Annotated in this window: 56 protein-coding genes, 1 tRNA gene and 1 riboswitch; of the genes, 33 read left to right on the forward strand and 24 right to left on the reverse strand. The window is 32.0% G+C overall.

Annotated elements, in window-relative coordinates:
* Positions 1 to 470, forward strand: a 470-nt coding sequence (locus EC396_RS04900; protein ID WP_164975205.1) for a transposase, incomplete at its 5' end; no start/stop codon positions are given.
* 150 nt (positions 471 to 620) lie between these two features.
* Here the strand turns inward: EC396_RS04900 and EC396_RS04905 are convergent.
* Positions 621 to 694 (reverse strand) — tRNA-Asn (locus tag EC396_RS04905).
* Positions 695 to 1,023: 329 nt separating this feature from the next.
* Between EC396_RS04905 and EC396_RS04910 the strand changes: the two genes are divergently transcribed.
* From EC396_RS04910 to EC396_RS04925, 4 genes are all read left to right on the forward strand, one after another.
* Entirely contained in the window at positions 1,024 to 3,777 is a 2,754-nt protein-coding gene (locus EC396_RS04910; protein WP_129365590.1) for a 2-oxoglutarate dehydrogenase E1 component, read from the forward strand.
* A 74-nt stretch (positions 3,778 to 3,851) separates the two neighbouring features.
* A complete protein-coding gene (gene odhB / locus EC396_RS04915) occupies positions 3,852 to 5,057 on the forward strand; it encodes a 2-oxoglutarate dehydrogenase complex dihydrolipoyllysine-residue succinyltransferase (protein ID WP_129365591.1) in 1,206 nt (401 codons plus the stop codon).
* Between the two features lie 338 nt (positions 5,058 to 5,395).
* The gene (locus EC396_RS04920; protein ID WP_129365592.1) at positions 5,396 to 6,712 is read left to right on the forward strand and encodes a T9SS type A sorting domain-containing protein; all 1,317 of its coding nucleotides are present in this window, start codon (positions 5,396 to 5,398) and stop codon (positions 6,710 to 6,712) included.
* A gap of 246 nt (positions 6,713 to 6,958) precedes the next feature.
* Entirely contained in the window at positions 6,959 to 7,699 is a 741-nt protein-coding gene (locus EC396_RS04925) for a transporter (RefSeq protein ID WP_129365593.1), read from the forward strand.
* 15 nt (positions 7,700 to 7,714) lie between these two features.
* Here EC396_RS04925 and EC396_RS04930 read toward each other — a convergent pair whose 3' ends face one another.
* A complete protein-coding gene (locus tag EC396_RS04930; protein ID WP_129365594.1) occupies positions 7,715 to 8,236 on the reverse strand; it encodes a CvpA family protein in 522 nt (173 codons plus the stop codon).
* A 64-nt stretch (positions 8,237 to 8,300) separates the two neighbouring features.
* Here EC396_RS04930 and EC396_RS04935 point away from each other — a divergent pair, with 64 nt between their 5' ends.
* Entirely contained in the window at positions 8,301 to 8,654 is a 354-nt protein-coding gene (locus tag EC396_RS04935) for a hypothetical protein (protein ID WP_129365595.1), read from the forward strand.
* 18 nt (positions 8,655 to 8,672) lie between these two features.
* On the forward strand, positions 8,673 to 10,019 hold the full coding sequence (locus EC396_RS04940; RefSeq protein ID WP_129365596.1) for a thioredoxin-like domain-containing protein: 1,347 nt from the start codon (positions 8,673 to 8,675) through the stop codon (positions 10,017 to 10,019).
* 44 nt (positions 10,020 to 10,063) lie between these two features.
* On the opposite strand, the gene EC396_RS04945 is transcribed toward EC396_RS04940, so the two are convergent.
* The 4 genes from EC396_RS04945 to EC396_RS04960 form a co-directional block, all read right to left on the reverse strand.
* The gene (locus EC396_RS04945; RefSeq protein WP_129365597.1) at positions 10,064 to 10,441 is read right to left on the reverse strand and encodes a NifB/NifX family molybdenum-iron cluster-binding protein; all 378 of its coding nucleotides are present in this window, start codon (positions 10,439 to 10,441) and stop codon (positions 10,064 to 10,066) included.
* Positions 10,438 to 10,860 carry a DUF134 domain-containing protein gene (locus EC396_RS04950; protein ID WP_129365598.1) on the reverse strand — a complete coding sequence of 141 codons (423 nt, stop codon included), beginning with the start codon at positions 10,858 to 10,860 and terminating at the stop codon, positions 10,438 to 10,440. The genes EC396_RS04945 and EC396_RS04950 overlap by 4 nt, the downstream gene beginning before the upstream one ends.
* Before the next feature lie 76 nt (positions 10,861 to 10,936).
* Entirely contained in the window at positions 10,937 to 11,296 is a 360-nt protein-coding gene (locus tag EC396_RS04955; protein ID WP_129365599.1) for a YraN family protein, read from the reverse strand.
* Positions 11,297 to 11,303: 7 nt separating this feature from the next.
* Positions 11,304 to 12,296 carry a hypothetical protein gene (locus EC396_RS04960; RefSeq protein ID WP_129365600.1) on the reverse strand — a complete coding sequence of 331 codons (993 nt, stop codon included), beginning with the start codon at positions 12,294 to 12,296 and terminating at the stop codon, positions 11,304 to 11,306.
* A 173-nt stretch (positions 12,297 to 12,469) separates the two neighbouring features.
* Here EC396_RS04960 and EC396_RS04965 point away from each other — a divergent pair, with 173 nt between their 5' ends.
* The 9 genes from EC396_RS04965 to EC396_RS05005 all read left to right on the forward strand — a co-directional run bounded on the left by EC396_RS04965 (position 12,470) and on the right by EC396_RS05005 (position 20,863).
* Positions 12,470 to 13,087 (forward strand): thymidine kinase, encoded by a 618-nt coding sequence (locus tag EC396_RS04965; RefSeq protein ID WP_129365601.1) that lies wholly within the window; start codon positions 12,470 to 12,472, stop codon positions 13,085 to 13,087.
* Positions 13,077 to 14,189: an alanine racemase gene (gene alr / locus EC396_RS04970; protein ID WP_129365602.1), complete on the forward strand. Its 1,113-nt coding sequence runs from the start codon at positions 13,077 to 13,079 to the stop codon at positions 14,187 to 14,189. Before EC396_RS04965 ends, alr begins: the two co-directional genes overlap by 11 nt.
* Positions 14,190 to 14,249: 60 nt before the next feature.
* Positions 14,250 to 14,654 carry a large conductance mechanosensitive channel protein MscL gene (gene mscL, locus EC396_RS04975; RefSeq protein WP_129365603.1) on the forward strand — a complete coding sequence of 135 codons (405 nt, stop codon included), beginning with the start codon at positions 14,250 to 14,252 and terminating at the stop codon, positions 14,652 to 14,654.
* A gap of 275 nt (positions 14,655 to 14,929) precedes the next feature.
* Entirely contained in the window at positions 14,930 to 15,364 is a 435-nt protein-coding gene (locus EC396_RS04980) for a hypothetical protein (RefSeq protein WP_129365604.1), read from the forward strand.
* A 115-nt stretch (positions 15,365 to 15,479) separates the two neighbouring features.
* Positions 15,480 to 16,211: a 1-acyl-sn-glycerol-3-phosphate acyltransferase gene (locus EC396_RS04985; protein ID WP_129365605.1), complete on the forward strand. Its 732-nt coding sequence runs from the start codon at positions 15,480 to 15,482 to the stop codon at positions 16,209 to 16,211.
* Positions 16,212 to 16,237: 26 nt separating this feature from the next.
* Positions 16,238 to 17,239 carry an acyl-ACP desaturase gene (locus tag EC396_RS04990; RefSeq protein ID WP_129365606.1) on the forward strand — a complete coding sequence of 334 codons (1,002 nt, stop codon included), beginning with the start codon at positions 16,238 to 16,240 and terminating at the stop codon, positions 17,237 to 17,239.
* Positions 17,240 to 17,416: 177 nt separating this feature from the next.
* The gene (locus EC396_RS04995; protein WP_129365607.1) at positions 17,417 to 18,094 is read left to right on the forward strand and encodes a succinate dehydrogenase cytochrome b subunit; all 678 of its coding nucleotides are present in this window, start codon (positions 17,417 to 17,419) and stop codon (positions 18,092 to 18,094) included.
* Between the two features lie 12 nt (positions 18,095 to 18,106).
* Positions 18,107 to 20,110: a fumarate reductase/succinate dehydrogenase flavoprotein subunit gene (locus EC396_RS05000; RefSeq protein WP_129365608.1), complete on the forward strand. Its 2,004-nt coding sequence runs from the start codon at positions 18,107 to 18,109 to the stop codon at positions 20,108 to 20,110.
* A 9-nt stretch (positions 20,111 to 20,119) separates the two neighbouring features.
* Positions 20,120 to 20,863: a succinate dehydrogenase/fumarate reductase iron-sulfur subunit gene (locus tag EC396_RS05005; RefSeq protein WP_129365609.1), complete on the forward strand. Its 744-nt coding sequence runs from the start codon at positions 20,120 to 20,122 to the stop codon at positions 20,861 to 20,863.
* An 86-nt stretch (positions 20,864 to 20,949) separates the two neighbouring features.
* Here the strand turns inward: EC396_RS05005 and moeB are convergent, their stop codons facing one another.
* The 8 genes from moeB to thiS form a co-directional block, all read right to left on the reverse strand.
* The gene (gene moeB / locus EC396_RS05010) at positions 20,950 to 22,014 is read right to left on the reverse strand and encodes a molybdopterin-synthase adenylyltransferase MoeB (protein ID WP_129365686.1); all 1,065 of its coding nucleotides are present in this window, start codon (positions 22,012 to 22,014) and stop codon (positions 20,950 to 20,952) included.
* A 25-nt stretch (positions 22,015 to 22,039) separates the two neighbouring features.
* Positions 22,040 to 23,152, reverse strand: a complete 1,113-nt coding sequence (gene thiH / locus EC396_RS05015) for a 2-iminoacetate synthase ThiH (protein WP_129365610.1) — start codon at positions 23,150 to 23,152, stop codon at positions 22,040 to 22,042.
* A gap of 1 nt (position 23,153) precedes the next feature.
* Entirely contained in the window at positions 23,154 to 23,927 is a 774-nt protein-coding gene (locus tag EC396_RS05020) for a thiazole synthase (RefSeq protein ID WP_129365611.1), read from the reverse strand.
* Positions 23,928 to 23,942: 15 nt separating this feature from the next.
* Complete coding sequence (gene thiE / locus EC396_RS05025; protein WP_129365612.1) at positions 23,943 to 24,587, reverse strand: thiamine phosphate synthase; 645 nt, start codon at positions 24,585 to 24,587, stop codon at positions 23,943 to 23,945.
* Positions 24,577 to 25,344 (reverse strand): bifunctional hydroxymethylpyrimidine kinase/phosphomethylpyrimidine kinase, encoded by a 768-nt coding sequence (locus EC396_RS05030; RefSeq protein ID WP_129365613.1) that lies wholly within the window; start codon positions 25,342 to 25,344, stop codon positions 24,577 to 24,579. The genes thiE and EC396_RS05030 overlap by 11 nt, the downstream gene beginning before the upstream one ends.
* On the reverse strand, positions 25,334 to 25,939 hold the full coding sequence (locus EC396_RS05035; RefSeq protein WP_129365614.1) for a thiamine phosphate synthase: 606 nt from the start codon (positions 25,937 to 25,939) through the stop codon (positions 25,334 to 25,336). Before EC396_RS05035 ends, EC396_RS05030 begins: the two co-directional genes overlap by 11 nt.
* A 261-nt stretch (positions 25,940 to 26,200) precedes the next feature.
* The gene (gene thiC, locus EC396_RS05040; protein WP_129365615.1) at positions 26,201 to 28,060 is read right to left on the reverse strand and encodes a phosphomethylpyrimidine synthase ThiC; all 1,860 of its coding nucleotides are present in this window, start codon (positions 28,058 to 28,060) and stop codon (positions 26,201 to 26,203) included.
* A 62-nt stretch (positions 28,061 to 28,122) separates the two neighbouring features.
* The gene (gene thiS / locus EC396_RS05045) at positions 28,123 to 28,326 is read right to left on the reverse strand and encodes a sulfur carrier protein ThiS (protein WP_129365616.1); all 204 of its coding nucleotides are present in this window, start codon (positions 28,324 to 28,326) and stop codon (positions 28,123 to 28,125) included.
* A 90-nt stretch (positions 28,327 to 28,416) separates the two neighbouring features.
* A riboswitch (TPP riboswitch) is annotated at positions 28,417 to 28,509 on the reverse strand.
* 158 nt (positions 28,510 to 28,667) lie between these two features.
* Between thiS and EC396_RS05050 the strand changes: the two genes are divergently transcribed.
* Both EC396_RS05050 and EC396_RS05055 read left to right on the forward strand, forming a co-directional pair.
* Positions 28,668 to 29,825, forward strand: coding sequence for a methionine aminotransferase (locus EC396_RS05050; RefSeq protein WP_129365617.1), 1,158 nt, complete (start codon positions 28,668 to 28,670; stop codon positions 29,823 to 29,825).
* A complete protein-coding gene (locus EC396_RS05055) occupies positions 29,813 to 30,592 on the forward strand; it encodes an amidohydrolase (protein ID WP_129365618.1) in 780 nt (259 codons plus the stop codon). Before EC396_RS05050 ends, EC396_RS05055 begins: the two co-directional genes overlap by 13 nt.
* Before the next feature lie 143 nt (positions 30,593 to 30,735).
* Here the strand turns inward: EC396_RS05055 and EC396_RS05060 are convergent, their stop codons facing one another.
* A complete protein-coding gene (locus EC396_RS05060; RefSeq protein WP_129365619.1) occupies positions 30,736 to 31,590 on the reverse strand; it encodes a ChaN family lipoprotein in 855 nt (284 codons plus the stop codon).
* A 156-nt stretch (positions 31,591 to 31,746) separates the two neighbouring features.
* On the opposite strand from EC396_RS05060, the gene EC396_RS05065 reads away from it, so the two are divergent.
* Positions 31,747 to 33,039: an aminopeptidase P family protein gene (locus EC396_RS05065; protein ID WP_129365620.1), complete on the forward strand. Its 1,293-nt coding sequence runs from the start codon at positions 31,747 to 31,749 to the stop codon at positions 33,037 to 33,039.
* Between the two features lie 76 nt (positions 33,040 to 33,115).
* Here the strand turns inward: EC396_RS05065 and EC396_RS05070 are convergent, their stop codons facing one another.
* The 4 genes from EC396_RS05070 to EC396_RS05085 form a co-directional block, all read right to left on the reverse strand.
* Positions 33,116 to 33,640, reverse strand: a complete 525-nt coding sequence (locus EC396_RS05070; protein ID WP_129365621.1) for a DUF4251 domain-containing protein — start codon at positions 33,638 to 33,640, stop codon at positions 33,116 to 33,118.
* 68 nt (positions 33,641 to 33,708) lie between these two features.
* Positions 33,709 to 34,383, reverse strand: coding sequence for a YiiX/YebB-like N1pC/P60 family cysteine hydrolase (locus EC396_RS05075; RefSeq protein ID WP_129365622.1), 675 nt, complete (start codon positions 34,381 to 34,383; stop codon positions 33,709 to 33,711).
* Positions 34,374 to 35,156, reverse strand: a complete 783-nt coding sequence (locus tag EC396_RS05080; RefSeq protein ID WP_129365623.1) for an alpha/beta fold hydrolase — start codon at positions 35,154 to 35,156, stop codon at positions 34,374 to 34,376. The genes EC396_RS05075 and EC396_RS05080 overlap by 10 nt, the downstream gene beginning before the upstream one ends.
* Positions 35,156 to 35,812: a hypothetical protein gene (locus tag EC396_RS05085; RefSeq protein WP_129365624.1), complete on the reverse strand. Its 657-nt coding sequence runs from the start codon at positions 35,810 to 35,812 to the stop codon at positions 35,156 to 35,158. The genes EC396_RS05080 and EC396_RS05085 overlap by 1 nt, the downstream gene beginning before the upstream one ends.
* A gap of 102 nt (positions 35,813 to 35,914) precedes the next feature.
* Here EC396_RS05085 and EC396_RS05090 point away from each other — a divergent pair, with 102 nt between their 5' ends.
* Positions 35,915 to 37,240, forward strand: coding sequence for an aspartate kinase (locus EC396_RS05090; protein ID WP_129365625.1), 1,326 nt, complete (start codon positions 35,915 to 35,917; stop codon positions 37,238 to 37,240).
* A gap of 87 nt (positions 37,241 to 37,327) precedes the next feature.
* Here EC396_RS05090 and thiL read toward each other — a convergent pair whose 3' ends face one another.
* Positions 37,328 to 38,374 (reverse strand): thiamine-phosphate kinase, encoded by a 1,047-nt coding sequence (thiL, locus tag EC396_RS05095; RefSeq protein ID WP_129365626.1) that lies wholly within the window; start codon positions 38,372 to 38,374, stop codon positions 37,328 to 37,330.
* Between the two features lie 125 nt (positions 38,375 to 38,499).
* On the opposite strand from thiL, the gene EC396_RS05100 reads away from it, so the two are divergent.
* From EC396_RS05100 to sufD, 4 genes are all read left to right on the forward strand, one after another.
* Positions 38,500 to 38,829: an iron-sulfur cluster assembly accessory protein gene (locus EC396_RS05100; protein ID WP_129365627.1), complete on the forward strand. Its 330-nt coding sequence runs from the start codon at positions 38,500 to 38,502 to the stop codon at positions 38,827 to 38,829.
* Positions 38,830 to 39,016: 187 nt separating this feature from the next.
* Positions 39,017 to 40,465: a Fe-S cluster assembly protein SufB gene (gene sufB / locus EC396_RS05105; RefSeq protein ID WP_129365628.1), complete on the forward strand. Its 1,449-nt coding sequence runs from the start codon at positions 39,017 to 39,019 to the stop codon at positions 40,463 to 40,465.
* Positions 40,466 to 40,556: 91 nt separating this feature from the next.
* Positions 40,557 to 41,294, forward strand: a complete 738-nt coding sequence (gene sufC / locus EC396_RS05110) for a Fe-S cluster assembly ATPase SufC (RefSeq protein ID WP_129365629.1) — start codon at positions 40,557 to 40,559, stop codon at positions 41,292 to 41,294.
* A gap of 154 nt (positions 41,295 to 41,448) precedes the next feature.
* Positions 41,449 to 42,771: a Fe-S cluster assembly protein SufD gene (sufD, locus tag EC396_RS05115; protein ID WP_129365630.1), complete on the forward strand. Its 1,323-nt coding sequence runs from the start codon at positions 41,449 to 41,451 to the stop codon at positions 42,769 to 42,771.
* 55 nt (positions 42,772 to 42,826) lie between these two features.
* Here sufD and EC396_RS18065 read toward each other — a convergent pair whose 3' ends face one another.
* Both EC396_RS18065 and EC396_RS05125 read right to left on the reverse strand, forming a co-directional pair.
* Positions 42,827 to 43,921: an OmpA family protein gene (locus tag EC396_RS18065; protein ID WP_240665636.1), complete on the reverse strand. Its 1,095-nt coding sequence runs from the start codon at positions 43,919 to 43,921 to the stop codon at positions 42,827 to 42,829.
* Between the two features lie 124 nt (positions 43,922 to 44,045).
* On the reverse strand, positions 44,046 to 45,458 hold the full coding sequence (locus EC396_RS05125; protein ID WP_129365631.1) for a serine hydrolase: 1,413 nt from the start codon (positions 45,456 to 45,458) through the stop codon (positions 44,046 to 44,048).
* A 188-nt stretch (positions 45,459 to 45,646) separates the two neighbouring features.
* On the opposite strand from EC396_RS05125, the gene EC396_RS05130 reads away from it, so the two are divergent.
* The 9 genes from EC396_RS05130 to bla all read left to right on the forward strand — a co-directional run bounded on the left by EC396_RS05130 (position 45,647) and on the right by bla (position 56,071).
* On the forward strand, positions 45,647 to 46,261 hold the full coding sequence (locus EC396_RS05130; RefSeq protein ID WP_129365632.1) for a TetR/AcrR family transcriptional regulator: 615 nt from the start codon (positions 45,647 to 45,649) through the stop codon (positions 46,259 to 46,261).
* A gap of 4 nt (positions 46,262 to 46,265) precedes the next feature.
* Entirely contained in the window at positions 46,266 to 47,522 is a 1,257-nt protein-coding gene (locus EC396_RS05135; RefSeq protein WP_129365633.1) for a TolC family protein, read from the forward strand.
* Between the two features lie 101 nt (positions 47,523 to 47,623).
* Positions 47,624 to 48,532, forward strand: a complete 909-nt coding sequence (locus EC396_RS05140; RefSeq protein ID WP_129365634.1) for an HlyD family secretion protein — start codon at positions 47,624 to 47,626, stop codon at positions 48,530 to 48,532.
* A gap of 77 nt (positions 48,533 to 48,609) precedes the next feature.
* The gene (locus EC396_RS05145) at positions 48,610 to 49,512 is read left to right on the forward strand and encodes an ABC transporter ATP-binding protein (RefSeq protein ID WP_129365635.1); all 903 of its coding nucleotides are present in this window, start codon (positions 48,610 to 48,612) and stop codon (positions 49,510 to 49,512) included.
* Between the two features lie 108 nt (positions 49,513 to 49,620).
* The gene (locus EC396_RS05150; RefSeq protein WP_129365636.1) at positions 49,621 to 50,361 is read left to right on the forward strand and encodes an ABC transporter ATP-binding protein; all 741 of its coding nucleotides are present in this window, start codon (positions 49,621 to 49,623) and stop codon (positions 50,359 to 50,361) included.
* 491 nt (positions 50,362 to 50,852) lie between these two features.
* Positions 50,853 to 51,959 carry an ABC transporter permease gene (locus EC396_RS05155; protein WP_129365637.1) on the forward strand — a complete coding sequence of 369 codons (1,107 nt, stop codon included), beginning with the start codon at positions 50,853 to 50,855 and terminating at the stop codon, positions 51,957 to 51,959.
* A gap of 118 nt (positions 51,960 to 52,077) precedes the next feature.
* Entirely contained in the window at positions 52,078 to 53,199 is a 1,122-nt protein-coding gene (locus tag EC396_RS05160) for an ABC transporter permease (RefSeq protein WP_129365638.1), read from the forward strand.
* 50 nt (positions 53,200 to 53,249) lie between these two features.
* Positions 53,250 to 54,464 carry an aminotransferase class V-fold PLP-dependent enzyme gene (locus tag EC396_RS05165; RefSeq protein ID WP_129365639.1) on the forward strand — a complete coding sequence of 405 codons (1,215 nt, stop codon included), beginning with the start codon at positions 53,250 to 53,252 and terminating at the stop codon, positions 54,462 to 54,464.
* A gap of 662 nt (positions 54,465 to 55,126) precedes the next feature.
* The gene (gene bla / locus EC396_RS05170; RefSeq protein WP_129365640.1) at positions 55,127 to 56,071 is read left to right on the forward strand and encodes a class A beta-lactamase; all 945 of its coding nucleotides are present in this window, start codon (positions 55,127 to 55,129) and stop codon (positions 56,069 to 56,071) included.
* Positions 56,072 to 56,215: 144 nt separating this feature from the next.
* Here bla and EC396_RS05175 read toward each other — a convergent pair whose 3' ends face one another.
* Entirely contained in the window at positions 56,216 to 56,848 is a 633-nt protein-coding gene (locus EC396_RS05175; protein WP_129365641.1) for a viroplasmin family protein, read from the reverse strand.
* Positions 56,841 to 57,410, reverse strand: coding sequence for a phosphoribosylglycinamide formyltransferase (gene purN / locus EC396_RS05180; RefSeq protein ID WP_129365642.1), 570 nt, complete (start codon positions 57,408 to 57,410; stop codon positions 56,841 to 56,843). The genes EC396_RS05175 and purN overlap by 8 nt, the downstream gene beginning before the upstream one ends.
* Positions 57,411 to 57,671: the final 261 nt, after the last annotated feature.

Here is a 57,671-nt window from a genome sequence, read left to right on the forward strand (position 1 = left end):
CAAAAGCAAAGAACAGCACATGCTCTCCCAAAGAGTTTAGCAACGGAGACACAAGAAAACAACTTTTGGCTAGAAGTAGATACTTGCTATACAAAGCCCCCTCAAATTGGACAGAAAGCCAATACTGTAGAAGCAAAATATTGTTCGATCAATATCCTGATATAAAAATCGCTTTTGATCTTACTCAAGGACTAAGGAACATATTCAATACAGCCAAAACTATAGAAGTAGCATATACAAAGCTAGCACATTGGTATAAAGATGTAGAAAATACAGGTTTTAAAGCGTTCAACACAATTGCAAATACGATAACACTCAATTATAGGTCAATCCTAAACTATTTTATAAATAGAAGCACTAATGCTTCAGCTGAATCATTCAATGCTAAAATAAAAGCGTTTAGAGCTCAATTTAGAGGAGTTAGAAACGTTGAGTTCTTCCTTTTTAGATTAACAACAATATTTGCATAAACACAACAATTGTTATTGATTCGTTATTTGAGTTGCTCATAATTCAAAAATAATAAAGATTCTTGAACTAATTCAGATTTGTTTAACCTATGTTTAACCTGTAAAAATAAAAAAGCCACTCAATTTCTTGAATGGCTTGTTATCACTAAGCTCCTCCTCTTGGGCTCGAACCAAGGACCCTCTGATTAACAGTCAGATGCTCTAACCAACTGAGCTAAGGAGGAATATTTCGCTTTAGCGAGTGCAAATATACAAGCTTTTCTTTTTATTCCAAGAGTTTTTTAAAAAAATTTATATTTTTTTATTCTTTTTTTTCAAACGGACTTATAAACTGCTGAAAATTATCATTTAAGGTTTTTACCAAACTTATCATTTTTTATTAGGTTTCTATAATTTCTTTTAAATAGCACCTCAAAACAACTTCATTATTAGCTTAAATCAACTAATTTTATTAATAATACAATAATTTCAAATATCCATCAATAAAAATGGTGGTTTTGGTAAAAGTTGTATTTTTGTGTCGCTAACTAAAACACAGACTATTAAATTAATTATGGATAAATTTTCATTTTTAAATGCTGTACACACCGGTTTTATTTCCGATTTATACGACCAGTATTTAATAAATCCTGATTCGGTTGAACCAAGTTGGAGAGGCTTTTTTCAAGGGTACGACTTTGCTAACGAAAAATATAGTTTAACCGATAACGAAACAGAAACAGAGATAAAATCTGACTATACCGTTCCCGAAAATGTATTAAAAGAATTTAAGGTAATTGACCTTATAAATGGCTACCGAACACGTGGCCACTTGTTTACCAAAACAAATCCTGTTAGAGAGCGACGTAAATACTCACCAACACTTGCACTCGAAAATTTTGGCTTATCTGAAAAAGATTTAGACACTGTGTTTGATGCTGGTCAAATAGTTGGAACTGGTACTGCAACTTTACGTGATATTATTAAACACTTAGAAACCATTTATTGCGATTCTATTGGTGTTGAATATATGTACATTAGAAATCCTCAAGAAATAAAGTGGTTTCAAAATCAACTCAACAAAAATTCTAACCACCCTAATTATTCAAAAGAAACTAAAATATATATTTTAAAAAAATTAAATCAGGCTGTTACGTTTGAAAATTTTTTACAAACTAAATATGTAGGTCAAAAACGTTTTTCTTTAGAAGGTGGAGAAGCTCTTATACCAGCAATTAGTGCTATTATTTGGAATGCTACTGAATATTTTGATGCCAAAGAATTTGTACTTGGTATGGCACATCGTGGCCGATTAAGTACCTTGGTTAATATTTTTAGAAAACCAATCTTAGATTTATTTAGCGAGTTTGAAGGTAAAGATTTTGAAGATGATTTTATTGATGGTGACGTAAAATACCACCTAGGTTTAACCACTAAAAAAACCTTAAAAAACAACAAGGAATTAACTATGAATTTAGTTCCAAACCCGTCGCATTTAGAAACGGTTGGTCCTATTGTTGAAGGAATTGCACGCGCAAAAATTGACAAAGATTACAACGGAGACAATTCAAAATTAATACCAATTATTGTACACGGTGATGCTGCCATTGCGGGTCAAGGATTGGTTTATGAAGTTACTCAAATGAGTAAATTAAACGGTTACTCTACTGGTGGAACCATTCATATTGTTGTAAACAACCAAATTGGCTTTACAACCAATTATTTAGATGCCAGATCTAGTACCTATTGTACCGATGTTGCTAAAGTAACCTTATCTCCTGTATTACACGTAAATGCCGATGATGTAGAAGCTGTAGTACACGCAATTGAAATGGCTTTGGCTTTTAGAATGGAGTTTAAACGCGATATTTTTATCGATTTATTAGGTTATAGAAAATACGGCCATAACGAAGGTGATGAACCTCGTTTTACCCAACCTAATTTATACAAAGCAATTGCAAAACACCCAAATCCAAGAGATATCTATGCCAAAAAATTAATTTCTGAGGGCACCATAGATACCACATTTTTAAATGGTATTATTGATGAATTTAAGAACTTATTGGAGGTTGAATACGAAAACGCAAAAGGAACTGAAACATCAAAGGTTAGAGAATTTATGGAAGAAACCTGGAACGGTTTTACCAGAAAAAAACTGGACACCATGTTACAGCCTACAAATACCACTTTTTCAAATTCAAAATTAAAAGAAATTGCAAAAGTTGTTTCTACCGTTCCTAAAGGTGTAAAATTTTTACGCAAAGCCGAAAAAATATTAAACGATAGAAATGCCATGGTTTTTGAAACCAATCAAATAGATTGGGGAATGGCTGAAACTTTAGCTTACGGAACCTTATTACAAGAAGGTTTTGACGTTCGAATTTCAGGACAAGATGTTGAACGTGGTACTTTTAGTCATAGACACGCTATTTTACGCGATGAAATTTCAGAAGAACGCATCAACTTACTAAATACCATTGATGGTAACAAAGGTAAAATGAGCATTTACAACTCATTATTATCAGAATACGGTGTACTTGGTTTTGATTATGGCTACGCTATGGCACACCCAAATGCACTAACAATTTGGGAAGCTCAATTTGGAGATTTTAGCAACGGTGCACAAATTATTTTCGACCAATATCTATCTGCTGCTGAAGATAAATGGAAATTACAAAACGGATTGGTGGTATTGTTACCTCACGGTTACGAAGGTCAGGGATCGGAGCATTCATCAGCACGCATGGAACGTTTTTTACAATTATGTGCCATTGATAATATGATTATTGCAGACTGTACAACACCTGCAAATTTTTACCATTTATTGCGTCGTCAAATGAAACGCGATTACAGAAAACCATTGATTGTATTTACACCAAAAAGTTTGTTACGCCATCCATTAGTAGTTTCTCCTATTGAAGATTTTTCTGAAGGTAGTTTTCAAGAAGTAATTGACGATACTGTAAATCCAACAAATGTTACTAAATTGGTATTTTGTACTGGTAAATTTTATTACGATTTATTAGCCGAACGTACCGCATTAGAAAGAGAAGATATTGCTTTGGTTAGAATTGAACAATTGTTCCCATTACATTTAGATAAATTACAAGCCGTAATAGATAAATATCCTAACGTAAAAAAATACGTTTGGGCACAAGAAGAACCAGAAAATATGGGCGCTTGGAGTTTTATGCTGCAACGTTTTAGATTGGTTAACCTTGAAGTTGCTTCACAGCCTTTTAAAGCAGTTCCAGCAGCAGGTTCATCTACTCGTTTCAAAAGAAGACATCAACGTATTATTGATAAAGTATTTGATACAACAAAATAAATTAAAAAAACTAACTAATAAAAAATCTACAATTCCTTTTAAAAAAAGAATTAAGATTTAAAAAATATACAAAGATGATTTTAGAAATGAAAGTTCCTTCTCCGGGAGAATCTATTACAGAAGTAGAAATAGCAGCTTGGTTAGTTGCTGATGGAGACTATGTTGAAAAAGATCAACCAATTGCCGAAGTTGATTCAGACAAAGCAACTTTAGAATTACCTGCAGAAGAAAGTGGAATTATTACTTTAAAAGCTGAAGAAGGTGATGCTGTTGCTGTAGGTTCTGTTGTTTGTTTAATTGACATGGATGCTAAAAAACCTGAAGGTTCATCTTCTGTTGAAGAAGCTCCAAAAGTTATTGAAACTCCAAAAGTTGAAAGCAAACCAGTTGAAACTAAAACCTACGCTAGTGGCGCTCCTTCACCTGCTGCTAAAAAAATATTAGACGAAAAAAACATACAACCTACACAAATTAAAGGTTCTGGAAGAGACGGTAGAATAACAAAAGAAGATGCTGTAAAAGCAGTTCCAAGTATGGGAACACCTGCCGGTGGGGTTAGAAGTTCAGAAAGAACCAAAATGTCTATGTTGCGTAGAAAAGTTGCTGAGCGTTTGGTTACAGTTAAAAATGAAACTGCAATGCTTACTACTTTTAACGAAGTAGATATGAAACCAATTTTTGATTTACGCAACGAATTTAAAGATGAATTTAAAGCAAAACACAATGTTGGCTTAGGCTTTATGAGTTTCTTTACTTTGGCTGTGGTTCGTGCTTTAAAAATGTACCCAGACGTAAACTCTATGATTGATGGTGATTATAAAATTTCACACGATTTTCAAGATATTTCAATTGCAGTTTCTGGACCAAAAGGTTTAATGGTGCCTGTACTTAGAAATGCTGAAAACCTATCTTTTAGAGGTGTAGAAAATGAAATAAAACGTTTGGCAATAAGAGCTCGTGACGGACAAATAACCATTGATGAAATGACAGGTGGTACTTTTACCATTACCAATGGTGGTGTTTTTGGATCTATGCTGTCTACACCTATTATCAATCCTCCTCAAAGTGGTATTTTAGGAATGCACAACATTGTTGAAAGACCAATGGCTGTCAATGGCGAAGTGGTTATTAGACCAATTATGTACGTTGCTTTATCTTATGACCATAGAATTATTGACGGTCGCGAATCTGTTGGATTTTTAGTAGCTGTAAAAGAAGCTTTAGAAAACCCAATTGAAATTTTAATGGACAACAATCCTAAAAAAGCATTGGAATTATAAATTTCACTTTTACATTATAAACATAAAAAATCCGAAATATTCCTTATTTCGGATTTTTTTATGATATTTATTAATGCATTCTTTGTACCCATTCAATAAATCACCTCAACATTACCTCAACATTTAATAAAATTTTACAAAAATATTTCAGCTAATACACTTCATAATAGCTTTTTAAAAAGCAATTTACATCTTCACAATACTAGGTTTTACAATCTTTAACCCAAATTCAATCCATATAAATAACTATTTTTTTCAAACTGTATAGTTTGCATATACGTTAAAAACTAATTTTTTAAGTTTTTCATTCTAATTTACACTAAACTTAAAATATTTATATGATGAAAAAAACTACTTTATTATTTTTATTATTAATGGTATCAATTGGATACGCCCAAACCATCCCTGTTACTTTTGAAACAGACATTATAGTTGGTGCAAAAGATGGAGTTGTAACACCTTCAAACGCAAATTGGTTTAGTGATAGCGGTATGAGCTCTGTAGCCGTAGTAGATGCTCCAGTAGATTTTGCTGGACATGGAAAAGCAGGACAAATTAACTCTTCTTCTACAGGTGCTAAATGGCAAAATGCACAACTGTTAATGTCTACAAACTATATAGATTTAACAACTGCTACAGGTAGTAAGACAATCTCTATAGATGTTTACACTACTGCACCTCAAGATTTTCTATTTAAATTAGAGCAATCATTAAATGGAGGTGGAAATGTTGAAATTCCTTTTAGCACAAATGGATTAGGCTGGGAAACAATTCCAGTAGATTTTACATCTACAGGTGTTAATGACCAGTATAAACTTTTAGTGTTATTTCCTTGCTATTCTGCTGGATTTAGCGCACCTGCTTTTGATGGAACAACTTATGTAGACAATATTAGCGGTGTTGTTGGTGAAGCTGCTACTCCACCATCAATATTTAATTTACCTATTACTTTTGAAACAGTACCACTAACATCTGACTTTAATAATTTTGATGGTGGAACTGCAAAGATTATCAACAACCCAAAACAAGGTACTGCAAATAACAGTGCAAAAGTAGGAGAAATGATTAGAAATGGTGGTTCTGCTTGGGCAGGAACTTGGTTAGGCTTAGAAAATAATCTTAATTTTTCGACTTTAAATGCTATTAAAATGGATGTATGGACAATGGCTCCAATTGGAACAACAGTAGCTTTAAAAGTAGAAGGAACAGGCGGAGTTCACAAACAAGAACTTACAACCACAACTGTTACTGGCGCCTGGGAAACATTGTCTTGGGATTTTACAGGTCAACCTGCAGATTTTTACAAACTTGTATTGTTATTTGATCTTAATGTAATAGGAGATGGTAGTGCAACTTCAACTTTCTATTTCGATAATATTGTGCAATACAACACATCAACTGCAAGTATTAAAGATTTTGAAATTGATGGCTTAATGGCTTATCCAAACCCAACAAACGGAGAATGGAAGATTTCAACTAACAATCAAGAAATTGAAGCTATTAATATATTTAATGTAATTGGAACTAAAGTAATTTCATTAAACCCAAATGCAACGTCGGTTAATGTTGATGCTTCAAGCTTAACTCCAGGTGTATACCTTGCAACAATAACTACCGCACAAGGAACAAGCAGTAGAAAATTAATTAAAAATTAAAGAATCAAACATTATATTTTAAAAGCCAAACAAATAAGTTTGGCTTTTTTTATGAATAAAAATGACATAAATCATTTTTATTTAGACTAAATCTAAATAATTTTGTAACAATTTAAGGCCTAACAGTTTTAAAATTTCACACTACAATAGGTTTATTTTTTTGTAATAATAAATTATATTTAGACTTGTCTAAATTTTTATTTAGACTAAACTATACGTAGATTTGTCAATTAAATTATATAAGTTTTGAGATACAATTATTGCATAGTCTTATTTTGTTTATTTTGTTATTCAATTTCACATTCACAAATTGTAGAACCATCAGCAGGTATTGGTAAGCAAATGCTTCAAATTGAAATGGAAGGGCAATATGCTATTCAAAAAGAAGGTAAAACTAAACAAGTAGCTTGGAGTATACCAAGCTTACTTTTTAGATATGGTTTATCTAATGCTGTTGAATTACAATTAAATGCACCTTTAATTAGAGAGCATTTATATGAAAATGACCACTTAATCCATTCATTAAACAAATTTGACCATGTACAACTTGGTTTATCTGTTAATTTATGGAAACAAAAAAACATACTTCCTGCCGCTGCAATCATGGGGCGTATAATTTTACCTTTTGAAAACAACCTAAAAATAAATACGCTTGGTAAAATTGTGTCATTAAACTTTTCAAATACAATTAATGAGCATTTTTCATTAAACTACAACATTGGTTATGCTTATGAAACAGATGCTACAAAATCTGGCTATTACATCGCTAACCTGAGTTATAATTTAAACTCTAAGATTCACTTTTTTTTAGAAAACTTTGCAGATTTTAATAAAGAAATGATTGTATCTCAAAACTTAAATTTGGGTGGCGGATACAATATTAAAAACAATTTAAGTATTGATTATTCTATAGCAAAAGGTCTAAATCACAACCTGTTTTACACTTCATTGTTGGTTACTTGGCAAATAAACACTCAGAAAAAATAATTTTTAAACAAGTAGTTATTCTTTAGAAATATTAAATTCTTTTGCCTTTTCATCAACAACTTCAATAAAGTTAGGCAATAAAGTTGTTGCCAAATTTTTAATAGGCTTGTACAGTGCAGATTCTTCTTGTTGATTTTCGGGAATAAAAGGAATTGTATCGTTTAATTTCGATAAAATTAAAAAAACAATACTTAAAATCACCCCTATTTTTAACGCTCCAAAAATACCACCAAAAATTTTATTTAACATTCCCAACAAAGCAACATCAGCCATTTTGGTTAATAATTTACCCAAAAGTGCAATGGCTAAAACTATAATACCAAAGGTAATAGCAAATGAAACAATGGTAAGGGTTCGTTCATCCCAAGAAAAATAATTGGATAATAAATTCCCTGCATAAAAAGAAAAATGCATTGCGCCATAAATTCCGGCAATTAAACCTATTAACGAAGCAATTTCAACAAAAAAACCTCTCAAAAAACCTCTTACAAATCCATATACCAATATGGCGGCAATAACGATATCAAAAGTATTCATACACTAATTTTTGTAAATATACATGAATCGATTTGTATATTTGCAACCAAACTAAAAACTTCAAATGTCAAGAGATCAAAAATTAAAAGAAGAATGGGAGCTTATTTTACAAATTTTAGCTAAAAGATTTGGTGAAGGAGAGCAACTTAATTTAGATGCTATTATTTATTTAATTGGTGTTCAAGAGCTAGGAAAAGGGGTTATTGAATTTAAAAAAGACGATAAAGTAAACTTAATGCATATTGCCATTTGCAGGTTATTAGAACCTTTTGGTTATTATGAATTTGATTATTTTGATGAAGATGGCTGGCCACATTACAAAACCATTGAAGAACTACCGTTGTTAAAATCGGGAGAACAAACCGTTTTAATAAAAGAAGCCATTGTTTTGTATTTTAAAACACAAAAACTTATTTAAAATTTAAACACAAAATAGATGTTAAAAAAGCTACAAATATTAGTTTTACTTGTTACTATCACTGCTCAAAGTCAGCAAACTGTAACTGGCACAATAAACCCCATAAATACCGATTATACCTGGGCAGCTTTATACCAATTAAAAGGTGCAAAACAAATTTATGTAGACAATGTAAATTTTGAAAACGAAAAATTTTCGATTGTTTTTCCTGAAAATTCTCCAAGTGGTATGTACCGCTTGCGTTTTAAAATGGACAACCAAAGTACCATAGATATTATTTACAATCAAAAAAACATTGAACTTAAGTTAGACCCTTCAAAACCCTTTGAAACTGTAGATTTTATTACTTCAGAAGAAAATATAATTTACCATAAATATGTACAAAAAACCAATGCCATCAAACAAAATTTAGATGCAATTCAGTACACTTATTTTAAAATGAAAACGGAAGCTGAAAAAGCTGAGGCGCGTATTAGTTACCAAAATGTATTGCTTTATTACAAAGAAATTCAGCAAGAATTTGAAGTGAATTCTGAAGGCATGCTTGCCAGTCATTTTATAAAATCAAATGAAAAATACTATGCTGAAAAACTTTTTGAAAATCCGCAAGAATATTTAAATAGTGAGAAAACACATTTTTTTGAATACATAAATTTTACAGATCCTGTTATTATCAATTCAAATGTAATTACACAAGCGGTGTTAGATTACACTTTTTATTTAAATGCTTCTGATGATGTTGAAGTACAACAAAAACTGTATAAAAATGCCATAGATACTGTTTTAGCAAAAGTATCTGATAACAATCTGTTAAAAAGTGAAATCGTAAATACCTTATTATATGCTTTTTCTCAATCTGAAAATTTAACCATTACAGATTATCTGCAAGAAAATTACTACGAAAATTTGCCTGCTGAATATAAAAATGATGAAGATATTAACAATATTTTAGAAAATTTAAAAATAGCAATTGGTAGAACTGCACCAGATTTTACTTTTAATATAAATGGCGAAACAAACAGTTTACACAATTTAAACACAGCAAAAACGTATGTATTGGTTTTTTGGAGCACAGAATGTTCGCATTGTATAGATGAAGTTCCAAAATTATACGATTATATGCTTAACAAAACCAACGTTCAGGTAATTGATATTGGATTGGAAAATAGCAATGTTGAATTTGAAAAATATGCTGAAAAATTTGAAAAATGGATTTCTGTTTTAGGCTTGGGAAAATGGGAAAATTCAATTTCAAAAAATTACAATATTGTTAGTACGCCTACTTATTTTATTTTAAATGAAGCTAAAACAATTATTGAAAAACCCGAATATATTGAAGATGTAAAAGCTTATTTTGAAAATTAAAGTTGGTTTTTAATATGAAAACCAACTTTAATTTTTAATCTTAATTAATGATTGCATTGGTGGTCATGCTCATGTTCGTGATGTGCGCAAGTTATGCCACTATCTTTAATTTTTCCTTGTAAGTATAGATTTATTATTTCATTGGTATTTCCAGAACAACCTCTTACAACATCAATATTACAGGCATTTAAAACATGAATAGCTCCAGTACCAATACTGCCTGCAAGCATTAAAGACACACCATGTTCTACCAAAATACTTGCTATATTAGATTTACATCCACATCCTTGTTCTGCTGCTAAAGTTTCTACTTCAATAATTTTATTTTCATTTGAAATTGTATAAATTTCATAGAAGTTACATTGACCAAAATGATCTTCTAATTGATTATTACCATCTACAGGTATTGCTATTTTTTTCATTGTAAATTTGTTTTATTTAAAGTTATAAATTCATTTTTATTGCAATTATTACATTTCGTACTGGTGTTGTGTTTTTTTTCATGCCCTTCAACCAAGTCGTTACATTTTTTACACCTATACCAATCATTATCAAATTCGTAATTACCACCATCAATAACAATGGCTTTTCCTTCAACAAATGCTTTTGTAATATTTTTTAGTGCTTTGTTATAAATTCGGGTAAGTGTTGGTCTAGAGATATTCATTAAAACTGCCGCATCTTTTTGCTGAAGCATTTCATAATTAACCAATCTAATACTTTCGTATTCTTCAAAAGATAATTTTATAGTTTCTAAAGCACATCTAGGAATTCCAAACGGCTTAAACCCTTTCATTTTTGGTGGTTGAGCAACTTTTCTATTTTTTTCAGGTCTAGCCATTTCAATTATTAAAGCACAAATATAATGAACCTACGTTCATAATATTGTACCTTAAGTTACATTATGCATAAATAAATTAAAAATGCAAAAAAGCATCTTCTAAATGTTCAATATCAAAATGAGGATGGTTTTTTGTAATGGCAATAATATCAAAACGAACCTCAACATCTAAATCTCTAGAGATTACATATTCATTTACTGCTTCAACCAATAGCTGAATCTTTTTTTGATTTACAAAATCTTGAGGATTTCCAAAGTAATCACTAGAACGTGTTTTTACTTCAACAACAGCTAAAATGTTGTTTTTTAAAGCAATAATATCTATTTCTGCTTTTTTATAGCGCCAATTGCGCTCTATAATTTGATAGTTCTTTTTTTGAAGTAATTCTACAGCCAACTCCTCGCCTAACTCACCAAGTTCATTGTGCTTAGCCATCTTGTTTTTATAAATATCTACGTTCAATTATATTTAAAAGTCGCTCTTCATATTCTAATTTACCAGACCAATCGTAATCTGGCTTTACAAATTCTAATACAAAGGTTTTGGCTTCAGCTTCAGTATCAAAAGAATTTAATTGCGATAAAACGCGGTTAAAATCTTCCTGACTTCCATCAAATAAATGTTTAACAAACCCTATTCTATCATTTAAACCAATTTGCAGATTTTTAGAAAATAACGCGTCGTTCAACGATTTTGGTTTTGGTTCTGGATTGGTTTCAATTACAGGATTTTCTTTTGTGACTCTTTCAAAAAGATTGGTAGCAACATCGGCAGAAATAGCATCTTTAAACTCATCTTCTAAACTAAAATGCATTTGTTCAATGTCTCGCTTGTTGTTTTTTACGTTGCTTTTTTCTGTTTCAAAAATTTCTTCAACCTGCTCAATGCTTAATTTTGGTTTTTCTTCAACAACTTTTTCAATCGCTTTTTCAACTTCAACAGTGTTTGGCTTAATTGGCTCAACTACAATTTCTTCCTCTTCAATCAACTTCTCGACTATTGTTTTTGATACAACAGCAACAGGTTCTTCAATAAAATCTTCAATTTCAATTGCTTTTTCTTCAACCTTAGCTTTGACATCTTCAATTACAGATTCTTGCTCTTTTGCAGCTAACAAAGCATCTTCTTGTTGTTCTTTTAAAATTAAATCAGCCAAAACAGTTTCATCCAAAGTATCTTCATCTATCAAAAGATCTTTTTCATCAATAGCTGCAAACACAATTTCATCTTCAATTTCTTCAACAATAGCAACTTCCTTTTCAATAATTTCTTCCGAATAAAAATTAGACAAATTGCTTTCAACAAATTTTAATACACACAATTTTTCATAAATAATTTGTGCTTTTTTATGTAAATCAACCACATTACAAGTATCTTCCATTTCTAAAATACTGTTTGCCAGGTTTACTAAATCGGCTTTTAATTTTTTGTGCATAAGTTGAGATGTTAAATATTTTTTGATCTATAATTTTTAATAAATTTGTGTGATTTGAAAATGTACAGTATTACCTTTCAAAAATTAGTCAACTAAGGTAATTAAATATAACCATATATTTGTTGCATTTATTTTAAAAAAATACAATAACCTTTCAATTGTGAAATTACAAAATGTTTCTTGAAAATACCGTAAATCATAACGAACAATTTGGCTGGATTGAAGTAATTTGCGGCTCCATGTTTTCGGGTAAAACCGAAGAGTTGATCCGCAGGCTTAAAAGAGCACAATTTGCCAAACAAAAAGTAGAAATTTTTAAACCTACTATTGACAGAAGGTATGATGACGAAAATGTAGTTTCGCATGATGCTAATGAAATTAGGTCAACACCCGTACCATCTTCGGCAAACATTAGGCTTTTAGCCAATGATGTTGATGTGGTTGGTATTGATGAAGCACAGTTTTTTGACGATGAAATTGTTGCTGTTTGTAACGACCTTGCAAACCGAGGTATCCGCGTAATTGTTGCTGGTTTAGATATGGATTTTAAAGGCAATCCGTTTGGACCAATGCCTGCCTTAATGGCAACTGCAGAGTATGTTACAAAAGTACATGCCGTTTGCACTCGAACTGGAAATTTAGCACATTATAGCCATAGAACCGCACCTAGTGAAGCGCTTGTTTTATTAGGTGAAACACAAGAATATGAGCCTTTAAGCAGATCGGCCTATTTTAAAGCTATGCAAGAAGCAAAAATTAAAAAATCCGAACAAGCTAAGGATGGAAAATAACCACATTACCATATTAAATATTGATTTAAACGCTGTTGATTTTAACCTAAACTACTTTAAATCTAAACTTAAAACTACTACCAAAATTTTAGCGGTGGTAAAAGCATTTGGTTACGGAAGTAGTTCTTTTGAAATTGCCAAACACATAGCTTCAAAAGTTGACTATTTTGCTGTTGCTTATTTAGATGAAGGCATTGCACTTAGAAATGCAGGAATTAAAACACCTATTTTGGTGCTGCACCCACAAAAAGTGAATCTTCAAAAAATGATTGATTACAATTTAGAACCTACCATTTATTCTGTACAATTATTAAAAGATATTATTGAAATTGCACAAACAAATGAAGGACTAAAAAACTATCCTATTCATCTTAAATTCAACACCGGATTAAACCGTTTGGGATTTGCAAAAAAAGATTGTTTAGAAATTTCAACCCTTATAAATAATCAGGACGCTGTACAAATTACTTCTATATTTTCGCACATTGCAGCTAGTGAAGATTTAAATGAACGCGCATTTACTTTACAACAAATAAATAGTTTTAAAAATATTTCAAGTGAATTGATTCCAACGCTAAAAAACAAACCTTTTCAACATATGCTAAATACCTCGGGTATTATTAATTATGCTGAAGAAGCCCAGTTTGACATGGTACGTTTGGGTATTGGACTGTATGGTTTTGGAAATGCTACTGAAAAAACCAATCAGTTAAAAAATGTTTTCACTTTATCATCTGTAATATCTCAAATTCACACTATTGAAAAAGGAGATAGCGTGGGTTACAATCGCTCATTTATGGCGCAAAGTACTATCAAATCTGCTACCATTCCTATTGGTCATGCTGATGGAATTTCACGTCAGTTTGGAAAAGGAAAAGGCTACGTTTATATTAACAATAAAAAAGCGCCCATTTTAGGCAATGTTTGTATGGATGTTATTATGGTAAATGTTACTGATATTGACTGTAATGAAGGTGATGAAGTTTTTATTTACAAAAACCAACAACACATGGAAGATTTGGCAAAAAACATCAACTCAATTCCTTACGAATTACTCACCGCTATATCTCAACGAATAAAAAGAATTTTCACAAAATTTTAACATTAACAAAATTTTATTATATTAGCACCTCAATAATAAAAAAATTCAATTAAAATGGGAATGCTAAAAGAATTTAAAGATTTTGCTGTTAAAGGAAATCTAGTTGATATTGCTGTTGGTTTTGTTATGGGTGCTGCATTTAATAAAGTAGTAGCATCGTTTACAGGTGGTATTGTTTCTCCATTGGTTGGACTTGTATTTAAATCAGATTTTAAAGGTTTAAAATATGTTATTAATGAAGGTGTTATAGATGAAGCTGGAGCAGTAACTGGTGAAATTGCAGTTATGTATGGCGAATTTTTAACCAATTTAATAGATTTTACTATTGTAGCTTTTGTAATGTTTATGATGATAAAAGCAATTAACAAAACTAAAAAACAAGAAACGCCTGCACCTGCTGCACCAAAAGGACCTTCTCAAGAAGATTTATTAGTAGAAATTAGAGATTTACTAGCAAAAAAATAAACAAAGAAATAAACCAAACTTTCTTTTTATGAATGAGAAGGGTTTGCTTAAATGCAAACCCTTTTCTATTTAATTAAATACCGTGTTTAAGCTCAATTTCAACAACTCCACCACTGGCTCTAACACCCCAATGCCCAGCATCATTGCCAACCAAAACTTTTTAACAAATAAACTCAACAATCGTTATATAAAAATTTGGCTTCACACTTTCCAACTTTCAACTAAATTATTAAACATTAATTCACTATTTTTGTCAAACTAAAAAACTATCTATTATGACTAAAATGATTCACTCCTATTGGGCTTACATTGCATTAATTGTTTTAATTTTTGCAGTTGTAAATGCTATTATGGGTCTTAATTCAAAAAAAGATTTTACAGCAAAAGACTTACGAATTTCATTATTTGCTTTGATTGCTTCACATATTCAATTACTAATTGGGTTTGTTGCTTATTACACCTCTGATTATTACGTAATTATGCGTGAAGCAGGTATGGGAGAAGTTATGAAAAATAGCGATTTGAGAAAAATATTAGTAGAGCACCCTCTTGTAGGAATCATTGCTATTACTTTAATTACTATTGGATTTTCTAAACATAAAAAGAAAGCTACCAGCAACGGAAAATTTAAAACAATTGCAATATTTTACACCATTGCATCGCTTTTAATTTTAAGCAGAATTCCTTGGGCACAATGGTTTTCTAACTAAATAATTTCATTGAGCCTGTTAAATAATTTTCTTTAACAATTTTGTATTTTATACTAACAGGCTCAATTTAAAATATCTGTAACACCGCTTTTAAACATTCTATTTTCTGTTTACAATGAAAAAAATAGCTTCTTACATACTCTCTTCAATATTTTATTTTTTTTACGGAATTTACTTGCTTTTTTTCCATGTTGTACAATGGTTGGGTTTTAACCTTGGCGGTTACAAAGGACATAAATTTGCAGTTGATTTTATGAACTGCTCACTTACCAAATTATTATATATTTTAGGCTCTAAGGTCACATTTATAAGTAAGCATCCTATTCCAAAAAACGTTCCTTTAATTTTAGTTTCCAATCATCAAAGTATGCACGACATTTGTCCAATTTCGTGTTTTATGAAAGATTACCATCCTAAATTTGTTTCAAAAATTGAATTGGGAAAAGGCATCCCAAGTGTTTCTTACAATTTAACACATGGTGGATCTGTTTTAATAGACCGTAAAGATGCGCGTCAAGCACTTACAGCACTTAAAGACTTTGGAAAATATATTGAAGAAAATAAATACACTGCTGTTATTTTTCCTGAAGGAACAAGAAGCAAAGATGGTAAACCAAAGCGTTTTTCAGAAAATGGACTAAAAATGTTAACCAAATTTGCACCTTCAGCCTATGTAATTCCTGTAACAATTAACAATTGTTGGAAATTAAATAAAAACGGCTCTTTTCCCTTAGAAATTGGTGTACCTATTACCTTTGAATTTCACGAAGCTATTGAAGCAAAATCAATGAAATTTGAAGACTTGTTTGAAAAAGTTGAAGCGACAATAAAAAATTCCGTAATTTAGCAGTAACTACTACTAAAAAATTACACATGTCAACACACAATATCAGGTTAGAGGTAATGCTAACCCTGGAGAAGAATATCGATACTTTTGTCGAAAAATTCTTAATTACGCCAGAAAAAATCTGGCAACCAACCGATTTTTTACCCAACTCTCAAAGCGATTCTTTTATTGAAGAAATAAAAGAAATACGAGAATTATCAAAAGATTTAGATGATGATTTTTGGACCGTTTTGGTTGGTGATACAATTACTGAAGAGGCTTTACCAACTTATGAATCGTGGTTGCTAGACGTTGATGGCGTTTCGCAACACGGTGGGCAAAATGGAGGCACCGATAACGGTTGGGCAAAATGGCTACGCGCCTGGACTGGCGAAGAAAACAGACACGGAGATGTATTGAACAAATACATTTACTTATCGGGTCGTGTAAATATGCGCGAAGTTGAAATCACAACACAGCATTTAATTGCCGATGGTTTTGATATTGGTACAGCTCGTGATCCTTACAAAAACTTTGTATACACCAGTTTTCAAGAGTTAGCCACTTACATTTCACATAACAATGTTGCCAAAATAGCTCGTAAAAACGGACATAAATTATTGGCAAAAATGTCTAAAATAATTGCTGGAGACGAAATGCGTCATCATTTGGCTTATACAGAGTTTATCAAACAAATTTTTCAGCACGATCCAAGCGAAATGATGTTGGCCTACCAATATATGATGAAACATAAAATTGTTATGCCTGCAATGCATTTAAGACACTCGGGCGAAGCAAAAGGCAGTATTTTTGATCAATTTTCAACAGTTGCACAGCGAGCAGGCGTTTATACAGGTTTTGATTATGTTGATATTATTAGAAAATTAAATAGCGCTTGGGAAATAGATAAAATTTCCGGATTAACTTCTGAAGCTGAAAAAGCCAGAGATTATTTAATGAAACTACCTGAACGCATGCAACGTATTACCGAGCGTATTGTGGTACCTAAAACCAAATACAATTTTAAGTGGATCAATCCAGTAATTTAAAAATGCACTCATAATTAAGGTGTCATTTTTATAAACAAAAATTATTAAATATTGTTATTTTCAATAGTTAAAATACACTATTTTATAATCATTCTAAATTATATTTTAACACATTTTAATCTTTAATTGAAAAGATGAAAATGTTATCTTTGTACCTCTAAAAAAAAAATTTAAAAAATGAGCGGATTTTTATCTTCATCAATTGCAAGGAAAGTAGCGATGGCATTATCGGCACTTTTCCTTATCATTTTCTTAATTATTCATTTAGCAGTTAATTTAACTTCTGTATTTAGTGCAGACGTTTTTAATGAAGCTTCACATTTTATGGGAACAAATCCTTTAATTCAGTTTGCAATGCAGCCTGTTTTAATTTTTGGAGTTGTATTTCATTTTGTGATGGGGTTTGTTTTAGAGCTAAAGAATAAAAGCGCAAGAAATGTAAAGTATGCTAATTACAATGGCGCAGCAAACGCTTCTTGGATGTCAAGAAACATGGTTGTTAGTGGTGCTGTAATTTTAGCATTTATTGTTTTACACTTTATCGATTTTTGGATTCCAGAAATTAACACAAAGTATATCTTAGGTGATATGAGCGGTGTGTTACCAGGCGAAGAAGGATATCGTTATTTTGAAGAACTACAACACAAATTTGCAAATCCAGCAAGAGTAGGTGCTTATGTTATTGCATTTATTTTATTAGGATTGCATTTAGCACACGGTTTTCAATCGGCATTCCAATCAATTGGTTTTAATAACAAGTACACAAAATGTGTAAAAAGCTTTGGGACTTGGTATTCAATACTAATTCCATTTGGTTTTATTTTTGTTGCATTGTATCATTATTTTAACCATTAATCTTAAAGAAATATGACGACTTTAAATTCAAGAATACCAGAAGGTCCAATAAAAGATAAATGGACATTATATAAAGATCACATTGATTTAGTTAACCCTGCAAACAAACGTAATATAGATATTATTGTTGTTGGTACAGGTTTAGCAGGAGGTTCTGCCGCTGCTACTTTGGCTGAATTAGGATATAACGTAAAAGCATTTGCTTACCAAGATTCTCCACGTAGAGCGCATTCAATTGCAGCACAAGGAGGTATCAACGCAGCAAAAAATTATATGGGTGATGGTGACTCAAACTATCGCTTATTTTATGACACTGTAAAAGGTGGTGATTACCGTTCACGTGAGGCAAACGTACACCGTTTGGCTGAAGTTTCTGGTGCAATTATCGACCAATGTGTGGCTCAAGGTGTTCCTTTTGCACGTGATTATGGTGGATTGTTAGACAACCGTTCTTTTGGTGGTGTATTGGTTTCAAGAACTTTTTACGCAAAAGGACAAACAGGACAACAATTATTATTAGGAGCATATTCAGCAATGAACCGTCAAATTGCTCGTGGAAAGATTGACATGTACAATCGTCACGAAATGTTAGACGTTGTAAAAATTGATGGAAAAGCAAGAGGTATTATTGCTCGTGATTTAGTTACAGGTAAAATTGAGCGTCATTCTGCTCACGCTGTTGTAATTGCAACTGGTGGTTACGGAAACGTATATTTCCTTTCAACAAATGCAATGGGTTCAAACGCTACTGCTGCTTGGAAAATTCATAAAAAAGGTGCTTTCTTCGCAAACCCTTGTTTTACACAAATTCACCCAACTTGTATTCCTCGTTCTGGAGAATACCAATCTAAATTAACGTTAATGTCTGAATCATTACGTAATGATGGTAGAATTTGGGTTCCTAAAAAAATTGAAGATGCAAAAGCAATTCAACAAGGAAAATTAAAACCTACTGCAATTGCTGAAGAAGATAGAGATTATTACTTAGAAAGAAGATATCCTGCATTTGGTAACTTAGTACCTCGTGATGTTGCATCAAGAGCTGCAAAAGAGCGTTGCGATGCTGGTTATGGTGTAAATGCAACTGGTGAAGCTGTTTATTTAGATTTTGCTGATGCCATTAAACGTTACGGAACTCAACAAGCAAAAATTCACGGTATTGCAAACCCTACTGCTGAAAAAATATACGAATTAGGGCAAGCTATTGTTGAAGAAAAATACGGAAACTTATTTCAAATGTATGAGAAAATTGTTGATGAAAATCCATACAAAACACCAATGATGATTTATCCTGCAACACACTACACAATGGGTGGTGTTTGGGTTGATTATAACTTAATGACTACAGTTGACGGATTGTATTGTATTGGTGAAGCAAACTTCTCTGATCACGGGGCTAACCGTTTAGGAGCTTCTGCATTAATGCAAGGTTTGGCTGATGGTTATTTTGTATTACCTTATACTATTGGCGATTACTTGGCTGCTGACATTAGAACAGGAAAAATTCCAACGGATACTCCTGAGTTTGATGCTGCTGAAAAAGAAGTTCAATCTAAATTAGAATTCTTTGTTAACAATAAAGGAACACATTCTGTAGATTATTACCACAAAAAACTTGGAAAAATTATGTGGGATAAAGTAGGAATGGCTCGTAATGCTAAAGGATTAACTGAAGCGATTAAAGAAATTCACGATCTTCGTGAAGATTTCTGGAAAAACGTTAAAGTTCCTGGAGAATTAAATGAGTTAAACCCTGAATTAGAAAAAGCAGGAAGAGTAGCTGATTTCTTAGAATTAGGAGAATTATTTGCGAAAGATGCTTTAAACCGTGAAGAATCTTGTGGAGGTCATTTCCGTGAAGAACATGTAACTGAAGATGGTGAAGCTAAACGTGATGACGTTAACTTTGCTTATGTTGCAGCTTGGGAATATACAGGTAAGCCTAGCGAAGCCATTTTACATAAAGAGCAATTAGAATTTAAAGATATCGAATTAAAAACTCGTTCATACAAATAAGAAGACATTATGAATTTAACGTTAAAAATTTGGAGACAAAAAGGACCTCAAGATAAGGGTCAAATGGTCGAATATAAAGTAACTGATATTTCAGAGCATATGTCATTTTTAGAAATGATGGATGTGTTAAACGAAAGTTTGGTTGCAAAAGATGAAGTGCCAATTGCATTTGATCACGATTGTAGAGAAGGTATTTGCGGTATGTGTTCATTACATATTAATGGTGAACCACACGGACCAGATAGAGGTATTACTACATGTCAGTTGCATATGCGTACTTTTAAAGATGGTGATACAATTTACATTGAACCTTGGAGAGCAAAAGCTTTTCCTGTAATTAAAGATTTAATTGTAGATCGTATGGCTTTTGAAAGAATTCAACAAGCTGGTGGATATATTTCTGTAAACACTTCAGGAAATACACAAGATGCTAACGCTACACCTATTTCTAAAATAGATGCAGATTTATCTATGGATGCTGCAGCTTGTATTGGTTGTGGAGCTTGTGTTGCTAGTTGTAAAAACTCTTCAGCAATGTTGTTTGTTGCTGCAAAAGTATCTCAATATGCTTTATTACCTCAAGGTAGAGTTGAAGCTGCTGATCGTGTAAGAAACATGGTTGCTCAAATGGATTTAGAAGGTTTTGGTAACTGTACCAATACTGGAGCTTGTGAAGTTGAATGCCCTAAAGGAATTTCATTAGAAAACATTGCTCGTATGAACCGTGAATATTTAAAAGCTACTATTATTTAGTTTTAAATAATTTAAATATAAAAAAGCCTATTTCTTTTAGAAATAGGCTTTTTGCTTTTATATAGACTTTTAAAATTCAATTTTTTTTAGATTGAATTGATGCCGTTTTTGAGATTAATGAAGGTTGCTTTTAGATTTTTACGTTCTAAAATTTCAATAGCCATTTTACTTCTAACACCTGCTTTACAATAAACTACAATAGATTTATCTGTTGGAATTTCAACATATCTATTGTCTAATTCATGCAATGGAATATGTAACCCCCCAATATGATAATGTTCTCTTTCCAAATTATTTCGAACATCTAATAAGGTGTAATTTTCAAGTGAATTTTGTAATTCGTTATATGTGATTTCTTGTTGAAGTTTTTTTGAAATGCCACAAAAAGAAATGTAATCATTTTCTAAACCAGTAATTTTAATCGCATTGTTTTTTTTGAAGTTTAACTTGTATTGCTCCATTGTTAAAGCATTTAATGTGAATAATTTTCCAGACAATACATCTCCTAGTTCACAAATTATTTTCAACACTTCATTGGCTTGAATCGTGCCAATAATACCCGGTAATACGCCTAAAACACCTATTTCAGAACAGTTTGGAACCGCATTGGCTTGTGGCGGATTTGGGTATAAACAACGGTAGGTTGGTCCGTTTTGGTAATTAAAAACAGTCACTTGTCCCTCAAACTTAAAAATAGATCCAAAAACTAGTGGTTTGTTTGTTAAAATAGCGGCATCATTTGCCAAGTAACGTGTTGGAAAATTATCACTTCCATCAACAATAATATCATAACAACTAAATAAATTCAAAGCATTTTGCGTGGTTAATTTTTCAACATACACATTGAAATTTATAAAAGGATTTAATTCAGACAATCTATTTGCCGCAACCTCAGCTTTAAACTTACCAATGTCGTTATGTGTATATAAAATCTGACGTTGCAAATTGGATTGATCTACCGTGTCATTATCTATAATTCCGATTGTCCCTACACCTGCAGCGGTTAAATATTGTAAAATAGGACAGCCTAAACCACCAGCACCAATAACCAACACTTTTGAAGCTTTTAATTTTTCTTGTCCAATTGCACCAATTTCATCTAAAATAAGATGTCGGCTATATTGTTTGTTTTCATCTAGTGATAATGCCATTGCAATTAAAATGTATTGTTTGTGATTACTGCCAATTGTTTTCCCAATCTTTCCAAACAACTTCCATTGCATTGGCCTTTAACATTTGGGTAATTTCCTCAGTACTACGTTCATCAGAAATTTCAAATTGCTCTAAAGATTGTGGTTCCACAACATAACCTCCCGGATTTGTTTTAGATTCTGCACTCATAGACGTAATGCCAAAACGCACAATATTGTCACGAAACAGCTCATTTTCTCGGGTTGAAATGGACAATTCTACATCTTCATCTAATAAGCGGAAAGCACAAATTAACTGTACCAAATCAGCATCGGTCATTTCAACTTTAGGTTCTAAACCGCCTGAATGTGGTCGTAACCTTGGAAAAGAAATAGAATATTTAGTTTTCCAGTAGGTTTTTTGCAAATATTTTAAATGCAAAGCTGTAAAAAAACTATCAGCGCGCCAATCTTCTAAACCAAACAATGCACCCAAACCAATTTTATGGATGCCAGCTTTTCCCAAACGATCAGGTGTTTCTAAACGATGGTAAAAGTTTGATTTTTTTCCTTTAGGATGGTGTTTTTTATAGGCTTCTTGATGATAGGTTTCCTGATACACCAAAACAGCATACAAACCACTTTCGGTTAAACGGTAATATTCATTTTCAGATAAGGGTTGCACTTCAATAGAAATATTGGCAAATTGAGATCGAATAAGTTGAATGGCGTTTTCAATATAATCCACACCAACAGTTTTGTTAGCTTCACCAGTAACCAATAAAATATGATCGTATCCCTTCGATTTTAAAAATGCAACTTCTTTTAAAATCTCCTCATTTGTAAGTGTTCTTCTTGGTATTTTATTGGAAGCACTAAATCCGCAATAGGTACAAATATTGTTGCATTCGTTACTTAAATACAATGGCGCATACATTTGTATGGTGTTACCAAAACGTTTTTTGGTGAGCACACTACTTAATTGAGCCATTTGTTCTAAATAAGGTTTTGCAGCAGGAGAAATCAACGCTTTAAAATCTTCTAAATCGCGTTTTGAATTTCCCAATGCCCTTAAAACATCACTTTCGGTTTTTTCAAAAATACTTTTTAGCGTTTGCTCCCAATTATAAGCATCAAATGTGTCTTTAAAACTTGCCATATTATGCGTTTAAAAAACTAGTTAGCGGACTACTTGCTTCAGCGTGGTGTTTTACGGGCGCTAATTTTGCATTGTATGCCATTCTACCTGCTTCAACAGCTAATTTAAACGCTTTTGCCATTTCAATTGGATTTTTTGAAACAGCAATAGCAGTATTTACCAAAACTGCATCAGCACCCAATTCCATTGCGTAAGCTGCGTGCGATGGAGCGCCAATACCAGCATCAACAATAACAGGAACCGTACTTTGATCTATTATAATTTCTAAAAATTCTTGCGTTTTTAATCCTTTATTGCTGCCTATTGGCGCACCTAAAGGCATTACACATTGTGCTCCAACTTCTTCTAAACGTTTGCATAAAACCGGATCTGCATGAATGTAAGGCATTACAACAAAACCTAATTTAACCAACGCTTCAGCAGCTTTTAACGTTTCTATAGGATCGGGTAATAAGTATTTTGGATCTGGATGAATTTCTAATTTAATCCAATTGGTTTCTAATGCTTCTCTAGATAATTGTGCTGCAAAAATGGCTTCTTTATAATTTCTTACGCCTGATGTGTTTGGTAATAAATTTATTCGGGGATGATTTAAATGTACTAAAATATCATCGTTTTCATCTTTTACATCTACACGTTTTAAAGCAACTGTAATCAGTTCACTTTCTGAAGCCAATAAAGCTTCTTTCATTACTGTTGAAGAGCTAAACTTTCCTGTTCCTGTAAACAATCTTGAGTGAAACTCTTTATCTGCAATTTTTAAAATATCGTTCATAATCTTGTTTTGTAACTACTCTTTATTTAATTTATAAACTTGTTCTTGGTCTAGGCTGCCTAATGCTTTTCTAATGGTGTGTACTGTATTAAAATTTTGTGTAATTTCTTTAGACATTGCAACACCATAAACACCTGTATCCATAATTTCTGGAATGTCGTTTAGCTTTATACCTCCAATGGCAATAACTGGAATTTCAGATTTTAATTCTTCTATAATTAATTGATAGCCCAATACACCTAATACCGGACTTAAATTCTTTTTGGTTTCTGTAAATCTAAAAGGACCTAAACCTATATAATCCACTTTTTTATCGACTAAAAGTTTGCAATCTTGTAAGGTGTTTGCGGTTCCGCCAATGGTGTATAATTTTCCTAAATAGGCACGGACTTCTAATGGGCAGCTATCCGTTTTTCCTAAATGAACACCGTCGGCTTTTACTTTTTTTGCTATTTTGTAATGATCGTTTATAATTAAACGTGTTTGAAAATGCGCTGTTATTTCTCGGGCTTGTTGGGCCGTTTTTAACAGCGTTTCATCATCTAAATATTTTAAGCGAAGTTGCACCCATTCTACGCCAGATGCACATGCTTTTTGAATATTTTCTAAATGCTCATTTGGTGTTGCACCTTGCGATATATACTGTAATTTACCAATCATTTGTTGTGTAATTATGAATTCCCAGTAAGGAATCTGTTGAATTTAAAAATTGTTCGGTGTACCTTTTTGCGTTTCTACAAGCATCTTCTAAAGCAATATCTTTTGCCAAGTTTGAAGCTAACGCCGCAGCTAAAACACAACCGCTTCCGTGCTTTTCAAATACCGATTCAACGCCAGGTTGAAGATTGATTTGAACAATACCGCTATGGTAAATTTCATCCAATCCTTTGGTATCGTTTCTATGTCCGCCTTTTAAATAAATATTTGTTTTTTCTGAAATAAATTCAATGGTTTCTTCCATATTTTTAGTTGGAAACAAGCCTTGTATTTCATTGTAATTTGGGGTGATGAAATAACATTTTTCCAATACGTTTTCCAGTATTTTTAAGTTTGAAGCCGTATGAAAATCGAATCCTGCACTGGCTTTTAAAATAGGATCTACTATAATTTTGATGTTTGGATTTAACGCCAATAATTTGTCAACTACCACCAACAACGTTTCCCAAGATTGAATGATGCCAATTTTTACTACAGCAATAGGAAAGCGCTCAAATAAGGTTTCAATTTGATGTATAATAATAGCTTCATCTATCCAAACACAATTTTTAAATGAAATGTCATTTTGAACTGTTACGGCGGTACAAACAGACAAACCGTACAAGCCGTGTGCTTCAAAAGTTTTGATGTCTGAAGTAATTCCTGCGCCGCTTGAAGGATCAAATCCGGCAATGCTTACTATGTGTGTTTTATTTTTCATTTATTGATGAAGTATATTGTTGATGAATTTCTAAAAAACGCTCTAAACAATTTTCACTATTCCAAACACCACCCAAAACTCCAATGCCTTTAAACCCTAATTTTAATGTATCTTTTATGGTTGAAATGTTGATGCCACCCATTCCAATAATTTTTTTTGAACTGTTGGTAACATCAAAACCGCGCCCTGCATAACCTTGCTTTGAAATTGAAGAAAACACCGGACTTAATAAATAATAATCGAATTCGATGTCGCAATTTTCTAGTTCTTGAAATTCATGAAAAGAACTGCTCATTGTTTTTCCAGCCATATTTAAATTGTTAAAATAACCTTTGCCGTTTTCTAAAACATCGCATCTTTTTTGTTCCTGAAAATGAATGCCTTTTAAATTAAATTCATTGATCAATTCGTGAAAATAATGCACTACAATACGGTTGTGATATTTTGTATCAATTTGGTTTAAATACGCAACATGTTCCTGATAGTTTTTAAACGGTTTTCTAAAATGATAATACTGTAAACCAGCTTCAAATAGTTGATGCAATAGTTCAATTTCATTCGGAATATCTTGTTCAGGAGCTATAAGTACAATCATTTTAAGTTGGGTTTTAAGACTTCTCGATACTATTTTTTCATTCTTCAAAAATCACTCGAAGTGACGTTTTACGTACTATTGTTAATAAAACTTTATTGGAAACCTTTTTTGAGTTAGGGATTGCAGTGGCATCCTTTTGCTGTTGGTTCGAGTGAATTTATGCAGTGCAACGGCATAAATTTGTATCGAGAACCAGCAAAAGATATAACGGAAAGCCCGCCTACGCCTTTTTTTTAAAGGCGTAGGAACTTCCAAATTATTTTACAAATACACTTCAGATCCTTTTTCTTTAAACTCTTTTGATTTTTCTTCCATTCCTTTGGCAAAAACTTCATCGCCTTTTACTTCGTTCACCGCGGCAAAATCACGCACCTCCTGAGAGATTTTCATAGAGCAAAATTTTGGGCCACACATAGAACAAAAATGAGCAATTTTAGCACCTTCGGCAGGCAAAGTTTCATCGTGGTACTCTTTTGCCAATTCAGGATCCAAGCCTAAATTAAACTGATCTTCCCAACGGAATTCGAAACGCGCCTTACTCAACGCATCATCTCTATGCTGCGCACCAGGATGTCCTTTTGCCAAATCGGCCGCATGCGCCGCCAATTTGTAAGTGACAACACCCGTGCGAACATCGTTTTTATTAGGCAAGCCCAAGTGCTCTTTTGGGGTTACGTAGCACAACATAGCGCAACCAAACCAACCAATCATAGCCGCTCCAATACCCGAAGTAATGTGATCGTAACCCGGTGCAATGTCTGTAGTTAAAGGGCCTAAGGTATAAAAAGGCGCTTCGTCACAAACTTCCAATTGCTTGTCCATATTTGCTTTAATCATGTGCATTGGCACGTGACCAGGACCTTCAATAAAGGTTTGCACATTGTGTTTCCAAGCAACTTTTGTAAGCTCACCCAAGGTTTCTAACTCTGCAAATTGAGCTTCGTCGTTGGCATCGGCAATAGAACCCGGACGCAATCCGTCTCCAAGTGAAAACGCCACATCATAGGCTTTCATAATTTCACAAATTTCTTCAAAATGCGTGTAAATAAAACTCTCGGTATGGTGCGCCAAACACCATTTTGCCATAATAGAACCACCACGCGAAACAATACCAGTAATACGTTTTGCAGTCATAGGAATGTAGCGTAAACGTACACCTGCGTGAATGGTAAAATAATCTACACCTTGTTCGGCCTGTTCAATTAACGTATCCCTAAAAATTTCCCAAGTTAAATCTTCGGCTTTTCCGTTTACCTTTTCTAAAGCCTGATAAATTGGCACTGTACCTACAGGAACAGGCGAATTACGAACAATCCACTCTCTGGTTTCGTGAATATTTTCTCCAGTAGATAAATCCATAATATTATCAGCGCCCCAACGGCAAGCCCAAACAGCTTTTTCTACTTCTTCTTCAATGGTTGAGGTGGTAGCAGAATTACCAATATTGGCATTTATTTTTACCAAGAAATTACGACCAATAATCATTGGTTCACTTTCTGGATGGTTGATGTTTGAAGGCAATACAGCACGACCACGGGCAATTTCATCGCGTACAAATTCGGGTGTAATTTTTGCTGGAACACTAGCTCCAAAATTTTGTCCGGGATGTTGGGTAGCTAAACGGGTGATTTCATCTATTCGCTGATTTTCACGAATGGCAACATATTCCATTTCAGGCGTAATAATACCCTGTTTTGCATAATACATTTGCGAAACATTTTTCCCTTTTTTTGCACGCATTGGCTTTTTTAACAACGAAAATCGTAAATGATCTAGGCTTTTATCGTTTAAGCGTTGGTTGCTGTATTCTGAAGAAAATGCATCCAATTGTTCAACATCGCCACGGTCTAAAACCCAAGATTCTTTAATGCGTTCTATTCCTTGGTGAATGTCTATATTTTTGTTTGGATCGGTGTAAGGTCCCGAAGTATCATAAACAGTTACAGGTTCATTTTTGGTGCGCGTTCCGTTAAGCGAGTCTACGGTATCACTTAATGAAATTTCGCGCATTGCCACCTTTAATTGTGGATGAATTTTTCCGGAAACGTATATTTTTTTGGAGTTTGGAAATGGATTTCTTGTAATTTCACCTTGTTTTGGTGCGGTGTCTGTTTTTTTCATAATCTGCTTAATTTTTTAGAATTATTGATCTAAATATGAGTTAATATTTCAGTTTTTGTTTGTTAACCGCCTTGTGTAGCTTTAATTATTAAAACAGCATCGTTTTGGTTTAACGTAGTTGTTAACCAATCGGATTTTGTAATAATGTTTTGATTTACGGCTACAGCAATGCCATTTGTAGAAATTTGAAGTTGTTCCAAAATTTCTTGAAGCGAAATGGATGCTAAAAATTGATGTTCTTTATTGTTTACTTTAATTGTAATCATAAAAATAATTTTGAGCCTAACCAGCTAAACTAGTTGGGTGTTAATTAAAATTTTGTAAACTAAAAAAGTGCAGTGAAATATAATTGTGCAGATAATGCTTTTTCTTTTTCCTACGTTGGTATCAGCCAAATCAGGTTCAAAGGATATTTCTCAAACTATTGCTAGTTACTCCTAAAGTTATGCTACAAATGTATATGATTAAAAATAAAATAAACCTATAATGTGTGTTAATTATTTTTTTTAATTTAAAAATGAAAGAAATCATTTTATGAAATGGGGTTTGTTATTTTTGTTTTTTAAAAAGAAGAATTCGTAAATTTAAAATCTAATTCAGAAATTTAATGCCAACATATAATTCTCATTTTCAATCAAAACTACCAAATGTACCAACATCCATATTTTCGGTGATGAGCGCGTTGGCAGCTGAGCACAATGCTTTGAATTTATCACAAGGTTTTCCAGATTTTAAGAGCGATACAACATTAATTGAGTTGGTGAATAAGGCAATGTTGAATGGAAAAAATCAATATGCGCCAATGCCAGGTATTTTGGATTTGCGTACTGAAATTTCGAAAAAAGTGGCATCTTTATATGGAGTTTCTTACCATCCAGAAACTGAAATTACCATTACGGCAGGCGCAACACAAGCTATTTTTACAGCCATTGCAACTTGTATAAAACCAGCTGATGAAGTGATTATTTTTAAACCTGCGTACGATAGTTACGAACCAAGCATTGAAGTTTTTGGTGGAAAAGTAATTCCGTATCAAATAGATCCTGAAACTTTTGAAATAGATTGGAATGAAGTTAAAAAGCTAATCACTTCAAAAACAAAAATGGTGATTATAAACACACCTCACAATCCTTCTGGGCAGATTCTGTCTAAAAATGATATGCAACAGTTAGCAGCTATTTTAAAAGATACAAATATTGTGTTGTTAAGCGATGAGGTGTATGAACATATTATTTTTGATGAAGCACAACACCAATCTGCTTGTTTGTTTCCTGAATTAGCAGAACGTAGTTTTATTATTGCTTCCTTCGGAAAAACATTTCACAATACAGGTTGGAAAGTTGGTTATTGTTTGGCGCCTTCAGCATTGATGGAGGAGTTTAGAAAAGTCCACCAATTTAATGTGTTTAGTGTAAATCATCCAACACAAGTTGCCTTGGCAGCCTATTTAAAAACACCAAATAATTATTTAGAATTGGGGAATTTTTATCAGCAAAAAAGAGATTTATTTTTGTCGTTGATCAAAGATTCAAAATTTGAATTTACCCCTTCAAAAGGTACTTATTTTCAGTTGTTAAATTTCAAAAAAATGACTTCTGAAGGTGATTTTGATTTTGCAAAAAGATTGACCAAAGAACACAAAATAGCATCAATTCCTATATCGGTTTTTAACCAACACAATTTAGACACCAAAGTGTTGCGTTTTTGTTTTGCTAAAACCGATGAAACATTAAAAAAAGCCGCAGAAATACTATGCAAGATTTAAAAATAGCGTTGATTCAAACCGATATTGTTTGGCAAAACGCAGCCGAAAACCGCAGTCGATATTCAGAAAAAATAAATAATATTCAAGAACAGGTTGATGTATTTGTTTTACCCGAAATGTTTACCACAGGTTTTAGTATGCATCCTGAAGGAATTTCAGAAACTATGCAAGGAAAAACTGTTGCATGGATGAAAAATCTGGCTTCAAAAAAAAATGCAGCTATTTGTGGAAGTGTAATTATTTCCGAAGAAAACAACTATTACAACAGACTTATTTTTGCACATCCAAATGGTAAAATTGAGTATTATAACAAACGCCATTTATTTACTTTAGCAGGCGAAGAAAAAGTATATGCTGCAGGTTCTAAAAAGTTGATAGTTGACTACAAAGGGTGGAAAATTTGTCCGCTAGTTTGTTACGATTTACGCTTTCCGGTTTGGTCTAGAAACAAAGAAAATTACGATGTTTTATTGTATGTTGCCAACTGGCCAAAACCACGAATTGCTGCTTGGGATATTTTGCTAAAAGCCCGTTCTGTAGAAAACCTTTGCTATACAATTGGCGTAAACAGGGTTGGTTTAGATGCCAGTAATTACGAGTATAACGGTCATTCTGAAGCCTACGATTGTTTGGGTAAAAAGTTAACAAACATTCCGTCTGACAAAGAATTTATTGAAATTATTACATTGCAAAAAGAGCATCTTAATAAAATTAGAACCCGACTTAATTTTTTAAATGACCAGGATTGTTTTGAGATTTTAGATTGATTAAGTTACAAAACAGTATCGTAACCTTTGAAAAACTTCTCGATACTGTTTTGCATACTATTATTTCTTTCAAATTTTAGTTCTCCTCCGCAAAACAACTCGAAGAGACTAGCAATCATCAATAAGCTTTCTTTTAATTGATATTAATACGTCTTTGTCATTTTAGTTGGAACCACAATAATAAAATCTGCCAAAGATAGGTTGTCTTTGCTAATTTTTTTGATTTCATCTTGTTCTACAATACTCACTGTGGTGATTTTTAAATTCGGATTTCCCTGCTTTAAATACCAGTAAATGCCTTCAAAATTATCGGAATGATACGAGCCATTGTAATGTACAAGCAACTGACCTCCACTCCTGTTTTTTAAAATAAAATAAGCCATTGTAGCATCTTTTATGGCTTGAGCTTTTGGTAAATTATCGCCACCATGACCACCCATCATTTCTTTCATTTTTACATAACCCGGTAAGTTTGCATCATATTTTACAGGCAAAGGCGCCATCCATTTTTTTTCTTCAACAGAAAGTGAGTCCAAAACTTCAAAACCACCTCTATAAACCAAACTTGCATAAGTTCTAGGCACATTGGTTGCCACAAATTTTAGCTTATTTTCTTTAGCAAAATCTACCAAAGGTTTGTAATCTGTTTTGTAATTTCCCCATAAACGAGCCAATGTATCCAAGGCTACTTCATTAATTTCGCCGCTTAAATATTTATTTAATTGTGTTTGATTATCAGCTTCAAACATTTCGGCACCCAACACCAAATCACGCTTTTTATTTAAATCTATTGTAGCTTCTAATTGCAGCCAATGCACAATAGGATTGTTGTGATATTCGCCAAACAAAACCACATCTGATTGCTCCATTTTTTGAATCATTTTTTTATATGAAACCTTTTTCCCTTTAGCATTTACCAATAAATAAGCTGGTTTGTGTTGCGCATAAATAAGGGTTGAAAATACAATTAGAAGCAGAGATACTATTAATTTTTGCATAAATAATATTAGATTAAAAAGGGTTGGTTTGTAACAAATTTATAACTTTGTTACTAAATAAAACAATAAAATCTTCTGAAGGAAATACATTGCTAATAATCTGTTTATTGTAAGCCTTTTTTTCTTCATAATTTTATACCATAAAACCTTTTCATTATGAAATATCATCCTATTAATAATAAACTTTTTATTAAAAACAGGGCTAAATTTATGGCTCAAATGAAACCAAAATCATTGGCAGTTTTTAATTCGAACGACGTATTTACCACAGGTGCAGATAGCACATTGCCTTTTGAACAAAACCGTGATTTATTTTATTTGTCTGGAGCAGATCAAGAAGAAAGTATATTGGTACTTTTTCCTGATGCTATTGATCCAAATCATCGTGAAGTTTTATTTTTAACCGAAACCAACAAACATATTGAAATTTGGTACGGTGCAAAATATTCAAAAAAAGAAGCTACAGAAGTTTCGGGTATTAAAACCATTTATTGGCTTTCAGAATTTAAAAAAGTTTTTTACGATTTAATGACTGAAGCTGAAACTATTTACTTTAACACCAACGAACATTACCGCCAATCGGTTGAAATTGAAACACGAGAAGACCGTTTTATAAAACAATGTAAAGCCGATTTTCCTGCGCATAAATGGGAAAAAAGCAATCAAATTTTACAACAACTTCGCGGTGTAAAAGAATCGGAAGAAATTGAACTTATTCAAACAGGCTGCAACATTACCAACAAAGGTTTCCGCAGAATTTTACCTTTTGTAAAACCTGGTGTTATGGAATATGAAATTGAAGCTGAATTTATGCACGAATTTTTAAGAAATCGTTCAAAAGGTTTTGCTTATACACCTATTATTGCTTCTGGTTATAGCGCTTGTGTGTTGCATTATATTGAAAATAATAAAGAATGTAAAGATGGTGATATGTTGTTGCTTGATGTTGGTGCCGAATACGCAAACTACTCAAGTGATATGACGCGTACTATACCGGTAAACGGACGATTTAATGACCGTCAGAAAGCAGTTTACAGTGCTGTATTAAGAGTAAAAAATGAAGCTACAAAAATGTTGGCTCCAGGCATACTTTGGGCTGAATATCAAAAAGAAGTTGGTAAAATAATGAGTTCTGAATTGTTAGGTTTGGGCTTAATTGACAAAGCCGATGTGCAAAATGAAGACCCAAACTGGCCTGCTTATAAAAAATATTTTATGCACGGAACTTCACATCATATGGGCTTAGACACGCACGATTATGGCGCTTTAAAAACACCTATGAAAGCAGGAATGGTATTTACGGTTGAACCTGGTATTTATATTCCTGAAGAAAAAATGGGGATTAGAATTGAAGATGATGTTGTTGTAAACCAATCTGGAGCTCCATTTAATTTAATGAGAGATATTCCTATTGAAATTGATGAAATTGAAACATTGATGAATAGCTAAATCTTAAATATTTTAAAAACAAAAAAGGGTAATATATATAAATTACCCTTTTTTGTTGGTCTTTAAAAATCAAATATTATTGTTTATTTTCTTCCTCTTTTTTCTCTAAAGCCTTTATTATACCTGTGTAACTCATCATACTTCTATAATTTCCACTTACAGATACAGAAGCATTTAAATTCTCGTAAACAGTTATTAAAACGTCAAAATTTTCGTTCGTTTTTCCTTTTATATCAAATTTAATAATAGCTCTCTGCTTTTTGTCGTTAAAAACCAAACTATAATCTTGAACTTCGCCATTAAATTCAATTGCTCCACCTTGCCCGTATCCTGCAACCTGTGCAGTACCAAAAAAAGGCAAATAACCATCTGTATTTTTAGCGTCCATTTTTATAAATGTTGGATTGGAAATTAAATTGATTCGCATTCCTCGTTGGCTAGTAGCCCATTCGCCAACAAACTCAAAAGCACCTGTGTTTATTAAAACTTTCATGGCTTCATATCTTTTTTCAGCCTCCGCTTTTTTTTCTTCTTTAGTTTGAGAAATAACAGGATTTACAACAAAAATAACCAGTGTAATTAAAAAAAATAATCTCTTCATAATTTTATATTTAGTGTACTAAATATAACAAAAAATATGCCATTAATTTTGTGTATTAAGCAGAAATACTAGTTCAAATTTTTTTCAGCATAATAATCATAAACAAGTGTAATGTTAGGTGAAACAGCCATACCGTTTGGATTTAAACCAAGCTCTCCTTCAGGTATTTTAGTATTTAATTGTGCATAATAATTTTTCCAAAACGGAAGCGTTTCGTTGGTATCAGCATCTTTAAAAGTCATAGGATTTAACTTAAAAGGCATTAAATTAGGATTTGCCTTATAAAACATTTCATACAATAGTTCTGAACAATAATAGGAGTTGTCTCCAATTATATAAACATTGTCATAAGCATTTCCTATAAGTGTTTTACCATGCTTTATAGCTTCATTTAAGTATGGTAAAAACTTCGCATTTAACTTTCCAACAATTACTTTTGGTTTTCCATTTTTTAAATTTCTATTTAAAAAAGTAGCAATAGAAGTTTCTTGTACTCCTGTTGAAATAGCTTCTAAAACAACCAATTCCTGCTGTTGCTTTACAACAATTCCTACATGCGTAAAATTGTATTTTAAATATGTTTTGGTCACTTTTTCAATCGCATTGTCAATGCTATCTTTATCTAAATCTTGAAAAAGAATATCGCCCTCTTTTAATTGATACTGTTCCTTTTTACAAGAAACCATCAGTGTAATTAAAAGTAAAAATTTTAAAAAAAGGGTGCGTTTATTTTTTAAACACATTGTTTAGCAAATTTTAAAAGTGCTTCAATAAGTTCATTTTTATTTTCAATATGGCTCATATGACCATCAGGAAATTCAACCACTTTTACTTTGGTATTTTTAGCTTGACCTATTAATGTTGCATATTCTAATGCTGGATCTTGCTTACCAATTACCAATAGAACAGGAAATAAATCGTTGTTTAAAATAGCAGTGTGATCTTGTCTAATTTTCATACCTTCTAAAGCTGCAATAATACCTTGTGGTGAAGTTTTTAAAGCTTCGTTGGTAATTTCAGCTATTTCTGAAGTAAAAACAGTACGATTTTTTTCAGAAAAAAGCATAGGAATTGCAATTCTAACAAATGTTTTATGGTTTTGTTTTACAGCAACAATACCTCTATCCCTGTTTGTTTTTTTCTCTTCTGAATCGGGTAAAGCAGTAGAATTCATCAAACACAAACCCTTTACATTATTTGGATATAGCTTTGCAAAAGCCAATGCTATATAACCACCCATACTATGCCCAATAAGTATGTATTTTCTAAGGCGAAGATGATCTAAAACAGCTTTTACCATTTCAGCCTGATCTTCCATAGTATGAATATATCCACAATTTTCTGTGGCTCCATGTCCCAATAAATCAATGCAAACAACACGGTTCTTTTTAGAAATCTGTTCAGAAATTTGATTCCACATTGAACTATTTTCTAAAAAACCATGTAACAAAACTACAGCTGGTCCAGAACCTATAGAAGTAAAAGAAACCCTGGTATTTTTATATAAAATGTGCATTAGTTTTTTAAACCTTTGATTGCCGAAAATGCCTTATCTACTACATCGTCTTCAACTAAAATTGTAAATTCGTTGGTGGTTGAAACAACTTCGTATAACGAAATTCCTTCCCATGCTAAACGTTTAAAAAACTGGTAATACAAACCTGCTATTTTGGTATTGTCTTTTGGCAAGCCAATAGTTATTGCCGACAAATTATCTTGTACCGATGTACAATCTTCTTTTTTATAAAACGTTTCAATTTTTTCTTTTAAAGCAGTTGTAATCAACACATTACTTTCGTGAACACCTCTTGTAAAAGTGTAAAAAATATGAGGATCACTTTTAATTATATCCAATGTTTTTAAATGAGACTGAATTAAACTTGGAGAATTTTTAAAGGTATAATCCGATAAATCTGAACGCACCGTAATGTCTCCCAAGTTTTTTAGAACATTCTCTAACCTAACTTTGTTAGCCATTTCTTTAGGCGGACTGTAGCGTCGCAATGCCATCATAATTGCACCTGCTTTTACATGTTTGCGCAGCATTTTTGAAATAGGCTCCATCAACTCTTCAGACAAAGCACTGTAATTTAGAATATTACGCGTTAAAGCATCTTCTAAAAATGGTTGTGAAACTAAAATTTCTTCAACACAAGTTGCGATTGTTTTCATTTGTTAAATAGTTAACATTTTGTGCAAAATTAGTGCAAGTTTTTGAAATAATCACAATTGATTGAAAAAAAAATTAAATTTGCAGTTCTAAAATTCAAATAGATGAAAGTTTTAAAATTTGGAGGTACCTCTGTAGGTTCAATAAAAAATATAAAAAGTGTAAAAGAAATCATTACCGATGGTGATAAAAAAATAGTTGTATTGTCTGCAATGTCAGGTACTACAAACGCTTTGGTTGAAATTTCTGATTATATAAAAGCAAAAGATATAGATGCTGCCTTAAATTGCATCGAAGTTTTAAGTCAAAAATATATAGTTGTAATTGATGAATTGTTTGAAAATTCGCAATTAAAACAAGAAGTTGGTAATTATATTGATGCTATTTTTGAGTACTTAACATCTTTAACTTCAGAAAAACATACTGAACTTTTATACAATAAAATTGTATCGCAAGGTGAGTTAATGTCTACATATATGTTCACTAAATTTTTAAATCAGGAAGGTGTAAATGCACGTTTATTGCCTGCTTTAGAATTTATGAGAATAGACAAAACAAATGATCCTGATGTTTTTTATATCAAACAAAATTTACAAAGAATTATTGACGAAGCATTACCAGCAGATATTTATATTACACAAGGATTTATTTGCCTAGATGCTTATGGAAATGTTGCCAATTTACAACGTGGCGGTAGTGATTATACAGCTACAATTATTGGTGGTGTAATTGAAGCCGATGAAGTTCAAATTTGGACAGATATTGATGGAATGCACAACAACGACCCTCGTTTTGTAAAAAACACACACGCAATTTCTAATTTATCATTTGATGAAGCAGCTGAGTTGGCTTATTTTGGAGCAAAAATATTACATCCGCAAACTGTTATGCCTGCACAAGAAGCAAACATTCCGGTACGATTAAAAAATACCGAAGATCCAGAATCTTACGGTACTTTAATTTCGCAAGAAACTCATGGCGATGGCATTAAAGCAATTGCTGCAAAAGACAATATTACAGCCATTAAAATTAAATCGGCTCGTATGTTATTGGCTCACGGATTTTTGAAAAAAGTTTTTGAAATTTTTGAAAAATACGAAACTTCAATAGATATGATTACCACATCAGAAATTGCAGTTTCTTTAACCATTGACAACGACAAAAATTTAGCTGCTATTATTGAAGAATTGGAAAAATTCTCGTTGGTTGAAGTTGACAATCAGCAAAGTATTATTTGTTTGGTTGGACATTCAGTAGTAAAACACCACGAAACACACCGCTTGTTTAAAGTATTGCAAGATATTTCGGTTCGTATGATTTCTTATGGAGGAAGCAACAACAATATTTCATTGTTGGTAAATACCAACGATAAAATTGCAACATTACAACATTTAAACAAATATGTTTTTGAAGATGTTGAAGCTTTATAAAAACAATTAAATTTAATTACTCAAAAAGCCCTAGAATTTTTTAATTCTAGGGCTTTTTTTATGTTTTAATTTTAAAATAAACCTTACTTAATCTCTCAAAGCGTTCCAACCTTGGGCAGTTAAAGTAATTTGCTGACCAGCTCTGGTAATTAAATTGGCTCCAACGCTTTCATCAGCAATATGACCAATTACAGTTAAATGCGGATTGCCTTTAATTTTTGGAAAATCTTCTTGCGAAATGGTAAACAACAATTCGTAATCTTCGCCCCCACTTAAAGCAATGGTTGTGCTATTTAAATCAAATTCTTCACAAGTTGAAATTACCTGAGGATCTAACGGAATTTTTTCTTCATATAAATTACAACCCACTTTTGACTGGGTACAAATATGTAAAATTTCAGAAGAAAGTCCGTCTGATATATCAATCATAGCCGTTGGTTTTACGTCTAAATCTTTCAATATTTTTACAATATCTTTTCTAGCTTCAGGTTTTAATTGTCGTTCTACCAAATAAGAATAATCGGTTAAATCGGGTTGCGAATTTGGATTTACTTCAAAAACACGTTTTTCACGCTCAAGCACTTGCAAACCTAAATAAGCTGCACCTAAATCACCTGTAACAACCAATAAATCGTTCGGTTTTGCGGTATTTCTATAAACAATATCTTCTTTTTTTGCTTCGCCAATAGCAGTTATACTAATTAGCAAACCTGTTGTTGAAGAAGTTGTATCTCCACCAACCAAATCAACATTATACGCATTGCAAGCCAAATGAATTCCTTCATACAATTCCTCAATAGCTTCCAAAGTAAAACGGTTAGAAACGGCAATAGAAACGGTAATTTGAGAAGCTATTCCATTCATAGCATAAATGTCAGACAAATTTACCATTACAGCCTTGTAACCTAAGTGTTTTAAGGGCATATAGCTTAAATCAAAATGCACGCCTTCAACCAACAAATCGGTAGTTACCAACAATTGTTTGTTCTTAATTTCTAAAACAGCAGCATCGTCGCCAACACCTTTGATAGTGGTTTTATGCTGAATTTTAAAATTTTGTGTTAAGTGATTGATCAATCCGAATTCACCTAATTCAGATAAACTTGTACGAGATTGGTTTTTGTTTTCTATCATTTGGCAAAGATAAATGTTTATAAAGAACAACTATAGTAGTATCGATATTATTCATATCAAAAATACAATAAATCGTTTTTTGTGCTTATATTTGCTGTTATTTAGAATTAATCTATTTAAGCAATATGATAAAAGTTTCAGACATCGCAAAAAAGAAAGTAGTTGAATTGATGCAAGATGACGGTTTTGATCCTACAAATGACTTTGTAAGAGTTGGGGTTAAAAGCGGTGGATGCTCAGGACTTTCTTATGATTTAAAATTTGACAAAGAAAACCAAGATGGTGATAAAGTTTTTGAAGACAATGGCATAAAAATTATTGTCGACAAAAAAAGTTTTTTATACCTAGTTGGTACCACTTTAGAATATTCGGGTGGTTTAAACGGTACAGGATTTGTTTTTAACAATCCTAATGCTGCACGTACTTGTGGTTGCGGAGAAAGTTTTTCGCTATAGTAACACATAAGTTGGTTAATATAGGTATCAATTATTTTTTAGTTTTTACTTAAATTAGCTTTCAAACAAAGAATTTAAAAATATATCATTTAAAATAAATGAATTTTTAAAGTTAGTAGGCTGTTTTTAATAGATTTTAAAAACAACTTTATAAATTTACAACTTTGAAATTTCAACATTAAAACTTATGAACAAGTTTACAGAAGACGATTTAAAAAAAGAACTTGAAACCAAAGAATACGAATACGGTTTTTATACAGATATTGAGGCTGACAAGTTTCCTGTAGGTTTGAATGAAGAAGTTGTAATCGCAATTTCTAAAAAGAAAAACGAACCTGAATGGATGACTTTATGGCGTTTGGAAGCTTTTAAAGTTTGGAAAGAAATGAAAGAGCCTGAATGGGCAAACGTACGTTACGAAAAACCAAAATTTCAAGATATTAGCTACTATTCTGCTCCTGTTCAAAAAAAACAATTGGATAGCTTAGACCAAGTTGATCCTGAATTGTTAAAAACTTTTGCAAAATTAGGTATTTCTATTGATGAGCAAAAACGTTTGTCAAATGTAGCTGTAGATATTGTTATAGACTCTGTTTCAGTTGCAACTACCTTCAAAAAAACCTTGAATGAAAAAGGTATTATTTTTATGCCAATTTCTGAAGCAATTCAAGAACATCCAGAGTTGGTTAAAAAATATTTAGGTACTGTTGTTCCTACTACCGATAATTTTTACGCAGCTTTAAATTCGGCTGTATTTTCTGATGGTTCATTTTGTTATATTCCAAAAGGCGTTACTTGCCCAATGGAATTATCAACTTATTTTAGAATAAATGAAGGCGGAACAGGTCAGTTTGAACGTACTTTGGTAATTGCAGACGAAGGTAGTTTTGTAAGTTACCTAGAAGGTTGTACGGCTCCTGCCCGTGACGAAAATCAATTACACGCCGCAGTTGTTGAATTAATTGCACTAGATGATGCCGAAATAAAATACTCAACTGTACAAAACTGGTTTCCTGGTGACAAAGAAGGAAAAGGTGGTGTTTACAATTTTGTAACCAAACGTGGTTTGTGCGAAAAAAATGCAAAAATTTCTTGGACTCAGGTTGAAACAGGTAGTGCTGTAACTTGGAAATATCCAAGTTGTATTTTAAAAGGTGATAACTCTGTAGGTGAATTTTACTCTATTGCCGTTACCAACAATTTTCAACAAGCAGATACAGGTACCAAAATGATTCATTTGGGTAAAAACACCAAGAGTACCATTATTTCAAAAGGAATTTCAGCAGGACACTCACAAAACTCTTATAGAGGTTTAGTTCAAATTGGAACAAGAGCAAAAAATGCACGAAATTTCTCACAATGTGATTCGCTTTTAATGGGCGATTTATGTGGAGCTCATACGTTTCCTTACATTGAAGTAAAAAATAAAAGTGCCCAAGTAGAACACGAAGCAACAACAAGTAAAATTGGAGAAGATCAGTTGTTTTACTGTAACCAGCGAGGTATAAATACCGAAAAAGCCATTGCATTAATTGTAAACGGATTTAGCAAAGAGGTATTGAATAAATTACCAATGGAATTTGCCGTTGAAGCACAAAAATTATTAGAAATAAGTTTAGAGGGATCGGTAGGATAGTAAAAAAGTTGAAAGTTAAAAGTTCATAGAGTTTAAAGTTTTTGTGGTTATTATAATAGCTTTAAAACTTAAAACATTCAAATTATAAAAAATGTTAGAAGTAAAAAATTTACACGCAAGTATTAACAATAAAGAGATTTTAAAAGGTATTAATCTCGAAATAAAAGCAGGTGAAGTTCACGCAATAATGGGTCCTAATGGTTCTGGAAAAAGTACCTTATCGGCTGTAATTGCTGGAAAAGAAGATTATGAAGTTACAGCAGGCTCCATAATTTTAAATGGTGAAGATCTAGAAGATTTGGCACCTGAAGAAAGAGCGCATAAAGGTGTGTTTTTATCTTTTCAATATCCTGTTGAAATTCCAGGTGTTACCGTTACTAACTTTATTAAAACTGCTATTAACGAATCTCGTAAAGCAAAAGGTTTAGAAGAATTACCAGCAAAAGATATGTTGAAGTTAATTCGTGAAAAAGCCGATTTACTAGAAATTGACCGCAAGTTTTTATCTCGTTCATTAAACGAAGGTTTTTCGGGTGGTGAAAAAAAACGTAACGAGATTTTTCAAATGGCAATGTTAGAACCTAAATTGGCAATTTTAGATGAAACCGATTCTGGATTAGATATTGACGCTTTAAAAGTAGTTGCAAACGGTGTTAACAAATTAAAAAGTAAAGACAATGCTGTAATTGTAATTACACACTACCAACGTTTGTTAGATTATATTGTTCCAGATTTTGTACACGTTTTATACAACGGTAAAATTGTAAAATCTGGCGGAAAAGAATTGGCTTTGGAATTAGAAGCAAAAGGTTACGACTGGTTAAAATAAATTTAGTCTATAGTTGTAAAGCTAAAAGTCTAAAGTCTCAATGATTTTTGACATTAAAACTTGCAACTTATCGACTTTAAAACTTACAAATGTAAAAGTTACAGTAAACAGTTAAAACTGACTACTGAAAACTGAGACTGAAAACTCAAAAACAATGGATTTAAAAGAAAAATTAGTTTCTTCATTTTTAGCTTTTGAAAATAAAGGTGGCCTAGATATGGATTCGAATGTACATTCGATTAGATTGAATGCCATTCAAAATTTTGAAAAAGAAGGTTTTCCAACTAGAAAAGATGAAGAATGGAAATATACTAGCTTAAGACCTTTATTAAAACACGATTTTAGCTTGTTTCCTTCAAACGAAGAAGCAATTGAATTTAAGAATATTGAAAAATATTTAATCAATGAGATTGAATCGTATACCTTAATTTTTGTTGATGGTGTATTTAGCTCACATTTATCTAGCACAACACACGATGAATGTGATGTTTGCGTACTTTCTTCGGCTTTAACTCGTCCAAAATATAAAATGATTGTTGACAATTATTTTAACACAATTGCAAAAAACAACAACAGTTTATCTGAGTTAAATACCGCTTTTACAAAAGAAGGTGTGTTTATCAACATTCCTAAAAACACTGTTCTTGCTAAACCTATTCAAATTATTAATTTTTCAACAGGAAGCGAAAACGAAATTTTATTACAGCCAAGAAATTTAATTGTGGTAGGCGAAAATTCGCACGTTCAAATTATTGAGCGTCATCAAAATCTATCAAAAAACACCACACTTACCAATGCTGTAACTGAAATATTTGTAAACAAAAGAGCCATTGTAGACTATTATAAAATTCAGAATGATACTGAAAACTCATCGTTAATAGACAGTACTTTTGTATCGCAAAAACAACAAAGTGTTGCCTCAGTTAACACCTACTCTTTTGGTGGAAATATTACCAGAAATAACTTAGAATTTTACCACGAAGGTGAGCATATTACTTCTAATTTAAATGGTATTTCTATTTTAAATGGCAAACAACATGTAGACAATCATACTTTGGTAAATCATAAATTTCCTAATTGTGAAAGCCACGAATTGTATAAAGGAATTTATGCTGAAAAATCTACAGGCGTTTTTAACGGAAAGGTAATTGTACAGCAGGCTGCTCAAAAAACCAATGCTTTTCAACAAAATAACAATATTATAATTGATGATGGTGCAACTATCAATGCAAAACCACAATTGGAAATTTTTGCCGATGACGTAAAATGTTCACATGGTTGTACTATTGGCCAGTTAGATGAAAGCGCTTTGTTTTACATGCAATCTCGTGGAATTCCTAAAAAAGAAGCACAAGCACTATTGCTATTTGCTTTTGGAAACGACGTAGTTGAAAAAATTAAAATTCCGCAATTAAAAACACGAATTACCAAATTAATTGCCAAAAATCTAGGTGTTAATTTAGGTTTTGAATTATAAAATACATCAAATTAAATCATAAAAAATGTCGCTAATTAGCGACATTTTTTATGATTTAATACTTTAAAACTTCAGGGTTTACAATTACAAATTCTGTTCTTCTATTTAATTTATGTTCATTTTCTGTGCATTCTACACCATTTGAACATTTATTTACCAATTGAGTTTCGCCATAACCTTTTCCAAATACTCTTGAAGGGTCAATACCTTTATTAACAAACCAAGCTATGGATGCTTTCGCTCTGTTATCAGACAATTCTAAATTATATGCATCACTGGCTCTGGAGTCTGTATGCGAACCTATTTCAATAATTAATTTTGGATATTTATTTAACAATTCAAGCACCTTGTTTAAAGCTACTTCAGCATCATTTCTAATCTCAAACTTATCTTTGTCAAAGTAAATTGGCTGGGTGTTTACCATTAGCAAATTTCTTTCCTTTTTAAATTCGCTAGGTTCTTTACTTGGTGGCAACGTATCATACTTATAAATATTACGCACAAAGTCCTTACACTTCACCAATAAAGGATTTGTAATAGGATAATCATCATTCAAATCAAAATCCTTTAAATAACCATCATTTGCATAATTATCTAATTGAACTACCGATACATTATCAAACTCGAACATAACCCTACTAGTTGGCCCTTCGTTCTCTTCAACAGCACCAACAGCAATAATATTTGGCGGCATATTTACAACAATTAAATGTGTAGGATCTGCAGTTCCTAAAAACTTTAAATTATCATTACAATTGGTGGCAAGCGCTTCATTGTTTGGCCCATCAATATCGTTAATTCCAAATCTAAAACTTGCAGGTTTTATTGGTGTTATTCTATCTGATTTTAAAAATGTAAATCTAATTTGACTTAGATTAGCTGGAATACCTTCATCCTTTGAAATAGCAGTATATCTAATATTGTCTCCATTTTGTGTAAATATGCCGTTTTGAGGTCCATTTACTCTTTGCGCTCTTATATACTCTAATTCTGGAATTGTTTCAGAATAAGCTTTAAACAATGTATTGTTGGTTTCATTTCCAGAAATAACACCTGTGATAGTTACCAAATCATAGTCTTGCGCAGCTAATTTATTTCCGTAAAAAAATAAAGCAATACTTAAATAAAATATTTTAGATATAAATTTCAAATGAAACTTTTTGGGTCATTAAATTATGATACAATTTACAAAAAAATACTCACTTAAAAACCGATAATTTTTAATTAATCTAGCTGGTTACAATAGGTGAAATTTTGATAAAATAAACAACCATCTACTTAAAAACAGCTAAAATAGCTTTTAACAACCTGTTATAGCCTATATTATTCAATTCAAATTCAACCACATCTTTATTTTCTTCTGGTTGAATTTCTCGTGATTTTAATTGTTCATCTAACTGACTATAGCTAACCCCCAGGCGTACGATAACCAAATCTTTTGAAGGAATAACAATCACACGTTGTCCTTGATAACCATCAGCAAAAAACATGTCTTTTGGAACATCGGGCATTTTACCTCCAGCATTTAACCAAAATTGCGCGCCATAAACACCCTGCGACCCATTGGTTGGTGTTGCAGTATATGTTACCCAATCTTCACTAAAAATTTGTTCGCCATTCCAGTTTCCTTTATTTAAATACAACAAGCCAAATTTTGCCCAATCTCTTGTATTTGCCCAACCGTATGATGAAGCAACATAATTACCCGCCAAATCGGTTTCAAAAATCATAGAATGCATACCAATTTTATCAAATAAATCAGTGTACCAAAAATCAAGATACTCTTGATGTGTTTTAAATTTACTCCTAATAATTCCACTTAATAAATTAGAGGTTCCAGACGAATAATTCCAAGTTTCATTTGGCTTTCCTACCAAAGGTTTATTTATTTGAGATTTGGTCATATCTGTATCCAAATACAACATTTTTGTCACGTCTGATATTTTAGTATAATCCTCTTCCCACTCCAAACCACTATTCATTTGCAACAAATTATTGATGGTTATTTTTGAACGTTCATCGTTTTTCCAAGCATCAATAGGTGCAGGTTCATCAACATTTAATTGACCTTTAAAATTCAACACACCACAAACTGCACTCATCAAACTTTTACCCATAGACCAACCAAGCATTAAAGATTTTTCGTCAAAACCTTCAGCATATTTTTCAGCAATTATTTGGTTTTTATAAATTACCAAAAAAGATCTTGTTGTATTTGTTGCTGTGTTTTCATTAAAATAAGCATCAACAATTTCATTTAACTTTTTATAATCAACATTTGCAAAAACGGTGTCTTTTTGAGGTAAATCTCCATACGGAAAAGGTAAATTTTTAGAAGTTATATTTCTTTTAGGCACCAAATAAGGTGCATTTTCATCATAATCTTCATTAATTACAACGGCACCTAAACCTTCTCTATAAACTGCAGTTCTGCTTTTAAAACCAAAAACATTGGTTGTAACCATTTTATTTTCAAAATCTACTTTGTTTGTTGCTAATGAAACCGGAGAAAAACCATTGTCTGAAGTTTCAACCATTTCTTGAGATCTTTTTGCAATAAAAACACTGGAAGCAAGGTTTTTTGCTGAATGACCTGATATCAAAACCAGTTTTTGAAAATTTGTATAACCAAAGTAAATAACGACTATTACTAAGATTGAAAGTGAAATTTTTAGCGCTTTTTTCATTTTTTTGAATTTTGGTTGTTGGTTTTAAGTACAGCTACTGAATACTGTTACTGTAAACTATAACTGAATACTGCTTACTGATACTGAATACTGTAAACTAATAATGCAACTCAAAAGTACCAAATATTTTGTTAGTTTAAAAAAAGTATTTACATTTGTTAACCATATGGTTAAACCTTTTAGTTAAAATGAATTCAAAAAAAACACAAACATCTGCTGAAACCGATATTTTAGAAGCTGCAAAACGCATTTTTCAGCTAAAAGGAATGGAAGGAGCTCGTATGCAAGAGATTGCAGATGAAGCCGGAATTAACAAAGCTTTGCTACACTATTATTACCGCAGTAAACAATTGCTTTTTGAAGCTGTTTTTAAAAATGCATTTATGCTGTTGGCCCCACAATTAAACAAGGTTTTAAACGACGATTCTTCTTTATTTGATAAAATCACCAACTTTTCACATAATTACATTTCGTTTGTGGTAAAACATCCATATTTACCAAATTTCATCATTCAGGAATTGAATAGAAATCCAGAATTCATTTTAAAATTAACGTCAGACAAACATTTTCCGAGCATTGGTAAATTTAAAAAACAGGTCGAAGAAAACGTGGTTGCTAAAATTATAAGACCCATTAAACCCGAACAATTATTTATAAATCTATTTGCTTTAAATATTTTTCCTTTTATAGCATCTCCATTGTTAAAAGGTTTTTTAGGTATTAATAATTGCGATTTTAACGACTTAATTGAAGAACGAAAAACCGAAGTTGCATCATTTATTATCAATGCTATAAAAGTTTAAACCAATGAAAAAATTACTATTTTACACTTTTATTTTTTTAACGATTGGTGTTTTTTCACAAGAACAATTAAGTTTAGAAACTTGTTATACGCTGGTTCAAAAAAATTATCCGTTAGCAAAACAAAACGATTTATTGACGCAACAAAACAACCTTGATTTAAAGGTTATTAAAACAAAAAAACTACCTCAATTTGATTTTTTAATTCAGGCTACATACCAGTCTGATGTTACACAAATGCCAATAGACATTCCGGGATCAGGTTTTGAAGCACCAAATTTAGACCAATACAAATCAACCCTTTCAGTAAATCAGTTAATTTATGGAGGTGGAAAAATTGATGCAGTTGCTAATTTGAAATCTGCCGAATTAAAAACACATCAAAAACAAATAGAAGTAAGCTTGTACCAACTAAAAAAACAAGTCAACCAATTGTATTTTTCAATTTTAAATTTACAGGAAAAAAATACTTTATTAAATGCTAAAAAAAATCAATTAACAACCCAACTTAAAGAAGTAAAAGCAGGCATTGAATTTGGCACTATTTTACCTAATGCAGATGCTGCTTTAGAAGTCGAATTGTTAAAAATTGACCAACAGCTGGTCGAAATTGCTGTTAATAAAAATACCATGATTGAAACGCTTTCAAAGTTGATTGGAAATGAAATTAGCACAACAATTACTTTTGAAAACCCTACCATTATATCAAATACAGCAACAGAAATTAACAGACCCGAATTGGATTTATTTCAACTTCAAAAAGAACAAATTGAAACATCAGAAAATTTAATTTCAAAACAAAACACACCACAAATTGCAGGTTTTGCGACTGGTGGTTTTGGAAATCCTGGTTTAAATATGCTAGACAATGCTTTTAAAACGTACTATTGGGTTGGGGTTAGAATGAATTGGGATGTTTTTAACTGGAATGCAACTAAAAACGAACGTCAGTCATTACTTATCAATAAAGATATTGTTGATAGTGAAGCCGAAGTTTTTAACCTCAACACTCAAATTGAACTGAATCAGCAACAAGCGGAAATTTCAAAAATTGAATCTTTTATAAAAACAGATGCTGAAATTATTGAATTGCGTAAAAAGATAGTAAAAACTGCCGCTTCGCAATTACAAAATGGAGTCATCACTTCATCTGCCTATATAACAGAGTTTACCAATTTATTTGAAGCAGAAAACAATATAAATGTGCACAATATTCAGTTGTTATTGGCCAAAGCAAATTACAATGTAACAATAGGAAACTAATCCCAAAAGGGAAAATTTAATTAAAAAGTAAAAATGAATACTTAAAAGTTGAAAACAATTACACCCTTAAACTATTCAACCTTTAAACAAAATAAAGCCTTATGAAAAATTATAAACGCATCATCGGATTGCTGATTGCCATCAGTATTATTTCATGCAAAAACAACGAAAAAGCCGATGGGTATGGCAATTTTGAAGCAACAGAAATAACTGTTTCTGCAGAGAATAATGGAAAATTAATTCAGTTTACCATTGAAGAAGGTCAAGACTTAATAAGCAATCAAATTGTAGGTTTTATAGACACCATTCCTTTGAACCTAAAAAAAGAACAATTGTTGGTTTCAAAAAATGTAATTACATCAAAATCTAAAGGTGTTTTATCTCAAATTGATGTTTTAAACGCACAGTTAAAAACAGCTAAAATTTCAAAAAACAGGATTGAAAATTTATTGAAAGAAAACGCAGCCACCCAACAACAATTAGATGATATTGATGGTAAAATTGATGTAATAAAAAATCAAATAAAAAGTATTGAAATTCAAAATGCACCTGTTGTAAACGAATTAAAAAGTATTGATGTTCAAATTCAACAAATTGAAGATCAAATAACAAAAAGTATTGTTAAAAATCCAATTAACGGTACTGTTTTAGCCAAATATACCGAACCAAATGAAATTACTTCTTTTGGAAAACCTTTGTATAAAATTGCCGATTTAACCACACTTCAATTAAGGGTTTATATTAGTGAAACGCAACTTTCTAGTATTAAAATCGGACAAGAAGTTACGGTGAAAATTGATGGTGAAAAAGGCTTAAAAAGTTACTCTGGAACTATTTCATGGATTGCTTCGGAAGCTGAATTTACACCTAAAATAATTCAAACAAAAGAAGAGCGTGTAAACTTGGTTTATGCGGTTAAAATTGATGTGAAAAACGATGGAAGTTTAAAAATAGGAATGCCTGCGGAGATGATCCTATCCCCGCCCCTTTCCAAAGAAAAGGGAGCGTAAATTTTAGTTAAACAATATTTAAAACACAATCAAAAAAAAGTCCTTCCCTTGGGGAAGGATTTAGGATGGGATAAAAAATGAGTATAACAGTAACAAATATCAGCAAATCCTTCAAAAAAATTGAAGCCTTAAAAAACATTTCTTTCGATGTTAAAGAAGGCGAATTGTTTGGCTTAATTGGTCCAGATGGCGCTGGAAAAACCACTTTATTTAGGGTATTAACCACGTTGTTATTTGCTAATGAAGGAACCGCAACTGTTGCTGGTTTTGATATTGTAAAAGACTATAAAAATATTCGAAATTGTGTGGGCTATATGCCCGGTAAATTTTCGTTGTATCACGATTTAACTGTTGAAGAAAATCTGGAATTTTTTGCAACTATTTTTGGTACAACCATCGAAGAAAATTACGATTTAATAAAAGATATTTACATTCAAATTGAACCTTTTAAAAACCGTAGAGCAGGTAAATTATCGGGTGGTATGAAACAAAAATTAGCTTTGTGCTGTGCGTTAATTCACAAACCTAAAGTGTTGTTTTTAGACGAGCCAACTACGGGTGTTGACCCAGTTTCTCGAAAAGAATTTTGGGAAATGCTAAAACGCTTGCAACAAAAAGGAATTACCATGTTGGTTTCAACACCATATATGGATGAAGCCGAATTGTGCGATCGTATTGCACTGATCCAAAATGGACAAATTTTAGAAATTGACACACCTCAAAAAATTGTAAAACATTACCCTAAAACCATCTACAATATTAGTGCAGATAATATGTATTTATTAATTAAAAGCTTAAAAGCATTTAAACATAATTATAGTGTATATCCTTTTGGTGAGTTTGTACATTATACCGATAAAAGAAATGATTTTACACCTGCCGAATTGGCAAATTATTTAAAAAATAAAGGTTTACAAAATATACAAATAAACAAAACAAAAGCAACCATTGAAGATACTTTTATGGAGCTGGCTAAATAAGTAAGCAGAAGCAGCAAGCAAAAAACGGAATATCACCTCGAGCGCAGTCGAGAGGTTTTTAATTATACATAAATAGTTCTCGACTGCGCTCGAACTGACAAAGTAAATATGAAAAAAGAAAATGTTATAATAGTTGAAAATTTAACTAAAAAATTTGGTGACTTTACGGCTGTTAATGCCATTTCTTTTGAAGTGAAAAAAGGTGAAATTTTTGGATTTTTAGGTGCGAACGGAGCAGGAAAAACAACCGCAATGAAAATGTTAATTGGCATCTCAAAACCATCAGTCGGAAATGCTAGCGTTGCAGGTTTTGATGTTTATAAAAATCCGGATGCTATTAAAAAAAATATTGGTTATATGAGTCAGAAATTTGCTTTGTACGACGATTTAACTGTGAAAGAAAATATTACTTTTTTTGGTGGAATTTATGGTTTATCAAGAGCTGAAATCAAAGAAAAAACAGCCGTGCTAATTAACGAATTAAACCTGCAAGAAGTAAGCAACAAATTGGTAGGTTCTTTGCCTTTGGGTTGGAAACAAAAAATTTCATTTTCAGTGGCGCTTTTACATCAGCCAAAAATTGTTTTTTTAGATGAACCAACTGGTGGTGTTGACCCAATAACTAGACGTCAGTTTTGGGAAATGATTTACAAAACAGCCAACGAAGGAACTACCATTTTTGTAACCACACATTATATGGACGAGGCTGAATATTGCGACAGAGTTTCTATTATGGTTGATGGAAAAATTGAGGCTTTAGACACCCCAAAAAAATTAAAAGAAAAGTACAATTCACAAAATATGAATGATGTGTTTTTGAAATTGGCTAGAAGCCCAATGAATAATTAAAAATTAAAAATGAATAATTAAAAAGTTTGAGTATTGATATATTAGAATTTAACCCGTTGGGTGCAAATATTAAAAACGTCAGTTCGAGTGTTTTTTGTGTAGTAAAACGGAACAAAAAATGTATCGAGAACCTTTTTTAATAATAATTTTTCGCTTCTCGATACGATTTTCTATTGAAAATCACTCGAACTGACGAAAAATTTATCGTCAAAAATTAATTGCACCCAACAGGTTAGAATTTAGATATTAAATAGTAAAACTGTCATTGCAGGATGGAGGGTTTAGAAAATGTTCGGTGAACATTTTTACCGAACAGGTCAGCTGGCGCAAGGAAAAAAAATTGTGGCAATCTCTCCATAAAAATGAGATAACCACGTCGCTATCGCTCCTCGTTATGACAAAGTATTGAGATATGCTGGTCGTTGAGCGGAGCCGAAGCAACAGTTTGAAAACAACAATTAATAATTCGTAATTGACAATTCGTAATTAAAATGAATAGATTTATAGGCTTTGTAAAAAAAGAATTTTATCACATATATAGAGATAAACGCTCATTGTTTATACTTTTTGGAATGCCTATTGTTCAAATTATGCTGTTTGGTTTTGCCATTACCAATGAAATTAACAATGTAAATATTGCTATTTTAGATCATTCAAAAGATGCAACAACACAAGAAATTATCAATAAAATAGCAGCTTCAAAATATTTTAGCGTGCAGGATTATATTCAAAATGAAGCCGAAATTGAAAATTCTTTTAAAAAAGGAACCCTTAAAGCTGTACTTATTTTTGAAAAAGATTTTAGCAAAAAATTAATCACCCAAAACAATGCTACAGTTCAAATTATTACCGATGCAACAGACCCCAATACAGCAAATACTATAAGCAATTACACCAATGCCATTTTACAAAATTATCAGCAAGAATTAAATAAAACAACTAAAATTCCTTATCAAATTATACCAAAAACACGGATGGTTTTTAACCCCGAATTGAAAAGTGTTTTTATGTTTGTACCTGGAGTTATGACCATTATTTTGATGTTGGTTTCGGCAATGATGACCTCTATTTCTATAACTCGCGAAAAAGAATTAGGCACTATGGAGGTACTTTTAGTTTCGCCTTTAAAACCAATTTTGGTTATTGTTGGCAAAGTAGTTCCGTATATATTTTTATCGGTTATCAATGCAACTATTATTATTTTACTCAGCCTTTTTGTTTTTAAAATGCCCGTTCAAGGAAGCTTGTTTTTACTTGGTTTAGAAAGTGTTTTATTTATTATTACATCCCTTTCTTTAGGTATTTTAATTTCAACCATATCTGTAACGCAGCAAACAGCCATGATGATCTCTTTAATGGCATTAATGCTACCAACAATATTGCTATCGGGCTTTATATTTCCAATAAGTAGTATGCCGCTGCCTTTGCAAATAATAAGTAATATCATTCCTGCCAAATGGTTTATAATAATTATTAAAGGCATAATGCTTAAAGGTGTTGGCATTTTATTTATTTGGAAAGAAACCCTTATTTTATTAGGTATGACACTGTTTTTTATTGCAGTAAGTGTGAAAAAATATAAGATTAGATTGGAGTAATCCCCCTAACCCCCAAAGGGGGAATTGTTATAAATTATATTAAAAATGAAATATTAAATAGTAGAAGTTAAAAAAACAAGACACTGAATACCCAATACTGAATACTAGATACCAAAAAATGAAAACAATAGGATACATCATTCAAAAAGAATTCAAGCAAATTTTTAGAAATAAAGGAATGTTGCCTATTATTTTCATTATGCCATTAATTCAGTTGGTTATACTTTCCAATGCCGCAACTTTCGAAATTAAAAACATCAAGTTTTCATATGTAGACCATAATAAAACTTCAGTTTCAAGATCGCTTATCCAAAAATTTGATGCTTCAACTTATTTCAATGTTTTAACCAATTTCACTTCAAACAAAATAGCAACCGAAGCTATGTTAAAAGGCGAAGTAGATGTTATTTTAGAAATTCCTTTAGATTTTGAACAAAATTTAGTTTCAAAAAAACAAACCGATTTATTAGTAATCATCAATGCTATAGATGGTGCTGCGGCAGGTGTAGAAAATGGCTACATCAACCAAATTATTCAAAATTTCAACAAAAATATACGTCTACAATTAATACAAACAAACCAGGTGAAAAACCTACCCAAAACCTTAACAAGTATTCCTGCTTTTTGGTTCAACCAAACGCTCAATTACAAAACCTTTATGGTACCCGGAATCCTAGTTTTATTGGTTACTATGATTACACTTTTCTTATCGGGAATGAACATTGTTCGCGAAAAAGAAATAGGCACTTTAGAGCAAATTAACGTTACACCCATTAAAAAACACGAGTTTATTATTGGCAAATTATTTCCGTTTTGGATTATTGGAATTGGCTTATTAACTATTGGACTTATCATTGCAAAACTGCTATTTAACATTCCAATTGTAGGCAGTATTGGTTTGCTGTATTTTTATACTTCCATATATATTTTAGTGGTTTTAGGTATTGGTTTATTTATTTCAAATTTTACCGAAACCCAACAACAAGCTATGTTTATAGCCTGGTTTTTTATGGTCATATTTATTTTAATGAGCGGACTTTTCACCCCTATTGAAAGTATGCCTTCTTGGGCGCAATTTATAACACAGTTTAATCCTATTCGTTATTTTGTTGAAGTCATGCGAATGGTCATGCTAAAAGGTGCTAGTTTAACCGATATTGCTCCTCAATTAACCAAGACCTTTTTATACGCCCTTATTATGAATGGTTTGGCGGTAATTAGTTATAAAAAAACCACTTAAATAGCATCAAATTTGTATTTTTGTATTTAGAATGATTCTAAAAAGAGCATATGATAGATATTGAAAAAATCAGAGCCGATTTCCCTATTTTAAAAGAAAAAGTAAACGGAAAGCCACTTGTATATTTAGACAACGCAGCAACAAGTCAAAAACCACAGGTTGTAATTGACAGTATTGTAAACTATTACACAACTATAAATTCAAATATCCACAGAGGAGTACATACCTTAAGTCAAAAAGCCACAGATGCTTATGAAGAGGCGCGCATTAAATTACAGCACCATTTTAATGCTAAAAAAAGTCACGAAATTATATTAACAGCTGGTTCTACTCACAGTATCAATATTGTTGCAACAGGTTTTACTACCTTGTTAAATAAAGGAGATGAGTTAATAGTTTCAACAATGGAACACCATTCAAACATTGTACCTTGGCAAATGTTATGCGAACGTACAGGCGCGATTTTAAAAGTAATTCCAATGAATGTTGAAGGTGAATTGTTAATGGATATTTACACCGAATTACTTTCCAATAAAACAAAATTAGTTTTTGTAAACCACGTTTCAAATGCCTTAGGAACCATCAATCCTATCCAAGAAATTATTGATAAAGCACACGCGGTTGGTGCTGCCGTTTTAATTGATGGCGCTCAAAGTTGCCCGCATATAAAACCAGATGTTCAAGCTTTAGATGTCGATTTTTACGTAACCTCTGCCCACAAATTATGTGGTCCAACAGGTGTTGGTATTTTATATGGTAAAGAAGAATGGTTAAATAGACTACCGCCTTACCAAGGTGGTGGTGAAATGATTAAGCAAGTTACTTTTGAAAAAACTACCTATGCCGATTTACCTCATAAATTTGAAGCAGGCACACCAAATATAGCTGGCGGAATTGCCTTTGGAACTGCTATTGACTATATGAACAGCATTGGTTTTGATAACATTGCAGCTTATGAAAACGAATTGTTAACATATGCCACCAAAAAATTATTGGAAATAGATGGCTTAAAAATTTACGGAACCGCAAAACACAAAACATCTGTAATTTCATTCAATATTGGCAATTTACACCCGTTTGATGTAGGGTCTATTATCGATAAATTAGGAATTGCAGTTCGTACTGGCCACCATTGCGCTCAACCTGTTATGGCTTTTTACAACATTCCAGGAACCATAAGAGCCTCATTTTCATTCTACAACACTTTTGAAGAAATTGATATTTTATACAATGCCTTGATAAGGGCAAAAAACATGCTTTCTTAACATAAAATCTTAAAGTTAAAAGTCTAAAATCGCAAAATTTAAAAAGTTCACATACAACTTTCACACTTGCGACTTTGGACTTTGGACTTTGGACTTTGGACTTTGGACTTTTTAACCAATTCTTAGGCGGTTACCCAAAGGGTCGGGCTTTCCGCTATATCTTTATTACAATTCCACTGCGTTACATTGTAATAAAGGATGCCGCTGCAATCCCTAACCGATTTTATGTACTCTTTCAAATCCCAATCTATTTGTTTTATAAACACCTATTTCTTGTCTAAATTAAATTTGTAAAGTAGCCCTCAAATAGCTAAATGTATAAGCGTTCTGTAAAAACAACCAAATCACAACTTAAAATCCATCAGCATCTACCTTGTTTCAATAGACTTTAATTAGCCAAAAATCAAAACTACGAAAGCTTAAATACATAAAAACCTTTCAGGTATATATTTGTTATCCTCCAAAAAAATAAGTGCACTTTCAAAAGCATTGTTTTTTTATTCCTAAGTTTATTTATAATTTGGTAGCATATAGTTACCAAAAAAATGTATTATTTAAAAATTATCAACTTTAGTGGATTGACCAGCATACCCTATCTCCATAAATTTGTCATATATAAAAAAATAAATAATAAAATTAATAATATTTAAAAACAAAAAATTATGAAAAGTAACAACAAAACACAAACAGTATTAGCAGACAAAAGCATTTCTGAAAAAATTGAAAAAATTTCAAATGGCCTTGTTGGTCGTATCGGTGCAGCTGCACAAGATCTTAGTACTGGATTGACTGTATCCATTAACGGAGATGAACCTTTTGTTATGGCAAGTACTTACAAAGTGGCCATTGCAGTAACCATATTTCGTCAAGTAGATGAAGGTAAACTTAAATTAACAGATTTAGTTGATTGCCCTTCAGAAAAAATGGTTCCAGGACCAAATCCATTGGTTACCTATTTGTTTCATCCTGGGGTAAAGTTATCAATAGCCAATTTACTAGAGCCTATGATAACGGATAGCGATAATTCTGCAACAGACTTTTTACTTGAAGTAGCTGGAGGTCCTCAAGTGGTAACAGATATGTTACGTAGCATTGGCATTACAGATTTTAGAGTGGATCGTTATGTATCTGAAATATTAAGAGATTTCTATGGTTTAGAGGAGAAAGCTTATCTGCCATACACTTTAAAAGCTTATGCTAAAGACCCAACACTTTTAACAAGACAAGGTGATCGTAACCTAAAGTTCGAACAAGAAGACCCTCGTGACCATACCACACCAAATGCTATGCTGCAATTGCTTTTGGCCATAGACAATGGAACGGCCTTAAGTGAAAAAAGCCGTGAAGTCTTACTTGGCATGATGTCTCGTACCACTACAGGTTTTCATAGATTAAGAGGTCTTTTACCAAAAGGAACACCAGTTGCTGACAAAACAGGTACAATTGGTGGTGTAGCAAACGATGTAGGTTTTATTACACTACCTGATGGCAGACGTATTGCTATTGCAGTTTACACTAAAAGTAGTACTACATCTGAAGCAGATCGAGAAAAAGCCATTGCAGAAGTGACTCGTTCTATATATGACTTCTTTTATTTACAGTCATAAAAAATATATAACATTTGCAATTACCAGTCAATTGGTTGCAACTGCGGTAAAATACACCGCCAGTTGCAACCAATTGTTATATTCCTTGTGAATTGACTAGAAAAATCGCAAACTTAAATCAGCAAGTAATTTAAAACTAACAACTTACTTCCTCCCAAAATCGGCAGGAATTTCACCCCAAGCTTTGGTTTCCCATTTTAAAATTTGTGTAGTGTAAGTGTTTTCTTTCAACCATTTTTCAGCACGTTTTACCAAATCAAATAACGTTTTGTTTGCAGCTGTGATTTTTAAGTTGGTTCTACATTGCCCTGATTTCACCCAACTTATTGCAATTTTAGAGTCTGAATAAATTGGATGCGCTAAATTGTGTTGTTTTAAATACCCCAAACCATGTACCAATGCTAAAAACTCTCCAACATTGTTAGTGCCTTGCTCAAATGGACCTTGAATAAACAACTGTTTTTTTGAAGCAGTAATTACACCTCTATATTCCATTTTACCAGGATTTCCAGCGCAAGCTGCATCAACAGACAGCGAAGGAACAATTGGTTTGCCATATTTTTTCAATTCTTCAGCAGAAAGCACCACAGTTTTTGTGTCTTTTCCTACATAATCTTCATACCTGCCTTTAAAAGCTTTTTCAGCAGCATCTTTAGAAGCGAAGGATTTATATTGTGCACCTTTAAAATCTTTTATGTGTTTTTTACAAACATCCCAAGAGGCAAAAACTCCTTTTTGATGCCCATTCCATATTACATAAAACTTTTTCTTAGCCATTTTCTAACATTACTTTTTCAATAACTTTTGGAAAATTCTTATATTCTAAGGTATGAATTTTATTTGCAACATCTTCAGCAGTATCAGTTGGCAAAACCTCAAAGCTTTCCTGAAAAATAATAGCACCTTCATCGTAATTTTCATTTACATAATGAATGGTAATCCCCGATTCTTTCTCATTATTTGCAACAACAGCTTCGTGCACATGCATACCATACATGCCTTTTCCACCATATTTTGGTAATAAAGCAGGATGAATATTTATTATTTTATTAGGAAAAGCATTAACAATAGCTTCTGGAAGTTTCCATAAAAATCCAGCTAAAATTACATAATCAGCGTTTTCTTTTAAAATATTTAAAACTGTATCCGAAGAAGAAAAATCAACTCGGTTAAAACTACCATTACTTACGCCCAATCTATTTGCTCTATCTAAGACTTTTGCATCTTTTTTGTTAGACAAGACCAAAACCACTTTAAAAACAGCACTATTTTTAAAATAATTGATAATATTTTCTGCATTTGAGCCCGAACCAGAGGCAAGTATTACAATTCGCTTCATTAGAATTTAATTATTTAGAATTTTCAAACCTAAATTCGACTGATAATCAATACATTTTGAATGAATGAATTAAATGCGACAATTTTAAGAATTTGAAATTGATGTTCAGCAAATAAAATAAATTATTGGTAATTTTAGCCCAATAAATGGTGAAATTTTAATTTTTTGTGATTAAAATTTCATCTTTTATAAACTAAATCATTTTGATTTAAATAAAGTTTCATATTTTTGCCGAGTAATTAAATTTAAAATTAAAAAATT

The sequence above is a fragment of the Lutibacter sp. HS1-25 genome, assembly GCF_004121075.1.
Lineage (GTDB): Bacteria > Bacteroidota > Bacteroidia > Flavobacteriales > Flavobacteriaceae > Lutibacter.

Coding starts and splice junctions, on each gene's coding strand:
- EC396_RS05155 (WP_129365637.1), top strand. CDS start 50,853: ATGAATAGATTTATAGGCTTTGTAAAAAAAGAATTTTATCACATATAT.
- mscL (WP_129365603.1), top strand. CDS start 14,250: ATGCTAAAAGAATTTAAAGATTTTGCTGTTAAAGGAAATCTAGTTGAT.
- EC396_RS04960 (WP_129365600.1), bottom strand. CDS start 12,296: ATGCACAAAAAATTAAAAGCCGATTTAGTAAACCTGGCAAACAGTATT.
- EC396_RS05055 (WP_129365618.1), top strand. CDS start 29,813: ATGCAAGATTTAAAAATAGCGTTGATTCAAACCGATATTGTTTGGCAA.
- EC396_RS05080 (WP_129365623.1), bottom strand. CDS start 35,156: ATGCACATTTTATATAAAAATACCAGGGTTTCTTTTACTTCTATAGGT.
- EC396_RS04955 (WP_129365599.1), bottom strand. CDS start 11,296: ATGGCTAAGCACAATGAACTTGGTGAGTTAGGCGAGGAGTTGGCTGTA.
- alr (WP_129365602.1), top strand. CDS start 13,077: ATGGAAAATAACCACATTACCATATTAAATATTGATTTAAACGCTGTT.
- EC396_RS05085 (WP_129365624.1), bottom strand. CDS start 35,812: ATGAAAACAATCGCAACTTGTGTTGAAGAAATTTTAGTTTCACAACCA.
- EC396_RS05130 (WP_129365632.1), top strand. CDS start 45,647: ATGAATTCAAAAAAAACACAAACATCTGCTGAAACCGATATTTTAGAA.
- EC396_RS05175 (WP_129365641.1), bottom strand. CDS start 56,848: ATGGCTAAGAAAAAGTTTTATGTAATATGGAATGGGCATCAAAAAGGA.
- EC396_RS05100 (WP_129365627.1), top strand. CDS start 38,500: ATGATAAAAGTTTCAGACATCGCAAAAAAGAAAGTAGTTGAATTGATG.
- EC396_RS04940 (WP_129365596.1), top strand. CDS start 8,673: ATGTTAAAAAAGCTACAAATATTAGTTTTACTTGTTACTATCACTGCT.
- EC396_RS04950 (WP_129365598.1), bottom strand. CDS start 10,860: ATGGCTAGACCTGAAAAAAATAGAAAAGTTGCTCAACCACCAAAAATG.
- thiC (WP_129365615.1), bottom strand. CDS start 28,060: ATGAAAAAAACAGACACCGCACCAAAACAAGGTGAAATTACAAGAAAT.
- EC396_RS05165 (WP_129365639.1), top strand. CDS start 53,250: ATGATAGATATTGAAAAAATCAGAGCCGATTTCCCTATTTTAAAAGAA.
- EC396_RS05150 (WP_129365636.1), top strand. CDS start 49,621: ATGAAAAAAGAAAATGTTATAATAGTTGAAAATTTAACTAAAAAATTT.
- EC396_RS05070 (WP_129365621.1), bottom strand. CDS start 33,640: ATGAAGAGATTATTTTTTTTAATTACACTGGTTATTTTTGTTGTAAAT.
- EC396_RS05160 (WP_129365638.1), top strand. CDS start 52,078: ATGAAAACAATAGGATACATCATTCAAAAAGAATTCAAGCAAATTTTT.
- EC396_RS05005 (WP_129365609.1), top strand. CDS start 20,120: ATGAATTTAACGTTAAAAATTTGGAGACAAAAAGGACCTCAAGATAAG.
- EC396_RS05140 (WP_129365634.1), top strand. CDS start 47,624: ATGAAAAATTATAAACGCATCATCGGATTGCTGATTGCCATCAGTATT.
- EC396_RS04930 (WP_129365594.1), bottom strand. CDS start 8,236: ATGAATACTTTTGATATCGTTATTGCCGCCATATTGGTATATGGATTT.
- EC396_RS04995 (WP_129365607.1), top strand. CDS start 17,417: ATGAGCGGATTTTTATCTTCATCAATTGCAAGGAAAGTAGCGATGGCA.
- thiE (WP_129365612.1), bottom strand. CDS start 24,587: ATGATTGGTAAATTACAGTATATATCGCAAGGTGCAACACCAAATGAG.
- sufD (WP_129365630.1), top strand. CDS start 41,449: ATGGATTTAAAAGAAAAATTAGTTTCTTCATTTTTAGCTTTTGAAAAT.
- thiH (WP_129365610.1), bottom strand. CDS start 23,152: ATGGCAAGTTTTAAAGACACATTTGATGCTTATAATTGGGAGCAAACG.
- purN (WP_129365642.1), bottom strand. CDS start 57,410: ATGAAGCGAATTGTAATACTTGCCTCTGGTTCGGGCTCAAATGCAGAA.
- EC396_RS05060 (WP_129365619.1), bottom strand. CDS start 31,590: ATGCAAAAATTAATAGTATCTCTGCTTCTAATTGTATTTTCAACCCTT.
- odhB (WP_129365591.1), top strand. CDS start 3,852: ATGATTTTAGAAATGAAAGTTCCTTCTCCGGGAGAATCTATTACAGAA.
- EC396_RS05000 (WP_129365608.1), top strand. CDS start 18,107: ATGACGACTTTAAATTCAAGAATACCAGAAGGTCCAATAAAAGATAAA.
- EC396_RS04965 (WP_129365601.1), top strand. CDS start 12,470: ATGTTTCTTGAAAATACCGTAAATCATAACGAACAATTTGGCTGGATT.
- thiS (WP_129365616.1), bottom strand. CDS start 28,326: ATGATTACAATTAAAGTAAACAATAAAGAACATCAATTTTTAGCATCC.
- EC396_RS05035 (WP_129365614.1), bottom strand. CDS start 25,939: ATGATTGTACTTATAGCTCCTGAACAAGATATTCCGAATGAAATTGAA.
- EC396_RS04920 (WP_129365592.1), top strand. CDS start 5,396: ATGATGAAAAAAACTACTTTATTATTTTTATTATTAATGGTATCAATT.
- EC396_RS05075 (WP_129365622.1), bottom strand. CDS start 34,383: ATGTGTTTAAAAAATAAACGCACCCTTTTTTTAAAATTTTTACTTTTA.
- sufB (WP_129365628.1), top strand. CDS start 39,017: ATGAACAAGTTTACAGAAGACGATTTAAAAAAAGAACTTGAAACCAAA.
- EC396_RS05065 (WP_129365620.1), top strand. CDS start 31,747: ATGAAATATCATCCTATTAATAATAAACTTTTTATTAAAAACAGGGCT.
- EC396_RS04985 (WP_129365605.1), top strand. CDS start 15,480: ATGAAAAAAATAGCTTCTTACATACTCTCTTCAATATTTTATTTTTTT.
- bla (WP_129365640.1), top strand. CDS start 55,127: ATGAAAAGTAACAACAAAACACAAACAGTATTAGCAGACAAAAGCATT.
- EC396_RS05050 (WP_129365617.1), top strand. CDS start 28,668: ATGCCAACATATAATTCTCATTTTCAATCAAAACTACCAAATGTACCA.
- EC396_RS04910 (WP_129365590.1), top strand. CDS start 1,024: ATGGATAAATTTTCATTTTTAAATGCTGTACACACCGGTTTTATTTCC.
- EC396_RS04980 (WP_129365604.1), top strand. CDS start 14,930: ATGACTAAAATGATTCACTCCTATTGGGCTTACATTGCATTAATTGTT.
- EC396_RS04945 (WP_129365597.1), bottom strand. CDS start 10,441: ATGAAAAAAATAGCAATACCTGTAGATGGTAATAATCAATTAGAAGAT.
- EC396_RS05030 (WP_129365613.1), bottom strand. CDS start 25,344: ATGAAAAATAAAACACACATAGTAAGCATTGCCGGATTTGATCCTTCA.
- EC396_RS05020 (WP_129365611.1), bottom strand. CDS start 23,927: ATGAACGATATTTTAAAAATTGCAGATAAAGAGTTTCACTCAAGATTG.
- EC396_RS04990 (WP_129365606.1), top strand. CDS start 16,238: ATGTCAACACACAATATCAGGTTAGAGGTAATGCTAACCCTGGAGAAG.
- sufC (WP_129365629.1), top strand. CDS start 40,557: ATGTTAGAAGTAAAAAATTTACACGCAAGTATTAACAATAAAGAGATT.
- moeB (WP_129365686.1), bottom strand. CDS start 22,014: ATGGCATTATCACTAGATGAAAACAAACAATATAGCCGACATCTTATT.
- EC396_RS04935 (WP_129365595.1), top strand. CDS start 8,301: ATGTCAAGAGATCAAAAATTAAAAGAAGAATGGGAGCTTATTTTACAA.
- thiL (WP_129365626.1), bottom strand. CDS start 38,374: ATGATAGAAAACAAAAACCAATCTCGTACAAGTTTATCTGAATTAGGT.
- EC396_RS05135 (WP_129365633.1), top strand. CDS start 46,266: ATGAAAAAATTACTATTTTACACTTTTATTTTTTTAACGATTGGTGTT.
- EC396_RS05090 (WP_129365625.1), top strand. CDS start 35,915: ATGAAAGTTTTAAAATTTGGAGGTACCTCTGTAGGTTCAATAAAAAAT.
- EC396_RS05145 (WP_129365635.1), top strand. CDS start 48,610: ATGAGTATAACAGTAACAAATATCAGCAAATCCTTCAAAAAAATTGAA.
- EC396_RS05125 (WP_129365631.1), bottom strand. CDS start 45,458: ATGAAAAAAGCGCTAAAAATTTCACTTTCAATCTTAGTAATAGTCGTT.